Annotated in this window: 48 protein-coding genes, 3 rRNA genes and 1 pseudogene (2 of these 52 running past the window's edge); 35 read left to right on the top strand and 17 right to left on the bottom strand. The window is 68.8% G+C overall.

Annotated elements, in window-relative coordinates:
- A protein-coding gene (locus tag LUX31_RS18550) for an SAM-dependent methyltransferase (RefSeq protein WP_235475892.1) crosses the window boundary here: on the bottom strand, nucleotides 1-263 show its 5' portion. Its footprint begins 751 nt before the window's first position; the window shows 263 of its 1014 coding nt (coding positions 1-263); it begins with the start codon at nucleotides 261-263; its stop codon lies beyond the left edge, outside the window.
- Nucleotides 264-394: 131 nt separating this feature from the next.
- On the opposite strand from LUX31_RS18550, the gene LUX31_RS18545 reads away from it, so the two are divergent.
- Nucleotides 395-1597, top strand: coding sequence for a sensor histidine kinase (locus LUX31_RS18545; RefSeq protein ID WP_235475891.1), 1203 nt, complete (start codon nucleotides 395-397; stop codon nucleotides 1595-1597).
- A gap of 53 nt (nucleotides 1598-1650) precedes the next feature.
- The gene (locus tag LUX31_RS18540) at nucleotides 1651-2322 is read left to right on the top strand and encodes a response regulator transcription factor (RefSeq protein ID WP_235479972.1); all 672 of its coding nucleotides are present in this window, start codon (nucleotides 1651-1653) and stop codon (nucleotides 2320-2322) included.
- On the opposite strand, the gene LUX31_RS18535 is transcribed toward LUX31_RS18540, so the two are convergent.
- A complete protein-coding gene (locus LUX31_RS18535; protein WP_235475890.1) occupies nucleotides 2283-3479 on the bottom strand; it encodes a threonine aldolase family protein in 1197 nt (398 codons plus the stop codon). The genes LUX31_RS18540 and LUX31_RS18535 overlap by 40 nt on opposite strands.
- Nucleotides 3480-3673: 194 nt before the next feature.
- On the opposite strand from LUX31_RS18535, the gene LUX31_RS18530 reads away from it, so the two are divergent.
- From LUX31_RS18530 to LUX31_RS18485, 10 genes are all read left to right on the top strand, one after another.
- Nucleotides 3674-4594, top strand: a complete 921-nt coding sequence (locus LUX31_RS18530) for a Rossmann-like and DUF2520 domain-containing protein (RefSeq protein ID WP_235475889.1) — start codon at nucleotides 3674-3676, stop codon at nucleotides 4592-4594.
- The gene (panC, locus tag LUX31_RS18525) at nucleotides 4591-5625 is read left to right on the top strand and encodes a pantoate--beta-alanine ligase (RefSeq protein WP_235475888.1); all 1035 of its coding nucleotides are present in this window, start codon (nucleotides 4591-4593) and stop codon (nucleotides 5623-5625) included. Before LUX31_RS18530 ends, panC begins: the two co-directional genes overlap by 4 nt.
- Nucleotides 5622-7376 carry an L-aspartate oxidase gene (locus tag LUX31_RS18520; RefSeq protein ID WP_235475887.1) on the top strand — a complete coding sequence of 585 codons (1755 nt, stop codon included), beginning with the start codon at nucleotides 5622-5624 and terminating at the stop codon, nucleotides 7374-7376. The genes panC and LUX31_RS18520 overlap by 4 nt, the downstream gene beginning before the upstream one ends.
- 5 nt (nucleotides 7377-7381) lie before the next feature.
- A complete protein-coding gene (nadC, locus tag LUX31_RS18515; protein WP_235475886.1) occupies nucleotides 7382-8368 on the top strand; it encodes a carboxylating nicotinate-nucleotide diphosphorylase in 987 nt (328 codons plus the stop codon).
- A 10-nt stretch (nucleotides 8369-8378) separates the two neighbouring features.
- Nucleotides 8379-9176, top strand: a complete 798-nt coding sequence (locus LUX31_RS18510) for a type III pantothenate kinase (protein ID WP_105970850.1) — start codon at nucleotides 8379-8381, stop codon at nucleotides 9174-9176.
- Nucleotides 9177-9474: 298 nt separating this feature from the next.
- On the top strand, nucleotides 9475-10104 hold the full coding sequence (locus LUX31_RS18505) for a hypothetical protein (RefSeq protein ID WP_235479971.1): 630 nt from the start codon (nucleotides 9475-9477) through the stop codon (nucleotides 10102-10104).
- Nucleotides 10105-10179: 75 nt separating this feature from the next.
- A complete protein-coding gene (locus tag LUX31_RS18500; protein WP_235475885.1) occupies nucleotides 10180-10362 on the top strand; it encodes a hypothetical protein in 183 nt (60 codons plus the stop codon).
- A gap of 102 nt (nucleotides 10363-10464) precedes the next feature.
- A complete protein-coding gene (locus LUX31_RS18495) occupies nucleotides 10465-10902 on the top strand; it encodes a BlaI/MecI/CopY family transcriptional regulator (protein WP_235479970.1) in 438 nt (145 codons plus the stop codon).
- Nucleotides 10903-10911: 9 nt separating this feature from the next.
- Nucleotides 10912-11445: an amino-acid N-acetyltransferase gene (locus LUX31_RS18490; protein WP_235475884.1), complete on the top strand. Its 534-nt coding sequence runs from the start codon at nucleotides 10912-10914 to the stop codon at nucleotides 11443-11445.
- Between the two features lie 240 nt (nucleotides 11446-11685).
- Nucleotides 11686-12021 (top strand): histone-like nucleoid-structuring protein Lsr2, encoded by a 336-nt coding sequence (locus LUX31_RS18485; RefSeq protein ID WP_235475883.1) that lies wholly within the window; start codon nucleotides 11686-11688, stop codon nucleotides 12019-12021.
- Here the strand turns inward: LUX31_RS18485 and LUX31_RS18480 are convergent.
- Nucleotides 12000-12659 (bottom strand): SCO3374 family protein, encoded by a 660-nt coding sequence (locus LUX31_RS18480; RefSeq protein WP_235475882.1) that lies wholly within the window; start codon nucleotides 12657-12659, stop codon nucleotides 12000-12002. The two genes, LUX31_RS18485 and LUX31_RS18480, sit on opposite strands and share 22 nt — an antisense overlap.
- A 440-nt stretch (nucleotides 12660-13099) precedes the next feature.
- Between LUX31_RS18480 and LUX31_RS18475 the strand changes: the two genes are divergently transcribed.
- Nucleotides 13100-15625 carry an ATP-dependent Clp protease ATP-binding subunit gene (locus LUX31_RS18475; RefSeq protein ID WP_235475881.1) on the top strand — a complete coding sequence of 842 codons (2526 nt, stop codon included), beginning with the start codon at nucleotides 13100-13102 and terminating at the stop codon, nucleotides 15623-15625.
- A gap of 80 nt (nucleotides 15626-15705) precedes the next feature.
- Here the strand turns inward: LUX31_RS18475 and LUX31_RS18470 are convergent, their stop codons facing one another.
- Nucleotides 15706-16341: an HAD family acid phosphatase gene (locus LUX31_RS18470; RefSeq protein ID WP_235475880.1), complete on the bottom strand. Its 636-nt coding sequence runs from the start codon at nucleotides 16339-16341 to the stop codon at nucleotides 15706-15708.
- A gap of 471 nt (nucleotides 16342-16812) precedes the next feature.
- Between LUX31_RS18470 and LUX31_RS18465 the strand changes: the two genes are divergently transcribed.
- Nucleotides 16813-17388, top strand: coding sequence for a M23 family metallopeptidase (locus LUX31_RS18465; RefSeq protein WP_235475879.1), 576 nt, complete (start codon nucleotides 16813-16815; stop codon nucleotides 17386-17388).
- 22 nt (nucleotides 17389-17410) lie between these two features.
- On the opposite strand, the gene LUX31_RS18460 is transcribed toward LUX31_RS18465, so the two are convergent.
- The gene (locus LUX31_RS18460; RefSeq protein ID WP_235475878.1) at nucleotides 17411-17995 is read right to left on the bottom strand and encodes a TetR/AcrR family transcriptional regulator; all 585 of its coding nucleotides are present in this window, start codon (nucleotides 17993-17995) and stop codon (nucleotides 17411-17413) included.
- A 151-nt stretch (nucleotides 17996-18146) separates the two neighbouring features.
- On the opposite strand from LUX31_RS18460, the gene LUX31_RS18455 reads away from it, so the two are divergent.
- Nucleotides 18147-19760, top strand: coding sequence for an MDR family MFS transporter (locus LUX31_RS18455; RefSeq protein ID WP_235475877.1), 1614 nt, complete (start codon nucleotides 18147-18149; stop codon nucleotides 19758-19760).
- A 280-nt stretch (nucleotides 19761-20040) separates the two neighbouring features.
- Here the strand turns inward: LUX31_RS18455 and cseC are convergent, their stop codons facing one another.
- The 5 genes from cseC to LUX31_RS18430 all read right to left on the bottom strand — a co-directional run bounded on the left by cseC (nucleotide 20041) and on the right by LUX31_RS18430 (nucleotide 24734).
- Nucleotides 20041-21408, bottom strand: a complete 1368-nt coding sequence (gene cseC / locus LUX31_RS18450) for a two-component system sensor histidine kinase CseC (RefSeq protein WP_235475876.1) — start codon at nucleotides 21406-21408, stop codon at nucleotides 20041-20043.
- Nucleotides 21409-21416: 8 nt separating this feature from the next.
- Nucleotides 21417-22124 (bottom strand): two-component system response regulator CseB, encoded by a 708-nt coding sequence (cseB, locus tag LUX31_RS18445; protein ID WP_235475875.1) that lies wholly within the window; start codon nucleotides 22122-22124, stop codon nucleotides 21417-21419.
- Between the two features lie 64 nt (nucleotides 22125-22188).
- Nucleotides 22189-22800: a hypothetical protein gene (locus LUX31_RS18440; protein WP_443045977.1), complete on the bottom strand. Its 612-nt coding sequence runs from the start codon at nucleotides 22798-22800 to the stop codon at nucleotides 22189-22191.
- 203 nt (nucleotides 22801-23003) lie between these two features.
- Nucleotides 23004-23546 carry a SigE family RNA polymerase sigma factor gene (locus tag LUX31_RS18435; RefSeq protein ID WP_235475874.1) on the bottom strand — a complete coding sequence of 181 codons (543 nt, stop codon included), beginning with the start codon at nucleotides 23544-23546 and terminating at the stop codon, nucleotides 23004-23006.
- Between the two features lie 270 nt (nucleotides 23547-23816).
- Nucleotides 23817-24734, bottom strand: a complete 918-nt coding sequence (locus tag LUX31_RS18430; RefSeq protein ID WP_235475873.1) for an A/G-specific adenine glycosylase — start codon at nucleotides 24732-24734, stop codon at nucleotides 23817-23819.
- Between the two features lie 408 nt (nucleotides 24735-25142).
- Between LUX31_RS18430 and LUX31_RS18425 the strand changes: the two genes are divergently transcribed.
- Nucleotides 25143-26006, top strand: a complete 864-nt coding sequence (locus LUX31_RS18425; RefSeq protein ID WP_235475872.1) for a hypothetical protein — start codon at nucleotides 25143-25145, stop codon at nucleotides 26004-26006.
- Nucleotides 26007-26025: 19 nt separating this feature from the next.
- Here LUX31_RS18425 and disA read toward each other — a convergent pair whose 3' ends face one another.
- Complete coding sequence (disA, locus tag LUX31_RS18420) at nucleotides 26026-27150, bottom strand: DNA integrity scanning diadenylate cyclase DisA (protein ID WP_235475871.1); 1125 nt, start codon at nucleotides 27148-27150, stop codon at nucleotides 26026-26028.
- Nucleotides 27151-27231: 81 nt separating this feature from the next.
- Nucleotides 27232-28641: a DNA repair protein RadA gene (gene radA, locus LUX31_RS18415; RefSeq protein WP_235475870.1), complete on the bottom strand. Its 1410-nt coding sequence runs from the start codon at nucleotides 28639-28641 to the stop codon at nucleotides 27232-27234.
- Between the two features lie 241 nt (nucleotides 28642-28882).
- Here radA and LUX31_RS18410 point away from each other — a divergent pair, with 241 nt between their 5' ends.
- Nucleotides 28883-30679 (top strand): BACON domain-containing protein, encoded by a 1797-nt coding sequence (locus LUX31_RS18410; RefSeq protein WP_235475869.1) that lies wholly within the window; start codon nucleotides 28883-28885, stop codon nucleotides 30677-30679.
- Nucleotides 30680-30690: 11 nt separating this feature from the next.
- Here LUX31_RS18410 and LUX31_RS18405 read toward each other — a convergent pair whose 3' ends face one another.
- Nucleotides 30691-31539, bottom strand: coding sequence for a hypothetical protein (locus tag LUX31_RS18405; protein WP_235475868.1), 849 nt, complete (start codon nucleotides 31537-31539; stop codon nucleotides 30691-30693).
- An 83-nt stretch (nucleotides 31540-31622) separates the two neighbouring features.
- Here LUX31_RS18405 and LUX31_RS18400 point away from each other — a divergent pair, with 83 nt between their 5' ends.
- The 4 genes from LUX31_RS18400 to ilvD all read left to right on the top strand — a co-directional run bounded on the left by LUX31_RS18400 (nucleotide 31623) and on the right by ilvD (nucleotide 36335).
- Complete coding sequence (locus LUX31_RS18400) at nucleotides 31623-32567, top strand: Ppx/GppA phosphatase family protein (RefSeq protein ID WP_235475867.1); 945 nt, start codon at nucleotides 31623-31625, stop codon at nucleotides 32565-32567.
- A gap of 243 nt (nucleotides 32568-32810) precedes the next feature.
- Nucleotides 32811-33650 carry a sugar phosphate isomerase/epimerase family protein gene (locus LUX31_RS18395; protein ID WP_235475866.1) on the top strand — a complete coding sequence of 280 codons (840 nt, stop codon included), beginning with the start codon at nucleotides 32811-32813 and terminating at the stop codon, nucleotides 33648-33650.
- Nucleotides 33647-34267, top strand: coding sequence for a TetR/AcrR family transcriptional regulator (locus tag LUX31_RS18390; protein WP_235475865.1), 621 nt, complete (start codon nucleotides 33647-33649; stop codon nucleotides 34265-34267). The genes LUX31_RS18395 and LUX31_RS18390 overlap by 4 nt, the downstream gene beginning before the upstream one ends.
- A 214-nt stretch (nucleotides 34268-34481) precedes the next feature.
- Nucleotides 34482-36335 (top strand): dihydroxy-acid dehydratase, encoded by a 1854-nt coding sequence (ilvD, locus tag LUX31_RS18385; RefSeq protein WP_235475864.1) that lies wholly within the window; start codon nucleotides 34482-34484, stop codon nucleotides 36333-36335.
- Between the two features lie 93 nt (nucleotides 36336-36428).
- On the opposite strand, the gene LUX31_RS18380 is transcribed toward ilvD, so the two are convergent.
- On the bottom strand, nucleotides 36429-38594 hold the full coding sequence (locus LUX31_RS18380; RefSeq protein WP_235475863.1) for a protein kinase domain-containing protein: 2166 nt from the start codon (nucleotides 38592-38594) through the stop codon (nucleotides 36429-36431).
- A 184-nt stretch (nucleotides 38595-38778) separates the two neighbouring features.
- On the opposite strand from LUX31_RS18380, the gene LUX31_RS18375 reads away from it, so the two are divergent.
- The 3 genes from LUX31_RS18375 to LUX31_RS18365 all read left to right on the top strand — a co-directional run bounded on the left by LUX31_RS18375 (nucleotide 38779) and on the right by LUX31_RS18365 (nucleotide 40919).
- Nucleotides 38779-39141, top strand: a complete 363-nt coding sequence (locus tag LUX31_RS18375) for an SH3 domain-containing protein (protein WP_235475862.1) — start codon at nucleotides 38779-38781, stop codon at nucleotides 39139-39141.
- Nucleotides 39142-39208: 67 nt separating this feature from the next.
- Entirely contained in the window at nucleotides 39209-39697 is a 489-nt protein-coding gene (locus LUX31_RS18370) for an EamA/RhaT family transporter (protein WP_235475861.1), read from the top strand.
- A 391-nt stretch (nucleotides 39698-40088) separates the two neighbouring features.
- Complete coding sequence (locus tag LUX31_RS18365; RefSeq protein WP_235475860.1) at nucleotides 40089-40919, top strand: IS5 family transposase; 831 nt, start codon at nucleotides 40089-40091, stop codon at nucleotides 40917-40919.
- Here LUX31_RS18365 and LUX31_RS18360 read toward each other — a convergent pair.
- The gene (locus tag LUX31_RS18360) at nucleotides 40837-41403 is read right to left on the bottom strand and encodes a hypothetical protein (RefSeq protein WP_235475859.1); all 567 of its coding nucleotides are present in this window, start codon (nucleotides 41401-41403) and stop codon (nucleotides 40837-40839) included. The two genes, LUX31_RS18365 and LUX31_RS18360, sit on opposite strands and share 83 nt — an antisense overlap.
- Before the next feature lie 375 nt (nucleotides 41404-41778).
- On the opposite strand from LUX31_RS18360, the gene LUX31_RS18355 reads away from it, so the two are divergent.
- Nucleotides 41779-42582, top strand: coding sequence for a class I SAM-dependent methyltransferase (locus tag LUX31_RS18355; protein WP_235475858.1), 804 nt, complete (start codon nucleotides 41779-41781; stop codon nucleotides 42580-42582).
- Here LUX31_RS18355 and LUX31_RS18350 read toward each other — a convergent pair.
- A complete protein-coding gene (locus tag LUX31_RS18350) occupies nucleotides 42571-44076 on the bottom strand; it encodes a SulP family inorganic anion transporter (protein ID WP_235475857.1) in 1506 nt (501 codons plus the stop codon). The two genes, LUX31_RS18355 and LUX31_RS18350, sit on opposite strands and share 12 nt — an antisense overlap.
- 253 nt (nucleotides 44077-44329) lie before the next feature.
- On the opposite strand from LUX31_RS18350, the gene LUX31_RS18345 reads away from it, so the two are divergent.
- The 3 genes from LUX31_RS18345 to proC all read left to right on the top strand — a co-directional run bounded on the left by LUX31_RS18345 (nucleotide 44330) and on the right by proC (nucleotide 46856).
- Nucleotides 44330-45148, top strand: a complete 819-nt coding sequence (locus tag LUX31_RS18345) for an ABC transporter ATP-binding protein (RefSeq protein ID WP_235475856.1) — start codon at nucleotides 44330-44332, stop codon at nucleotides 45146-45148.
- Nucleotides 45145-45939: an ABC transporter permease gene (locus LUX31_RS18340; RefSeq protein WP_235475855.1), complete on the top strand. Its 795-nt coding sequence runs from the start codon at nucleotides 45145-45147 to the stop codon at nucleotides 45937-45939. Before LUX31_RS18345 ends, LUX31_RS18340 begins: the two co-directional genes overlap by 4 nt.
- A 104-nt stretch (nucleotides 45940-46043) precedes the next feature.
- Entirely contained in the window at nucleotides 46044-46856 is an 813-nt protein-coding gene (gene proC / locus LUX31_RS18335) for a pyrroline-5-carboxylate reductase (RefSeq protein ID WP_235475854.1), read from the top strand.
- Nucleotides 46857-46877: 21 nt separating this feature from the next.
- On the opposite strand, the pseudogene LUX31_RS18330 reads toward proC, so the two are convergent.
- Nucleotides 46878-46964: pseudogene (locus LUX31_RS18330) on the bottom strand (hypothetical protein); the annotation flags it as partial.
- A gap of 770 nt (nucleotides 46965-47734) precedes the next feature.
- On the opposite strand from LUX31_RS18330, the gene LUX31_RS18325 reads away from it, so the two are divergent.
- The 7 genes from LUX31_RS18325 to LUX31_RS18295 all read left to right on the top strand — a co-directional run.
- A 16S ribosomal RNA gene (locus LUX31_RS18325) occupies nucleotides 47735-49263 on the top strand.
- Between the two features lie 312 nt (nucleotides 49264-49575).
- Nucleotides 49576-52697 (top strand): 23S ribosomal RNA (locus tag LUX31_RS18320).
- Nucleotides 52698-52803: 106 nt separating this feature from the next.
- Nucleotides 52804-52920, top strand: a 5S ribosomal RNA gene (gene rrf / locus LUX31_RS18315).
- Together the 16S, 23S and 5S rRNA genes form the textbook arrangement of a ribosomal RNA operon.
- Before the next feature lie 74 nt (nucleotides 52921-52994).
- Nucleotides 52995-53699, top strand: a complete 705-nt coding sequence (locus LUX31_RS18310) for an HAD family hydrolase (RefSeq protein WP_235475853.1) — start codon at nucleotides 52995-52997, stop codon at nucleotides 53697-53699.
- A gap of 23 nt (nucleotides 53700-53722) precedes the next feature.
- Nucleotides 53723-54952, top strand: coding sequence for an MFS transporter (locus tag LUX31_RS18305; protein WP_235475852.1), 1230 nt, complete (start codon nucleotides 53723-53725; stop codon nucleotides 54950-54952).
- Nucleotides 54903-56078 (top strand): acetoin utilization protein AcuC, encoded by a 1176-nt coding sequence (locus LUX31_RS18300; protein ID WP_235475851.1) that lies wholly within the window; start codon nucleotides 54903-54905, stop codon nucleotides 56076-56078. Before LUX31_RS18305 ends, LUX31_RS18300 begins: the two co-directional genes overlap by 50 nt.
- A 484-nt stretch (nucleotides 56079-56562) precedes the next feature.
- Nucleotides 56563-57120: the 5' portion of a phosphatase gene (locus tag LUX31_RS18295; RefSeq protein WP_235475850.1), read on the top strand. Its footprint extends 258 nt past the window's final position; only the first 558 of its 816 coding nucleotides appear in the window; it begins with the start codon at nucleotides 56563-56565; the stop codon falls past the right edge of the window.

The raw sequence follows: 57120 nt of genomic DNA, 5'->3' as shown, positions 1-57120 counted from the left end.
AGTTCGCCCCGGCCCGCGCCCATGTCGACGAAGCCGAGCGACGCGGGACGGCCCAGCGCCTCGTCGACCCGGCACAGCAGCCGGGCCACGGCACCGGCGAAGAGCGGCGACGCGTGGACGGACGTACGGAAGTGCCCCGCAGGGCCCTCGGGCCGCAGGTAGAACCCCTGTTCGCCGTAGAGCGCCTCCCGCGTCGCCGCACGCCAGCCGAGCCACTCGCCCGCTGCTGCGCCCGCCGCCGTGTCCACCGTCTCTCCTGCCACGGGGTCAGGCTAGGGCGCGGACTCCCGCCACCCAGGGGACGGGGTCTCCACCTTGGGGAGTACGCCGGGGCGTTGCGGATCGACCCTCCGGTTGACCCCCGCGCACAGAACGCTTCCCTACTCTGGGTTACGTGCAACGCGTCTATGACTTCCTTCGCAGACACCCGACATGGGTCGACGGCTTCTGGGCCGTCTGCCTGTTCGGGATCTCCGTGCTGGGCGGAGCCGTCGGGAGTGAGACCGGGGACTCACAACCCCGGGTGGCGATCGTCCTGGTGTCGCTCCTGCTGTGCCTGGTGATCGCCCTGCGCCGGCGCGTGCCCGAGCGGATGCTCGTGCTGGCCGCCGTGGTCGGGGTGGTGCAGCTGGCGCTGGACGTCGAGCCGTTGCCCGCGAACTTCGCCATGCTGGTGATCGTCTACACGGTCGCGGTGAACGGGCCCCGCTGGGCCTCGCGGTTCGCGCTGATCGGCGGTCTGTGCGCGGCCCCGCTGTCCCAGCTGCGCTGGCCGGAGAAGGACGCGAGCACCGCGGGCAATCTCGCCCTGGTGGTCTTCCTGGCGGTGCCGTTCGCCCTCGCCTGGGTGCTCGGCGACTCGTTGCGCACCCGCCGCGCCTACTTCGCCCAGCTGGAGGAGCGCGCCGCCCGCCTGGAGAAGGAGCGCGAGGCGCAGGCCAAGGTGGCGGTCGCCGCCGAGCGCGCCCGGATCGCCCGCGAGCTGCACGACGTCGTCGCGCACAACGTCTCCGTGATGGTCGTCCAGGCCGACGGCGCCGCCTACGTCCTCGACTCCGCCCCCGAACAGGCCCGCAAGGCCCTGGAGACCATCTCCGGCACCGGCCGCCAGGCCCTCGCCGAGATGCGCCGGCTGCTCGGCGTGCTGCGCACCGGCGAGCACAAGGAGAGCGGGGAGTACGTTCCGCAGCCCGACGTCGAGCAGATCGACGACCTCGTCGAGAAGTGCCGTGGCGCCGGTCTCCCCGTCGACTTCAAGATCGAGGGCACCCCGCGCCCGCTGCCCAGCGGCGTGGAGCTGACGGCGTACCGCATCGTGCAGGAGGCGCTCACCAACACCCGCAAGCACGGCGGCCCGAACACCGGAGCGAGCGTGCGCCTGGTCTACTTCGACGACGGGCTCGGCCTGCTGGTCGAGGACGACGGCAAGGGCGCCCCGCACGAGCTGTACGAGGAGGGCGGCGCCGACGGACAGGGACACGGCCTGATCGGCATGCGCGAGCGCGTCGGCATGGTGGGCGGCACCCTGGACGCGGGCCCGCGCCCGGGCGGCGGATTTCGCATCAGCGCCCTGCTGCCGCTCAAACCCGCTCACTGACACGTGCACGTTCGATATGGGTGTGCATGTTCGATCTACCGGAGGACCCCGCCATGCTCATCCGCGTGATGCTCGTCGACGACCAGGTGCTGCTGCGCACCGGGTTCCGGATGGTGCTCGACGCCCAGCCGGACATGGAGGTCGTGGCGGAGGCGGGTGACGGCGTCGAGGCCCTCCAGGTGCTGCGGGAGACCGAGGTCGACGTGGTGCTGATGGACGTACGCATGCCGAAGCTCGACGGGGTGGAGACCACCCGGCGCATCTGTCAGGGCGAGAACCCGCCCAAGGTGCTGATCCTGACCACCTTCGACCTCGACGAGTACGCCTTCTCCGGGCTGAAGGCCGGCGCCTCCGGCTTCATGCTCAAGGACGTGCCGCCCGGCGAACTCCTCACCGCCATCCGCTCCGTGCACAGCGGCGACGCCGTCGTGGCGCCCTCGACGACCCGGCGGCTCCTCGACCGCTTCGCGCCCCTGCTGCCGAGCACCGGCACGCAGCCCCAGCACAAGGAACTCGAACGGCTCACCGGACGCGAGCGCGAGGTCATGATCCTGGTCGCCCAGGGCCTGTCCAACGGCGAGATCGCGGCCCGGCTGGTGCTGTCGGAGGCGACCGTGAAGACCCATGTGGGCCGCATCCTGACCAAGCTGGGCCTGCGGGACCGCGTACAGGTGGTCGTCCTCGCCTACGAGACGGGGCTCGTGCGCGCGGGCGGGGCCGGCTGAGCACGCGCCACGAACTCCGTCACCGCCGCCTTCACGTCGTCCGCCGTCCACTCCAGGCCGGGGGCGCCGACGGTGACCTCGGTGACGGCCAGGCCGGGACCGCCGCGGTCCCAGTAGGCGGCGAACAGATATGTCCCCGTCTCCTCCGCCTGCCGCACCGCCGCCTCCGTCAGTGCGTCGGGGTCGTACGGCAGCCAGACCTGGAATTGATGGGTGTGCGGCTCCTCGGGGTGCACGCGCGCCCACGGCACACCGGCCTCGGCGAAACCCTCCCGCAGCGCGGCGGCCACCACGCGCGCGTGCCGCACGTACTCCGGCAGCCGGGGCAGCTCCCGCTCCAGGCCGACGAGAGCCGACAGCGTCGTGGGGAACTGCTGGAAGATCATGCCGCCGTACCGGTGCCGCCAGGTCTTCGCCTCCTCCACCAGCGTCTTCGGGCCGGCCAGCGCCGCACCGCCAAAACCTTCGAGGGACTTGTAGAACGACACGTAGACGCTGTCCGCCAGGCCCGCGATCTCGTCCAGGGGGCGGCCGAAGTGGACGGTGGTCTCCCACAGGCGCGCTCCGTCGAAGTGCACCACCGCGTCGCGCTCGCGCGCCGCCTCCACGACCTCGGTGAGCTCCTCCCAGGTGGGCAGGACGAACCCGGCGTCCCGGAGCGGCAACTCGAGCATCAGCGTGCCGAAAGGCTCTTCGAAGTCGCGCACCTCGTCGGCTGTGGGCAGCCGGGGCTCGCTGGTCAGGCGTACCGTACGCAATCCGCTGACCTGGCCGAACGCGTTCCGTTCGTGCACTTCGGGGTGGGCCAGGGCGTGCAGGCCGACCGTGGGGCTGCCGGTGCGGGCCGCCCAGCAGCGCAGGGCCACCTGCTGGGCCATCGTGCCCGTGGGGAAGAACGCGGCGCTCTCCGTGCCCAGCAGAGTCGCGACACGTTCCTCCAGGGCCGCCACGACGCCGTTGCCGTACATGTCCGCAGTCTCGTCGACGTCGTACACCTCGGGCGCGGCCTCCGCCAGCAGCGCGAGCCGCTGTCGGATGGTGTCGGCGAACCCTCCGCGCCACAGCACACGCGGTGTCTCCCGCACTGCGGCCCGGCGCCGCTCCCGCAACCGGTCCTCCGCCGACTGCTCCTCCGTCTGCCCCGCCGCATCGCTCATGCTCCGGATCATCCCGCCCGCCCCGCCGCGCGGGCATCCGTATTTCCGTACCGGACACATGTGCGCGGCCCGCGACAACCCACAGCCTGTGGACAACCGGACGCCCCTCGGACCGATCGCGTTAACATGACGAGAAATCGTCCGGTACATCGTCCGGTACCCCGAGCGGACTGGAACGGGAAGGCCGCCGTCGAGTGAGTACATTCCAACAGCCAGACCCCAGGGACCGCCCCGCACGGCTCACCGTCGGCGTCGTCGGCGCCGGACGCGTGGGCCCCGCACTGGCCGCGTCCCTGCAACTCGCCGGGCACCGTCCGGTGGCCGTCTCCGGGGTCTCCGACGCCTCCGTCCGCCGCGCCGCGCAGCTCCTCCCGGACGTGCCCGTCGTCTCGCCCGCCCAGGTCATGGAGCGCGCCGACCTGGTCCTGCTGACCGTCCCGGACGACGCCCTGCCCGGCCTCGTCGAGGGCCTCGCGGAGACCGGCGCCGTACGGCCGGGACAGCTCCTCGTGCACACCTCCGGGCGGTACGGCGCGAAGGTCCTGGACCCCGCACTGCGGGCCGGCGCGCTGCCGCTGGCCCTGCACCCCGTCATGACCTTCACCGGCACTCCCGTGGACGTCCAGCGGCTCGCCGGGTGCTCCTTCGGGGTCACCGCGCGCCCCGAACTGCGGCTGGCCGCCGAGGCCCTCGTCATCGAGATGGGCGGCGAGCCCGAATGGATCGCCGAGGAGAGCCGCCCGCTCTACCACGCGGCCCTCGCCCTGGGCGCCAACCACCTGGTCACCCTGGTCGCCGAGTCCATGGAACTGCTGCGCACGGCCGGCGTCGAAGCCCCCGACCGGATGCTCGGCCCGCTTCTCGGGGCCGCCCTGGACAACGCGCTGCGCTCCGGGGACGCGGCACTCACCGGGCCGGTCGCGCGCGGGGACGCCGGTACGGTCGCCGCCCACGTGGCGGAACTGCGCAAGCACTCCCCGCAGAGCGTCGCCGCCTACCTGGCGATGGCCCGCGCGACCGCCGACCGTGCCCTCGCCCACGGCCTCCTCAAGCCGGAGCTGGCCGAGGACCTTCTCGGAGTGCTCGGCAACGGCACCGAGGGAGGCGCCCGATGACCCGCCTGCTGCGCACGGCAGCCGAACTGAACGCCCGCGCGTCAGAGCGCAGCCCTGACAAGGACGAGGCCACACAGCACGCACGCACGCGTGCCGTCGTGATGACCATGGGCGCCCTGCACGAGGGCCACGCCACCCTCGTCCGCACCGCGCGCGAGATCGCCGGCCCCGACGGCGAGGTCGTCGTCACCGTCTTCGTGAACCCCCTCCAGTTCGGCGAGGGCGAAGACCTCGACCGCTACCCGCGCACCCTCGACGCCGACGTGAAACTCGCCGAACAGGCGGGCGCGGACGCCGTGTTCGCCCCCTCCGTGGACGAGGTCTACCCGGGCGGCGAACCCCAGGTGCGGATCAGCGCGGGCCCCATGGGGGAGCGGCTCGAAGGGGCCACCCGCCCCGGCCACTTCGACGGCATGCTCACCGTCGTCGGCAAGCTCCTCCACCTCACCCGGCCCGACGTGGCCTTCTTCGGGCAGAAGGACGCCCAGCAGCTCGCGATGATCCGCCGGATGGTCCGCGACCTGAACTTCGGCGTGGAGATCGTCGGCGTACCGACCGTGCGCGAGGCCGACGGCCTGGCCCTGTCCAGCCGCAACCGCTACCTCTCCCCGGAGGAACGGCGTACGGCGCTCGCGCTCTCCCAGGCCCTGTTCGCCGGCAGTGACCGGCACGCCGCGCAGGAGGCGCTGCGCGCGCGGGCCCGCGAAGTGCCCGCCACGCACGCGCGTGCCCAGGCCCTCAGCGCCATCGGCGAGTCCCGGGCCGCCGCCGACGCGCACGCCGTCGCCAAGGTCCCCGGTGGCGGTCCCGCCGCCGTCCGGGCCGCCGCCCGCCTCCTCCTGGACGACGCGGCCCGCCTGCGGCCCCCATTGGTCCTCGACTACCTCGCCCTGGTCGACCCCGCCGACTTCACCGAGATCCCGGACGACTTCACGGGCGAAGCCGTCCTCGCCGTCGCAGCCAAGGTCGGGACGACCCGGCTGATCGACAACATCCCTCTCACTTTCGGAACCCCCGGAGCCGCCTCGTGAGCACCACAGGCCCCACCGCCAGCCGCGCCACCGGCATACGGCTGCACGCCCCCGCCCCCGGCTGGGCACTCGCCGCTGACGTCGTCGTCGTCGGCTCCGGCGTCGCCGGACTCACCGCGGCCCTGCGCTGCGACGCGGCCGGCCTCAGGACGGTCGTCGTCACCAAGGCCCGCCTCGACGACGGCTCCACCCGCTGGGCCCAGGGCGGCATCGCGGCGGCCCTGGGGGAGGGCGACACCCCCGAACAGCACCTGGACGACACCCTGGTGGCCGGGGCGGGCCTGTGCGACGAGGAGGCCGTACGGATCCTCGTCACGGAGGGCCCGGACGCCGTACGACGGCTCATCGAGACCGGCGCCCACTTCGACGAGTCCTCCGAAGGAGGACTGGAGCTGACCCGCGAGGGCGGCCACCACCGCCGCCGGATAGCGCACGCGGGCGGCGACGCGACCGGCGCGGAGATCTCCCGCGCCCTCGTCGAGGCCGTCCGCGCGCGGGGCCTGCGTACGGTCGAGAACGCCCTCGTCCTGGACCTCCTGACGGACGCCGACGGCCGTACGGCGGGCGTGACCCTGCACGTCATGGGCGAGGGGCAGCACGACGGTGTGGGCGCCGTCCACGCGCCCGCCGTGGTCCTGGCCACCGGCGGCATGGGCCAGGTCTTCTCGGCGACCACCAACCCGTCCGTGTCGACGGGCGACGGAGTCGCCCTCGCCCTCCGCGCGGGCGCCGAGGTCAGCGACCTCGAATTCGTCCAGTTCCACCCCACGGTGCTCTTCCTGGGGGCCGACGCCGAGGGCCAGCAGCCGCTCGTCTCCGAGGCGGTACGCGGCGAGGGCGCCCACCTCGTCGACGCCGACGGCGTGCGCTTCATGACCGGTCAGCACGAACTCGGCGAACTCGCGCCCCGCGACATCGTCGCCAAGGGCATCACGCGCCGCATGCTGGAACAGGGCGCCGAACACATGTTCCTGGACGCCCGGCACTTCGGCGCCGACATGTGGGAGCACCGCTTCCCGACGATCCTCGCCTCCTGCCGCGCCAACGGCATCGACCCGGTCACCGAGCCCGTCCCGGTCGCCCCCGCCGCCCACTACGCCTCCGGCGGCGTCCGCACAGACTCCCGGGGCCGCACGACCGTCCCCGGCCTGTACGCGTGCGGCGAGGTCGCCTGCACCGGCGTCCACGGCGCCAACCGGCTCGCCTCCAACTCGCTCCTGGAGGGCCTGGTCTACGCCGAGCGCATCGTCGCCGACATCACCGCGAGCCACGCCGGAGACGGCCTCCACGCGCGCGTGCCCGCCCCCGTCCCGCACCCCGAGAAGCCCGCGCACCCGCTCCTCGACCCCGCGACCCGCTTCACGATCCAGCGCATCATGACCGAGGGCGCCGGCGTCCTGCGCTCCGCCGCCTCCCTGGACACCGCCGCCGAGGCCCTCCAGCGGCTGCACACCGACGCCCGCGGCGCCCTCGACGAGAACGGCAAGACCGCCGAGCCCGGCGTCGACACCTGGGAGGCCACCAACCTCCTGTGCGTGGCCCGCGTCCTGGTCGCCGCCGCCCGCCTCCGCGAGGAGACCCGCGGCTGCCACTGGCGCGAGGACCACGCCGAGCGCGACGACACCACCTGGCACCGCCACATCGTCGTACGACTGAATCCCGACCGGACGCTGGCCGTACACACCACCGACACCGCAGACTTCCCCCCGACCCGGCCGCATCAGCCGGAGCACCGTCCCCAGGAGCAGTGACAGACGTGAGCACCCCCGACCTTCCCCTCGCCCAGAGCGGCGGCTGCGGCGACGGCTGCGCCTGTGGCGCCGACCCCGACACGGCAGACGACGTCTACCTGGAGTGCGGCCTCGACCCCGCACTCGCCGCCCTCCTCGCCGACGCGGGCCTCGACCCCCTTGAGGTCGAGGACATCGCCAACGTCGCCATCCAGGAGGACCTCGACCACGGCGTCGACGTCACGACGGTCGCGACCATCCCCGAGGAGGCCCGCGCCACGGCCGACTTCACAGCCCGCGAGGGCGGGGTCGTAGCCGGTCTGCGGATCGCCGAGGCGGTCGTCTCCGTGGTCTGCACCGACGAGTTCGAGGTCGAGCGACATGTCGAGGACGGCGACCGAGTGGAGGCGGGCCAGAAGCTGCTCAGCGTCACGACCCGCACCCGCGACCTCCTGACGGCCGAGCGCAGCGCCCTCAACCTCCTGTGCCGGCTGTCCGGCATCGCGACCGCCACGCGCGCGTGGGCGGACGTCCTGGAGGGCACCAAGGCCAAGGTCCGCGACACCCGCAAGACCACTCCCGGTCTGCGCGCCCTGGAGAAGTACGCGGTCCGCTGCGGCGGCGGCGTCAACCACCGCATGTCCCTGTCGGACGCGGCCCTCGTCAAGGACAACCACGTGGTCGCCGCCGGCGGCGTCGCCCAGGCATTCAAGGCCGTACGGGACGCCTTCCCGGACGTACCGATCGAGGTCGAGGTCGACACCCTGCACCAGCTGCGCGAGATCGTCGACGCGGGCGCGGACCTGATCCTGCTGGACAACTTCACTCCGGGTGAGTGCGACGAGGCGGTCGCTGTCGTAGACGGCCGTGCCGTCCTGGAGGTCTCGGGCCGGCTGATCCTCAAGAACGCCAAGGAATACGCCGACACCGGCGTCGACTTCCTCGCGGTCGGCGCCCTCACCCACTCCTCGCCGATCCTCGACATCGGTCTCGACCTGCGAGCGGCGGAGTAGGTACCAGGCCATGCTGCTGACCATCGACGTGGGAAACACGCACACCGTCCTCGGGCTCTTCGACGGCGACGAGATCGTCGAGCACTGGCGCATCTCCACGGACGCGCGCCGCACCGCCGACGAACTCGCGGTCCTCCTCCAGGGCCTCATGGGCATGCACCCGCTCCTCGGCGACGAGCTGGGCGACGGCATCGACGGGATCGCCATCTGCGCGACCGTGCCGTCGGTGCTGCACGAGCTGCGTGAGGTGACGCGGCGGTACTACGGCGATGTGCCGGCGGTGCTGGTCGAACCCGGCGTGAAGACGGGCGTACCGATCCTCACCGACAACCCCAAGGAGGTCGGCGCGGACCGCATCATCAACGCGGTCGCCGCGGTCGAGCTGTACGGGGGTCCCGCGATCGTCGTCGACTTCGGTACGGCGACCACGTTCGACGCGGTGTCCGCGCGCGGGGAGTACGTGGGTGGTGTGATCGCGCCCGGGATCGAGATCTCCGTCGAGGCGCTGGGGGTGAAGGGGGCGCAGCTTCGGAAGATCGAGGTGGCTCGGCCCCGGGCGGTGATCGGCAAGAACACGGTCGAGGCGATGCAGGCGGGGATCATCTACGGGTTCGCCGGTCAGGTGGACGGCGTGGTGACCCGGATGGCGAAGGAGCTGGCGGAGGACCCGGACGATGTGACGGTGATCGCCACGGGTGGGCTGGCGCCGATGGTGCTGGGCGAGGCCTCGGTGATCGACGAACACGAACCGTGGCTGACGCTGATCGGGCTGCGGTTGGTGTACGAGCGGAACGTGTCGCGTATGTGAGTTCTTCGCCCCCGCCGCCCCTACCCGTTCCCATCCCTGGGGGCTGCCGCCCCCAGACCCCCGCTGTCGGCCTGAACGGCCTCGTCCTCAAACGCCGGACGGGCTGAAAGACCAGGCGCGGGGGTTCGGGGGCGGAGCCCCCGAGGATGGGACGGGTAGGGGCGGCGGGGGCGAAACACAATGCCTGCGCGCGGCCACCCGGGTGGCTTCCTGCGCCACACCCCCTCCGCAATGCCGAGTTTGTCTGATTAGCGCGTATCGTCGCCGCATGCCCACGCCATTCGGATCTCGCGGCGGCATGGCGTTCGGTGCGGAGGAGCTGCGTGTGCTCCGCCGTGCTCTCGCCCTCGCCCTCCACCCCGGCCCCGCCTCCGCGGAGGACGTCCAGGACTGTCTCCGGCTTGCCGAGTCCGTCGACGAGGCGGCGCGTGAGGGAGCCAGGCTGCGCGCCTTCCTCGTGGCGGACCTCGCCCGCTACCGCGCCGCCCTCCCCGGCACCGCCGCCGGCTACCTCACGCTCCTGGAGGAGGCCCTGGGCGCCGGGTACCGCCCGGCCCCGGACGACCTCGCCGCCCTCCGGGCCCTGCGGGGCAACCCGGTCGCCGCCGCCCTCCTGGACCGCTGTCTGCGGCACGCGGAACGGAACGTACGGGCCCGGCTCGGCGCCAGGGTGTCCGGCCGGGCGCCCGTCACGCCGACGGTGCCCGCCTCCCGTACCCGGCTCCTGGCCCTGCCCGGCGGTCTCGCCGCCCAGGATCCCGGCAGGAAGCCCGGCGAGAAGAAGCCGGGCGAGCGTCCCGCCCCGGCGCCCCGGCCCGCGCCCGACGCCCCCAAGCCCGGGCGTCCCATCCCCACCCCTGGTGAGGTCTTCCCGCGCCGCAAGCCGACCCCGCCCGCGAATCCCCCGCAACAGCTCGCCGCGGGGTGAGTTGAACGGAGTACGACCCACAGAGGCCCGGGCCCCCCGCCCGGGCCTTTCGGCTGCCCTGGCTACTCTGGTCGCATGGACTACGTCTCCGCGCTCGTGCCCCCGGTAGTGATGGCCGCGCTCTTCATCGGTGTGATCGTGACGATGGTGAAGAGTCAGGGCGGTGCCAACAAGGCCAAGGAGGACGCCGTCGTGGACGCCACCCTCGCCAGGGCCGAGCAGACCCGGCAGGCCGGACAGGATCACACCACCTTGTAAGGGTTTGAGCAGGTAAGCGCACGTCCTTCGCGCTATTCACCCTTTCTCCCACTACTGTGCTGAGTTGTGCCTCGCCCATTGGGAGAACTCGAAGACGCGGTCATGACGCGGGTGTGGAAGTGGAACCGCCCGGTCACCGTTCGAGAAGTCCTGGAAGACCTTCAGCAGGAACGGTCCATCGCGTACACCACGGTGATGACCGTTTTGGACAATCTCCATCAGAAGGGCTGGGTCCGTCGCGAGGCGGAAGGCCGGGCCTATCGATATGAGGCGGTCTCCACCAGAGCCGCCTACGCGGCCGCCCTGATGAACGACGCGTGGTCGCAGAGCGACAACCCCGCCGCCGCTCTCGTCGCCTTCTTCGGCATGATGAGCGAAGAACAGCGGCTGGCCCTCAGGGATGCCGTTCGCATCGCCCAAGGGCCGGAACAGGCGGAACAGGTCGAACAGCACGGGCAGTCGGAAGCCGCGGAACATACCGCCGGCGAGAAGCCCGCCTACGAGAACCCCGCCTCGGCCGAGGGGCCCACAGGGCGATAGCGTCCGCTCATGTCAGCGATGCGTCCCGAAGTCACAGCGAAAGCCATCACCGTCCGGCGGGCCAGGACCAGCGATGTCCAGGCCGTACGCGGACTCCTTGACTCGTTCGTCCGGGGCCGTATCCTGCTCGACAAAGCGACGGTGACGCTTTACGAGGACATCCAGGAGTTCTGGGTCGCGGAACGCGACGACAACGGCGAGGTCGTGGGGTGCGGCGCACTCCATGTGATGTGGGAAGACCTCGCCGAAGTCCGTACTCTCGCGGTGAACCCGGACCTGAAGGGTTCCGGTGTCGGGCATCAGTTGCTGGAGAAGTTGCTGCAGACCGCCCGCTGGCTCGGCGTTCGACGCGTTTTCTGTCTGACCTTCGAAGTGGACTTCTTCGGGAAGCACGGCTTCGTGGAGATCGGTGAGACGCCTGTTGACACTGATGTCTACGCCGAGCTACTGCGTTCCTATGACGAGGGCGTCGCGGAGTTCCTCGGTCTCGAACGGGTGAAACCGAACACCTTGGGCAACAGTCGGATGCTTCTGCATCTGTGATCGGGCATCGGTGATCGGGCATCGGCAATTCCTGTGAGCCGCCTGCCCAGGTTCCCTATGTCCGAAACGCGTACGTTTCCGGTCGGGGGAAGGGCCGTCGGTCTCTCCCGGGGGTTTGTGTTTTTCCGGCAAAAGCGGTTTGCTTTCCGACGTACTGCAGTACTGCATATAACAGGGGATGCGAAACAGCGGCGCACGCCGTGGGCATCGGCTCCCACGTTATCGATGAAAGGAAATCCGGTGGCACAGAAGGTTCAGGTCCTTCTTGTCGACGACCTCGACGGCGGCGAGGCGGACGAGACCGTGACGTTCGCGTTGGACGGCAAGACGTTCGAGATCGATCTCACGACTGCCAATGCTGACAAGCTTCGTGGTCTTCTCGAGCCCTACGTCAAGGGCGGCCGCCGTACTGGAGGCCGTGCTTCGGGTGGGCGTGGAAAGGCGCGTGTCGCTTCCGGCGGCAGCCAGGACACCGCGCAGATCCGTGCTTGGGCGAAGGAGAACGGTTACGAGGTCAACGACCGTGGCCGTGTTCCCGCGTCCATTCGTGAGGCTTACGAGAAGGCCAACGGCTGAGCGCACGCGCGCCGCAGTCGGACGCGATGGCACTGTGTCGCCAGCGTGTCCACCAGCCGTACGAGATCGGGGGCGCCTCCGACGCCCCCCAGGGCCGACATCGTCGGCAGCGGGACCGCCGTCCCGCACCCTGTTTCAGGGGGCCGCAGCCAGACAGCGGCCCCCTGCGGATTTGTCCGGCCCTGGGTGATGCCCTGAGCGCCGGGAGAGCTGCCCGACGGGACGGGGGAACCGGGCGGCCCGGGCGGTCTCGGCGGCAAGGGAGCCTCGATGTGGCCGCCCACGCCGATCGCCCTCAGGTCCGGTACGAGCCCGCCCCACTCCAGCCAGTCCAGCAGCCCCGGCAACTCGTCCGCGCTGCCCGCGGCCACCAGCAGCAGCATCCGGTCCCCGTGCAGGACCACCGGGGAAGCCGGCGCCCGCACCTGGCCCCGGTGCCGCAGCGCCGCGAATCCCGCCTCGGCCGGTACGTCGAGCACGTCGAAGCTCCGGCCCACGACCAGCCGTACCGGAAGGCCCCCGGATCCGGAACCGGGCACTGTCGCCCACCCCAGTTCGTTCTCGTACCAGTGCAGGACATCGCTCGTGGTGTCGCCCGGGTCGAGAGGGCGGCGAGGAAGGGGGACAGTGGGAACCATGCGAAGCCAACCACCGCGAAGGGCCGCGAGTTACGCTGGGTGCCCTTGCGGGCGCGCGGAGTTCCGATTTCAGGGATGCGCGGAGCGGTTCGGCGGCGCAAGGTTGTTCGCCCGTAGCGGAGGGAACCGGTGCATCCGGCATGGAGTGTCGGTCCGTACGGGTAAGACATCCCTAGTGGGAGGGGGCGACACGCAGAAAAGGCCGTCTCACGTTCGCCATCGGCGTACTGATAGTGAGGGTAACTGCCTGGCCTGCGGGAACATCGTCTCGCACGATCGGGTTGGAGCATATGTCGGCGTTCAGGGTCAGGAGGCTGTGTTGGTTCTCGGTCCGGTGTCGGCAGTTGGAATGAGCGGTCCCCGCTTGCGGGACTAAGCTGCGGAAGGACAGGGAGGGGAGCGTCCCCTTACTGCCTGACCGCTCTGAGGAGCGATTAACGATGTTCGAGAGGTTCACCGACCGCGCGCGGCGGGTTGTCGTCCTGGCTCAGGAAGAAGCCCGGATGCTCAACCACAACTACATCGGCACCGAGCACATCCTCCTGGGCCTGATCCACGAGGGTGAAGGTGTCGCCGCAAAGGCCCTGGAGAGCCTCGGCATTTCGCTTGAGGCGGTCCGTCAGCAGGTGGAGGAGATCATCGGTCAGGGCCAGCAGGCCCCGTCCGGGCACATCCCCTTCACCCCCCGTGCCAAGAAGGTCCTGGAGCTGTCGCTCCGCGAGGCCCTTCAGCTGGGCCACAACTACATCGGCACGGAGCACATCCTGCTCGGCCTGATCCGTGAGGGCGAGGGCGTCGCCGCCCAGGTCCTGGTCAAGCTGGGCGCCGATCTCAACCGGGTGCGGCAGCAGGTCATCCAGCTGCTCTCCGGTTACCAGGGCAAGGAGACCGCCACCGCCGGCGGCCCCGCCGAGGGCACCCCCTCGACGTCCCTGGTCCTCGACCAGTTCGGCCGGAACCTCACCCAGGCCGCTCGTGAGTCCAAGCTCGACCCGGTCATCGGGCGCGAGAAGGAGATCGAGCGGGTCATGCAGGTGCTGTCCCGCCGCACGAAGAACAACCCGGTCCTGATCGGTGAGCCCGGCGTCGGCAAGACCGCCGTCGTCGAGGGCCTCGCCCAGGCCATCGTCAAGGGCGAGGTGCCCGAGACCCTCAAGGACAAGCACCTCTACACCCTGGACCTCGGCGCGCTGGTCGCCGGCTCCCGCTACCGCGGTGACTTCGAGGAGCGCCTGAAGAAGGTCCTCAAGGAGATCCGTACCCGCGGCGACATCATCCTGTTCATCGACGAGCTGCACACGCTCGTCGGCGCGGGTGCCGCCGAGGGCGCCATCGACGCCGCTTCGATCCTGAAGCCGATGCTGGCCCGCGGTGAGCTGCAGACCATCGGTGCCACCACGCTCGACGAGTACCGCAAGCACCTCGAGAAGGACGCGGCTCTCGAGCGCCGCTTCCAGCCGATCCAGGTGGCGGAGCCTTCCCTCCCCCACACGATCGAGATCCTCAAGGGCCTGCGCGACCGGTACGAGGCGCACCACCGCGTCTCGATCACCGACGAGGCCCTGGTGCAGGCGGCGACGCTCGCCGACCGCTACATCTCGGACCGGTTCCTGCCCGACAAGGCGATCGACCTCATCGACGAGGCCGGTTCCCGGATGCGCATCCGCCGGATGACCGCTCCGCCGGACCTGCGCGAGTTCGACGAGAAGATCGCCGGCGTCCGCCGGGACAAGGAGTCCGCGATCGACTCGCAGGACTTCGAGAAGGCCGCCTCTCTCCGTGACAAGGAGAAGCAGCTCCTCGCCGCGAAGGCCAAGCGGGAGAAGGAGTGGAAGGCCGGCGACATGGACGTCGTCGCCGAGGTCGACGGCGAGCTGATCGCCGAGGTCCTCGCGACCGCCACCGGCATCCCGGTCTTCAAGCTGACCGAGGAGGAGTCGAGCCGCCTGCTGCGCATGGAGGACGAGCTCCACAAGCGGGTCATCGGCCAGAAGGACGCCGTCAAGGCGCTCTCCAAGGCGATCCGCCGTACGCGTGCCGGTCTGAAGGACCCGAAGCGTCCCGGTGGTTCGTTCATCTTCGCGGGCCCGTCCGGTGTCGGTAAGACGGAACTCTCCAAGGCCCTGGCCGAGTTCCTCTTCGGTGACGAGGACGCGCTGATCTCCCTCGACATGTCGGAGTTCAGCGAGAAGCACACGGTGTCGCGGCTCTTCGGTTCGCCCCCCGGTTACGTGGGCTACGAAGAGGGCGGCCAGCTGACCGAGAAGGTCCGCCGCAAGCCGTTCTCCGTCGTCCTCTTCGACGAGGTCGAGAAGGCCCACCCGGACATCTTCAACTCGCTGCTGCAGATCCTGGAGGACGGTCGGCTGACCGACTCCCAGGGCCGGGTCGTGGACTTCAAGAACACGGTCATCATCATGACGACCAACCTCGGCACGCGGGACATCTCCAAGGGCTTCAACCTGGGCTTCGCGGCCTCCGGTGACAAGAAGTCCAACTACGAGCGCATGAAGAACAAGGTCTCGGACGAGCTGAAGCAGCACTTCCGGCCCGAGTTCCTCAACCGCGTCGACGACGTGGTCGTCTTCCCGCAGCTCACGCAGGACGACATCCTCCAGATCGTCGACCTGATGGTCGGCAAGGTGGACGAGCGCCTCAAGGACCGGGACATGGGCATCGAGCTGTCCCAGGCCGCCAAGGAGCTGCTGTCCAAGAAGGGTTACGACCCTGTCCTGGGCGCGCGCCCGCTGCGTCGCACGATCCAGCGCGAGATCGAGGACACGCTCTCCGAGAAGATCCTCTTCGGTGAGCTGCGCCCCGGTCACATCGTGGTCGTCGACACGGAGGGCGAGGGTGAGGCGGCGACCTTCACCTTCCGCGGCGAGGAGAAGTCGGCACTGCCCGACGTCCCGCCGATCGAGCAGGCGGCCGGCGGTGCCGGACCGAACCTGAGCAAGGAGGCGTAAGCCTCACGGCTGCGTCAGAAAGGGGCCGGTGCTTTCGCACCGGCCCCTTTCGCATGCCCGATGGGGCCCGACGGGGTCGCCTACGACAGCTGGCCGTCGTAGTCCGGCAGCTTGTACGTCTTCTCGGCGTGGCCGCCCGAGAGGTCGGTGGCGCTGTTGCCGATGTTGGCGATGATCGTGTAGCCCTTCGACTCGATGTCGACGCGCTGCGCGGTCTTGTAGTCGGCCACGTTCCTGAAGAGGTCGATCAGATTGCGGACGTACAGCCCGCTGACGTCGTACCCGACGTACGTGAGGTTGTACTGCGTCAGGGGCTTGATGATGTCCGGGCGCGCGCTGACGAAGAAGAGGGCGACGCCGTGGTCCTGGGCGTACTGGGCCACCTTCAGCACGGGCGCGTTGGCAGGCGACGGGTAGCTGAAGCCGAAGTCGGTCTCCAGGGTGGTGTTGTCGATGTCGAAGACGATCGCCGGCTTCTCGCCCGTGGAGGCGGCGGCGATGCGCTGCTGCAGGTAGGGCAGTGCCTGGTCCATCACGGCCTGGCAGTCCGCCTGCCAGGTGGCGTAGTCGACGTCCGCGGCGGCCGACACGGACGTGGTGGACGCGGTGGTCGCGGCCTGGGCGGTACCGGGGCCGACCAGGGTCACCGCGGCGACCGCTGCGACCGCGGTCAGGCCGATTCGGCGGGTCCAGGGCGTCCAGGAGCCTCTTGTCATCGGGATCGGGGTCCTCTCACGTAGGTCCGTGCGGTGCCAGGGCCTGCAGATGTCAGGGGCATGCTTGCGGGAGTGAGTGGCGCGGGCGGGAAGGGAACATTACTCACGGGTAGCGGCGGGATGCCAGTAGTCGGAGGGGGTTTGTTCGGCCTGGGATCGGGGTGGCGCAGGTCCCGTTGTGCGCGTCACAGTGACGCGTCTTCGGACCTCGCGGCCGGTGACATGATGCACAGGCGAAATGTCCGTTACTAGGGTGAATAGTGGGTGACAGGGTGGGTGAGGGATGGTTTGCGTGGTGTGGTGGCTTGGGTTGCTTTGTCAATAAGTAGGTAAATTTATGGGTAACTACTACCTTGTGCAGTAGAGCAGGGGTTTGGGGATGGGTGGGGGGTGGGGGTACCAAGGGGTTTCCCATCCGGCGGCGTCGCCTGTGCCGGGTGGTTTTTCTGTCCCCGTCCCCATGAGGTTCTGATGTTCCAGCGCGCCACCGCCCGTGTTTCCCGCATCTCCGTTCTGGCCGCAGGGCTCGGGGTCTCGGTCGTACTGGGCACGGCCGGGATCGCGGCCGCCGCCGACACCGGTACGACGGCGAGTGCCGTCCAGGTCAAGGCCGCCGCCAAGAAGGCCGCCTCCTGGGTGGACCCGGTCAAGAAGTACACGCTCAGCGCGAGCTTCAACCAGGCCGGCAACATGTGGTCGTCCACCCACTCCGGCCAGGACTTCGCCGTGCCGAGCGGTACGAAGGTCTTCGCCGCGCATGGCGGCACCGTCGTCAAGGCCGGCGGCAACGGCGCCGGTGACGGGTCCGCGTACGGCAATGCCATCGTCATCAAGCACGGCAACGGCACGTACTCGCAGTACGCCCATCTGTCGAAGATCAACGTGAAGGTCGGCCAGGTCGTGGCCACCGGGCAGCGCATCGCCCTGTCGGGCAACACGGGCAACTCCAGTGGCCCGCACCTGCACTTCGAGATCCGTACGACCGCGAACTACGGCTCCGCCGTGGACCCGGTGGCGTTTCTGCGGGCCAAGGGCGTGACCGTCTGACGGAGGCCTGAGGGGCCGTGATCTACGGCTGTTCCGTGCCCTCGTGGGCCTGGGTGACCAGGCCGATCGCCACCTCCAGGACCGCCTTGCGCTTCTCGTCCGCGTCGCCCGCCAGGTCCTGGAGGACGAACATCCCGGCGTGCAGCGTGAACATCGCGCTGATGCAGCGGACCTGGTCGACCAGGGCGGCGTCCGGGTCGATGATGATCTCCCGCATACTGAGCATCCGCGTCTTGAACGTGTCGCCGATGCTCAGGTCCCGTACCGTCGCCTGGTTCTCCTGCATGAAGCGGAAGAGCGGCACCGCCTCGCCGAGCGCCTCGCTGTAGCGGCGGACGATCTCCTGCTTGGTGTCGAGGGTGTGCGGCTGCTGCCTGCCCCACTCGATCAGATCCTCGATCGGCTTCGTCAGGTCCTCGAACAGGCTGACGATGATCTCTTCCTTGGTCTTGAAGTGGTAGTAGAGCGCCGCCTTCGTGACGTCGAGCCGCTCGGCGATCTCCCGCAGCGAGGTCTTCTCGTAGCCCTGTTCGGCGAAGAGTTCGAGCGCCACGTCCTGGATGCGCTGGCGGGTGTCCCCGCGGCGGCGCTGCTTGGTGCGGTCCATTGCTCGTACTCCTGCTTCTGAATGCCCTGGTGGGCGCCCTTGGGGCAAAACTTACTTGACGCCCGGCTAGTTACGGGTCTAGCTTCCCCAGTGTAGTCAACTTGCCGGGCGGCAAGTAAGCGGGAGTATGTGGGGGAGTGGGTCGGAGACGATGGCGGACGCACAGGTAGCAGGGGACCGGCCGGACGGGGTCGACGGTCAGGGCGGGCAGGGCAAGCAGCCGCGGAGTGTGCGGGTGGTGCTGCTCGCGCTCATGATCGCGATGATGCTCGCGATGCTGGACAACATGATCATCGGCACGGCGATGCCGACGATCGTCGGTGAACTGGGCGGGCTCGAACACCTGTCGTGGGTCGTGACGGCCTACACGCTCGCGACCGCCGCCTCCACCCCGATCTGGGGCAAGCTCGGTGACATGTACGGGCGCAAGGGCGTCTTCATGACGTCGATCGTGCTCTTCCTGATCGGGTCGGCGCTCAGCGGTATGGCCCAGGACATGGGGCAGCTGATCGGCTTCCGGGCCGTGCAGGGGCTCGGCGCCGGTGGTCTGATGGTCGGGGTCATGGCGATCATCGGGGACCTGATTCCGCCGCGTGAGCGTGGCAAGTACCAGGGCATGATGGCCGGAGTGATGGCGCTCGCCATGATCGGCGGACCGCTGGTCGGCGGGGCGCTGACGGACCACCTGGGCTGGCGCTGGTCGTTCTACATCAACCTGCCGCTGGGTGTGGTCGCGCTCGTCGCCATCAGCGCGGTGCTGCATCTGCCGAAGAAGCGGGCGCAGACGCGGATCGACTATCCGGGTGCGGCGCTGCTGACCGTCGGTATTACGGCGATCGTTCTGGTGACCACCTGGGGCGGTACGGAGTACGCGTGGGGCTCCGCCATGATCATGGAGCTGATCGGGATCGGCGTCGCCTCGCTGGTCGGGTTCGTGTTCTGGCAGACCAAGGCCGCCGAGCCGATCATGCCGCTGCACATATTCCGCAGCCGGAACTTCTCGCTGATGTCGGTCATCGGCTTCGTCACCGGGTTCGTGATGTTCGGGGCGGTGCTGTTCCTGCCGCTGTACCAGCAGTCCGTGCAGGGTGCGTCCGCGACCAACTCGGGGCTGCTGCTGCTTCCGATGCTCGGCGCGATGATGGTCGTGTCGATGATCGCCGGGCGGGTGACCACGAGCAGTGGCAGGTACAAGGTGTTCCCGGTGGTCGGCAGTGTGCTGATGATCCTGGGGCTGTTCCTGCTCGCGCAGATGGACACCGGGACCTCGCGGGTCACGTCCGGTGTGTACATGGCGATCGTGGGTGCCGGTATGGGCTGTCTGATGCAGATCACCATGCTGGTGGCGCAGAACAGCGTCGAGATGAAGGACATGGGCGTCGCGTCCTCCGGGGCCACGCTGTTCCGGACGCTCGGGGCGTCGTTCGGGGTCGCGATCATGGGGGCGCTGTTCAACAGCCGCGTCCAGGAAGTGATGACCGAGCGGGCTGGGGCGCTGGGGTCCAAGGTGACCGAGCAGTCGGCTCAGCTGGATGCGGCGAGCCTGGCGAAGTTGCCGGCGGCGGCGCGGGAGGCGTACCAGTACGCGGTGTCTTCCGGGACGCACTCGGCGTTCCTGCTGGGGGCTGCGGTGGCGGTTGCGGCGCTGGTGGCGGCGGTGTTCGTGAAGGAGGTTCCGTTGAAGGGGGCGGGGCCGGAGAAGGGGGACGGGGACGAGGGTTCTCGTCCCGGGGCGGCCAAGGGGGCTGTGGCTGAGGTGGTGTGAGGTTCGCCCCCGCCGCCCCTACCCGTTCCCATCCCTGGGGGCTGCGCCCCCAGACCCCCCTGTCGGCCCTGAACGGGCCTTGTCCTCAAACGCCGGACGGGCTGAAAGACCAACCCCGGCCGGTGTTCGAAGACGAGGCCCGTTCAGCCCGCCTCTACCCACCCAGGCCAGCCCCCTCCAGCCCGTCCGGCGTTTGAGGACGAGGCCGTTCAGGCCGACAGGGGGGTCTGGGGGCGCAGCCCCCAGGGATGGGAACGGGTAAGGGCGGCGGGGGCGAAACTCAGGGCTTCGGGCGGGGCATCATCGGGTAGCTGCCCGTGTTGGTCGGGGCGTGTTCCGGGAGCCACAGGACTGCTACCGCGCCCTCTGCGGGGACGTCCTCCGGGGCGCCCGGGGGGCGTATGTTGCGGAACGTGAGGCGGGCGCCCAGGACTCGGGCCTGGCCTGCGGCGATCGTGAGGCCGAGGCCGTGGCCGTGGCCCGAGCGGTCGCTGCTGCCCGTGCGGAAGCGGCTCGGGCCGTCCGCCAACAGGTCCTCCGGGAAGCCCGCGCCGTGGTCGCGCACGCGGATGACCCGACCCTCCACCGACACCTCTATCGGTGCCTTGCCGTGCCGCGCAGCGTTCGCGAGGAGGTTGAACAGCACGCGCTCCAGGCGGCGCGGGTCCGTCGTGACCTCCGACTCGTGCACCACGTGCACGGCGATCTCCGGGTCCTTCGCGATCACCCGCCGCGCCACGAACTCACCCAGCATGATGTCCTGCAACTCCGCCCGCTCCGACGCCCCGTCGAGCCGGGCCACCTCCAGGACGTCCTCGACCAGCGTGCGCATCGCCTTCGCCCGGTCCAGGACCAGCTCCGTCGGCCGGCCCGGAGGGAGGAGTTCGGCGGCGGTCAGCAGTCCCGTCACCGGCGTACGCAGCTCGTGCGCGATGTCCGCCGTGACCCGCCGTTCCGCCTCAAGACGCTGCTGCAGGGTGTCCGCCATCGCGTCCACCGCCCGGGCGAGGTCGTCGGTCTCGTCCCGTACGACACCGCCTATGGCGTCCCGTACTCGTACGTCCGTCTCGCCTCTGGCGACCTGGTTCGCGGCCGCCGCCGCCTTCCGTAGCCGGCGCGACAGTTGCGCGCCGATCAGCACACCGAGCGCGCTGCCTCCCAGCACGACCGCGATCGAGCCGATGATCAGCGCCTGGTCGAGGTCGGCCATGATGTCCGTACTGCGGTCGGTGAACCCGGTGTGCAGCGACATGATGTGGCCGTCCTTGAGCGGCACGGCCGCCCAGATGTCCGGCACCCCGTCCGGCCGGTCGGTCACATAGGTCGCCCGGCGGCCCTCCGCCGCCTTCTCCCGCAGCTCCTGCGGCAGGTTCGGGTCGTCGACCTTGATGCCGGGGAAGTTGGGCCGCCCCGACAGGTTGTAGTTGCTCTGCCCGATCAGGACGCGTTCGTCCGCGAGATCGCGCGCGCTGTCCAGCATCGAGACCCGGGCCGCGTTGTGCACGACCAGGCTGAGCGTGATCGCCACGAGTGCGCCGACCAGCGCGATGGCGGCGCTCAGCTTCCATCGGAGCCCCGTGTGGATCCCCGTAAGGCCTGTGATGCCCCTGAGCCTGAGGCCCTTGATCCTGGTTCCTCTTGCGCCCATGGGTCCGCTCAGGCCTTCAACTTGTAGCCGAAGCCGCGGACCGTCTCGATCCGGTCCTGGCCGATCTTCGTACGCAGCCGCTGCACATGGACGTCGACGACGCGGGTGTCGCCGCCCCAGCCGTAGTCCCACACGCGTTCGAGGAGTTTGTCGCGGGAGAGGACCGTGCCCGGCGCGGACGAGAACTCCAGCAGCAGCCGCATCTCGGTGGGTGTCAGGGCCACCGGCCGGCCCTCCTTGCGGACCTCCATGCCCTCGGTGTCGATCTCCAGGTCACCGAAGACGAGCACCCCGCCGGTCACGGGCGCCCCGCCCTCCGCACCCGCCGCGTTCGGGCCGCTCGCGTGACCGAAGCGGCGCAGCACCGCGCGGATCCGGGCGACCAGGACGGCACCGTCGAACGGCTTGGTGACGTAGTCGTCGGCGCCCGCCTCCAGGCCCAGGACCACGTCGATGGAGTCGGCGCGCGCCGACAGCATGATCACCGGCACGGTGGACTCGTCGCGGATACGGCGGCACAGGCTGACCCCGTCGAGGCCCGGGACCATGACGTCCAGCAGGGCGATGTCGGGGCGGTCCGCGCGGAACGCCGCCAGGCCCGACAGCCCGTCGGGCATGGCGGTGACCGCGAAGCCGTCCCGCTCCAGGGCGAGTTGGGTGGCCTCGCGGATGACGTCGTCGTCCTCGACGAAGAGGACGTGGGTCTGGTCTGCCATCCCGGTGCTCTCAGTTCTCGTCTTATGCGTCTTGTGCGTCTTGTGCGTCAGGTCGTGCGTCGGGTCAGTTGGGGTCCGTCGTCGGCGCGGTGTCGCCGTCGACCGCGCTGCTGTACTCGTTGTGCGTGCGGTACTCCAGGGTGAAGCGGCCCGCCGTCCACCGGTAGGTGATCACATTCTCGCCCGACGGGCTCGTCACCGGGTCGTCCTTCTTGTACACCTGTTTGGTGACCACCAGGTCGCCCCGGTCTATCTCCGCGTAGACGGGGGACTCCTCGGCCCGGAAGACGTTCCGGTAGCCGGTGCCGCTGCCCGACTCGCGGTACACGTACGACCCGACGCCGACGGCATCGCTGCACGTCATGACATTGACGACGACGTCGTCCGAGGCCCCGCCGGTCAGATCGCCGTACGACACGTCGACGGGGTACTCGTCCCCGACGCACGGCTTCAGCGCGCGCTTGACCGAGGCCGCGACCCCCGGGTCGTCCATGACGAGCTGGACCCCGTCCACGTCGTCCGTCGTGGCGTACGCGGAGGGCGAGGGCGTGGGGTTCAGCTTGCCCGCGGCGGCGTCCGCGCCGGCCGGACCCTCGTCACGGGCGCCGGTGCCGCCGGTGGCGCAGGCGGTGACGAAAAGGGCGAGGGCGGCGAGCACGGCCGTAGCCGTGATCACCGCCTGAAAGGCCCGCCGGGCAGGGGTGGACGGAGTCGGGTGCGTGAGCAGCCCCGAGCCGTGCCCCTGCCACCCCCGTGAGCCAGCACCCGGATCGGGACCGCCACCCGGACCCGGACCCGAAGACGGGTCCGCGTCCGAATCCGTCCCTGCGCCTGTCCCCGTCCGTGCCCGTGGGACCCCGGGACCGGTCGCCCCTGTGCCTAGGCCGCGCAACGCTCCCGCTCCTCATGCTCCAGCGCGCGTGCGTCCAGATCGCGGGCCTCCAGCTCCTCCCGGAGCCGGGCGAGCGCCCGGTGCAGCGTGCTCTTGACCGTTCCGGCCGACATGCCGAGGGCGGCGGCCGTCTCCTCCGTGGACATCTGCTCCCAGTGTCGCAGCACGACGACACTGCGCTGCTTGGGTGCGAGCACCTTCATGACGTCTATCAGGAGGGCGCGGTCCGCGTGCTGTTCGGTGGAGTCGTCCACACACGCGTCCGGAAGCTGCTCGGTGGGCACTTCCTCCAGCTTGCGTGCCCGCCACCACTCGGTCCGGGTGTTGATCATCACCCGGCGGAGGTAGGCGTCCGCGAGCCGCTTGTCCGCTATGCCGTCCCAGCGGCCGTACGTCCGTACGAGCGCCGTCTGCAGCAGGTCCTGGGCGTCGACGGGGTCCGGGACCAGTCGACGGGCGCTGCGCAACAGCGCGTCCTGCCGTGTGCGGACGTACTCCTCGAATTCGAGCACCTCGCCCTGCTGCGTCATGTCCAACCGCCTCCGATCCCCGTTTCCGACCCGCCTGCCGGCCGGCTTTCACTGCCCTGTGGTCTGTACAGGGATGAAGCTACGGAGGGGTTGTCACGGAGCTGTCCGAGCCAGCCTGCGGGGAGCGCGCGGCTGTCCGTCGGTTGTGTAACGGAAGTAGGGAAGGGGTAAGCGGGAGGGGTAATTGGTGGTGGTGTGGGGTGATTTGGAGGGTGGGGGAGGAGTGTTTGACGCGTTACGGAAGGCCGAGTCTGTGTCCCGGGATGTGTCTCAGCTGTGCGGCAGGCGGTACAGCCCGCCCGGGAGGGGCTCGACCAGACCGTCCGAGACGAGTCCGTCCAGGGCCCGGGCGCGCTGCACCGGCTCGTGCCACACCCGGTCGAGCGCCGCCTGCGGTACTGGGCTGTGGGCCTCGCGGAGTACGGCGAGCAGCTTGCCGCGCACCTGGCGGTCCGTGCCCGCGTACGTCTGACCGCGGCGGGCCGGGCCCTCGTGCTCGGGCTTCCCGGCGAGCCGCCAGGCGCACTGGGCGGCGATCGGACAGCTGTGGCAGGTCTCGTTCCTGGCCGTGCAGACGAGCGCGCCGAGTTCCATGGAGGCCGCGGCCCAGCGGGCGGCCGTCTGCTCGTCGTCCGGCAACAGGGCGCGGGCGAGCTTGCGTTCGGCGGCGGTGGTGGCGTTCGGGGGGTACTGGACGCCGGTGACGGCGCGGGCGAAGACCCGGCGGACGTTCGTGTCCAGTACGGCGTGCCGCTGGCCGTAGGCGAAGGAGGCGACGGCGGCGGCGGTGTACTCGCCGATGCCGGGCAGGGCGAGCAGTTGGGAGTGGTCGGTGGGTACGTCGCCGCCGTGGCGTTCCGTTATGGCGACCGCGGCGCCGTGCAGGCGCAGGGCGCGGCGGGGGTAGCCGAGGCGGCCCCAGGCGCGGACGGCTTCGCCGGGGGCGTCCTTGGCGAGGTCGGCGGGGCGGGGCCAGTTGGTGAGCCACTGCTCGTAGACGGGCAGTACGCGGCTGACGGGGGTCTGCTGGAGCATGAACTCGCTGACCATCACGCCCCAGGGGCCGGCGTCGGGGCGGCGCCAGGGGAGGTCTCGGGCGTGCTCGTCGAACCAGTCGATGACCGGGGAGTGGAGGTCGGTGGCGGGGGTGTCGGCGTCGCGGTGCGGGGGTTTCGTGGGCGCAGTCATGGCGGGTTCGATCCTGCCATGTGGGGGTGCGGGGGTGTGCGATGCGGTGCGGTGCGGACGGGTTTGTTTCGCCCCCGCCGCCCTTACCCGTTCCCATCCTCGGGGGCTGCCGCCCCCGAACCCCCGCTGTCGGCCCTGAACGGGCCTTGTCCTCAAACGCCGGACGGGCTAAAAGATCAAGCACCGGCCGGCACCCCCCAGCCCGTCCGGCGTTTGAGGACGAGGCCGTTCAGGCCGACAGCGGGGGTCTGGGGGCGGCAGCCCCCAAGGATGGGACGGGTAGGGGCGGCGGGGGCGTGAACTGCCTGCTCCTCCGGAGGAGTTCGCCGGGATGATGATCCGGAAAAGTTGTGCACCCGGCGGCGGGTGGGGCGAGTGCACGGGCCGATCTCTCGTACAGTTTGCGCCGTGGGATCTATGCGCAATCCGGTCGGGCCGCTTCCCTCCTCCATCTACTGGCGACGGAGGGCCGTTCTGCTGTCTGTGCTCGCCCTGTTGACGCTGCTGGTCGTCTGGGTCGTCGCCTCCGGCGGCGGAGGCGGGAACAACGGCACGGACGGTGCCAACGGCAAGAACCCTGTGCAGACGATCACCCCGGGCCCGTCCGGTTCGGGCCCCGCGATCAGTCAAGCCCCGGGCGGACGCGACGAGTCGGGGGACACGGACACCAGCGGCGGCGGCTCGGGCACCAGTTCCGGCTCTGGTTCTGCTTCCGGGGGCTCAACTGGCTCGGGCGGGTCGGAAGGTTCGGCCGGTTCCGGTGGCGGCAGCGGGTCCGCCGGGACCGGTGGCGGCACCGGCACGGACGACGGCGTCAACGGCAGCGTAGGCAGCGGCGACACCCTTCCGGCCGGTTCCACCCTGCCCAACTGCACGCCCGGCATCGTCCAGTTGAGCCTGCGCAGCGTCCAGAACTCGTACGCGCCCGACGAGACGCCCACCTTCCAGCTGGTCGCCAAGAACTCCTCCGCCAACGACTGCAAGATCGACCTCGGCCCGGAGTCGGCCGTGGTGACGATCACGCAGGCGAGCAGCGACGACGACATCTGGTCCTCGGACGACTGCCCCAAGGACACGTCGGGTCTGCTGTTCCGGGTCTCGGCCGGCGACAGCATCACGTACACCTTCGAGTGGGACCGCAAGGCGAGCGCCCCCGAGTGCGCCACACCGGAGGCGGGGACAGCGACGGCGACGGCCGGCACCTACCTGGTCGAGGCGCAGGCCCAGGGGTTCACCAAGGCCCAGACGTCCTTCGTGCTTGACAACGACTGAGCAAGCCCCCCGGGCCCAGCTACACGTACCGCTCCAGGATCGACGACTCCGCCAGCCGCGAAAGCCCCTCCCGCACGCTCCGTGCCCTCGCCTCGCCGACCCCGTCCACCGTCTGGAGGTCGTCGACGCTCGCCGCCAGCAGCTTCTGCAGGCCGCCGAAGTGTTCCACCAGGCGGTCGATGATCGCGCCGGGCAGGCGTGGCACCTTCGCCAGGAGGCGGAAGCCGCGGGGGGAGACCGCCGAGTCGAGGGTCTCGGGTGAGCCCGTGTAGCCCAGGGCCTTGGCCACCGTGGAGAGTTCGAGGAGTTCGGCGTGGCTGAGGGCGTCGAGTTCCGCGAGCGCCTCGTCGACCGTGCGGGAGCGTTTGGCGGTCGGCTCGGGGACGTAGTCCCGGACCACCAGCTCGCGTTCCGGCTCCACGCCCGCGATCAACTCGTCCAGCTGGAGGGCCAGGAGGCGTCCGTCGGTGCCCAACTCCAGCACGTACTCGGCGATTTCCGTCGCGATGAGGCGGACCATCTCCAGGCGCTGGACGACCGCGGAGACGTCCCGGACCGTCACCAGGTCCTCGATCTCCAGCGCGGAGAGCGTGCCCGCGACCTCGTCCAGGCGGAGCTTGTAGCGCTCCAGGGTCGCCAGGGCCTGGTTCGCGCGGGACAGGATCGCGGCCGAGTCCTCCAGGACACGGCGCTGGCCGTCCACGTACAGCGCGATCAGGCGCATGGACTGGGAGACGGAGACGACCGAGAAGCCCACCTGCTTCGACACACGGTCGGCGGTGCGGTGCCGGGTGCCCGTCTCCTCGGTGGGGATCGTCGGGTCGGGGACCAGCTGGACACCGGCCCGCAGGATCTTGGACAGGTCCGACGAGACCACGATGCCGCCGTCGAGCTTGCACAGCTCGCGCAGCCGGGTCGCCGAGAACTCGACGTCCAGGACGAAACCGCCCGTGCACATCGCCTCGACGGTCTTGTCGGAGCCGAGCACGATGAGTCCGCCGGTGTTGCCGCGGAGAATCCGTTCAAGCCCGTCGCGCAGGGCCGTGCCAGGTGCCACGGCGCTCAGTGAGGCGCGCATCAGGCCATCGGCACCGGAGCTCCCACCGGACTTTCCGGGAGCTGCTGCCCGGTCGTTGGCTGCCACTGCACTCCTCCGGTCGCAGGTTCTGGGGTGCCCCCGTTTCGCACACTGGGTTCGTACGCACGGGCGAGACCTGGGCAAAGTCTACCGGCGGTCCTCCGCCTCCCGTGGGGCCTCTCGCCTACGCGACCTCGGGAGCACCTGGAGAGCATCCCCCATGTCGGCGACTTCGATGACCTTCATACCGGCGGGGATCTTGCCGGGATCGGACGGAACGAGGGCGTGGGTGAAGCCCAGACGGTGGGCCTCGGCCAGTCGGCGCTGGACCCCCGTCACCCTTCTGACCTCGCCCGCGAGGCCCACTTCGCCGATCGCGACCAGGTTTTTGGGCAACGGGGTGTCGCTCGCGGCGGAGGCCAGCGCGAGGGCGATCGCGAGGTCCGCGGCGGGCTCGGAGAGCTTCACTCCGCCCACCGTGGCCGAATAGATGTCCCGCTTTCCGAGGGCGCTGATCCTGCCCCGTTGTTCGAGAACCGCGAGCATCATCGAGACCCGGGACGTCTCCAGGCCCGAGGTCGTCCGCCGGGGGGACGGGATCTGCGAGTCGACAGTCAGCGCCTGCACCTCGGCGACGAGCGGGCGGCGGCCCTCCAGGGTGACGGTCAGACAGGTCCCGGGCACCGGCTCGGCGCGCCGCGTCAGGAACAGGCCGCTCGGGTCGGCGAGGCCCGTGATGCCCTCGTCGTGCAGCTCGAAGCAGCCGACCTCGTCCGTCGTGCCGTAGCGGTTCTTGACGCCCCGCACGAGGCGGAGGCGCGCATGGCGGTCGCCCTCGAAGGACAGGACCACGTCCACCAGGTGCTCCAGGAGGCGTGGCCCCGCGATCGCGCCGTCCTTGGTGACATGCCCCACCAGGAGCGTCGACATCCCGCGCTCCTTGGAGGCGCGGATCAGCGCCCCGGCGACCTCACGGACCTGCGCCATGCCGCCCGCGGCGCCGTCGATCTCGGGCGAGGCGACGGTCTGGACGGAGTCGAGGATCAGGAGGGACGGCTTGACGGCGTCCAGGTGGCCCAGGACGGCCGCGAGGTCCGTCTCCGCCGCGAGGTACAGGTGGTCGTCGATCGCCTTGATGCGGTCGGCGCGCAGCCGGACCTGGCTCGCGGACTCCTCACCCGTGATGTAGAGCGTGCGGTGCTCGTCGCTCGCCGACTTCGCCGCCACGTCGAGGAGGAGGGTCGACTTGCCGACGCCCGGTTCACCGGCCAGCAGGACCACGGCCCCCGGGACCAGTCCACCGCCGAGCACGCGGTCGAACTCGGGTACGCCGGTGGAGCGGGCGGTGGCCTGGCGGCCGTCGACCTGGCCGATGGGGAGCGCGGAGGTGGTGACACGGCCCGGTGCCGTCGTACGGACCGCGGGCGCGCCGTACTCCTCGACCGTGCCCCACGCCTGGCACTCGGAGCAGCGGCCGAGCCACTTGACCGTCTGCCAGCCACACTCGGTGCAGCGGTAGGACGGTCGGTCCTTCGCGGTCTTCGTACGGGCAGCCATGGGACGAACCGTATCCGGCACCACTGACACCGCGGACCCGGGTCACCGACACCGGCCTCGCACCGCGCTCGGCGACCGGTGCCGGAACGTGCGCCCCCGGCGTGAATCGGCCACGTCACATCGCGAACGAGCCACGGAATCCGGGGTTCCTGTCCCCTATTGAGGGATCGTTTCACCCGTACGGATTAAATGTGCTCAAGGTGGGAGAAGGGGTCGTCGTAAGACGCCTACGGTCGCACGGATGATGAGCAGCAGCCCGGAGACCCCGACCCGCAGCACCGGCGCACACCGGGCGCACCGTGAGGCGCGCGACCGGGCGGCGGGGCGCACGCTGGTCCAGCGCCCACCCGCGCGCTACGAGCCGTATCTGGACGGCCTGTTCACCTACTGCCTGTCCGTCCTGTGCGACCACGACACGGCCACCGCCGCCCTCGGCGACGTCCTCGCGCTCGCCGAACGCCGCAGCCCGCGCGACCCGGAGTCCTCCGGCGACCGCAGGGCCTGGCTGTACGCCCTGGCCCGCTGGGCCTGTCTGCGCAAGCTGGCCGAGGCCAAGCAGAAACGTCAGAGCACGCACGCGGCAGGCCGACGCGGGAAGCGGCAGGCGTCCGCCGCCCCCGCTCCCCAGGAGGCATCCTCCCCGGTCCCCGTCTCCGAGGAGGCCCAGGAGGAGCATCGCCGTCAACTGGCTCAGCTCGCCTGGCCGGAGGCCGCCGGCACCACCCCGGAGCAGCGCGAGGCGCTCGAACTGGCCGTACGCCACAAGCTCGCCGCCCACGAGGTCGCCGCCGTCCTGGGCATGGACGCCACCGCCGCCCGCGAACTGCTGGCCTCCGCCGCCTGCGAGGTCGAACGCACCCGCGCGGCCCTCGCCGTCGTCGAGACCGGCGCCTGCCCGAGCGTCGCCCGCCTCACCGGCGACCACCAGCTGGTGCTCAGCAGCGCCCTGCGCCGCGAACTGGTCCGGCATGTCGACGACTGTCCGCGGTGCCGCCGTACCGCCGAGCGGGCCGTCCCCGGCCACTGGCCCGGAGCCACCGTCACGCCCGCCGAACTGCCCGTACTGGAGGCACCCCGCGCGGCCCTGCACGTCGCCATGGCCCACCTCCCGCGCGCGCGGGGCGCCGCCGCCCCGCGCTTCGACCGGCGTGGCTTCCCGATGGACCCCAAGGACCGCGCCGCCCGAAGGGACCGGCTACGCGCGCGTGCCGTCACGACCACCGTCGTCGCCACCGTGGTCGCCGCCCCCGTGCTCGCCCTCTGGGCGGCCTACCGCGGGGCCCCGATGACCGTCGAGGGCGGCCCGGGCGACCGGTCGGCCACCGCGAGCGAGGCACAGCGCCCCGACATCCTCGACGGCGAGGACACGGGCGGCGGCTACGAGAACGCCGGGAACGCGGGCAACGCGGGCACCGGCCCCGACGCCGGCCTCCTCAGGAAGGACGCCGGGTCACCGGACGTCTCCGTGGAGGTCGTCAGCGCCGTCCCCGGCGCGAAGGAGAGCCCGGGCCTGCTCACCGTGGAGGCCACCAGCGACGGCGACACGACGCTCATCACCCTCACCGCGTCCGGGCACACACCGGTGCGCTGGACGGCGTCCACCGGGGCGTCCTGGCTGTATCCGAGCCGCTCGACGGGAACGCTGCGGCCGGGCGAGTCGTTCACGATCAAGGTGTACGTCGACCCTCTGCGCGAACCGGCAGGTCACTGGAGCGCGCGCGTGTCGATCGCACCCGCGTCCGCCGTCGTCTCCATCGAGGGGTACGGCACCGCGCCCACACCCCCGGACCCGACCCCGCTGAACCCACCGGCACCCGCCCCCGGCCCGCCCCGCCCGAGCGCCCCGCCCCCGAACCCGCACCCGACGACCTCGGCGCCCGCCACCCCGCCCCCCAGCGACCCGCCACCGCCCTCACCGGACCCGGAGCCCACCCCGACCCCCACCCCTACGCCCTCGGTGACCTCGACCCCGGCAGACCCCGGGGGCACGTCACCGCCACCGAGCGACAGCGAGACCCCGAGCCCCGTGATGTCCTGACCAGCCGTTTGTCAGTGAACGGGATCGGCGGGATGCGGAGCCAGCAGCGGCAACTGCGAGGCCAGCCGCTCCTCGCACAGCTCGACCAGCCGGTCGTACCCCGCCTTGCCCATCAGCTCGACCAGCTCCGGCCGGTACGACACGTACACCGGGTCGCCCGCGCCGTGCGCCGAGGTCGCCGACGTGCACCACCAGTGCAGGTCGTGGCCGCCCGGACCCCAGCCGCGCCGGTCGTACTCACCGATCGACACCTGGAGCACGCGCGTGTCGTCGGGCCGGTCGATCCAGTCGTACGTCCGCCGCACCGGAAGCTGCCAGCAGACGTCCGGCTTGGTCTCCAGCGGCTCGCGGCCCTCCTTCAGGGCCAGGATGTGCAGCGAGCAGCCCGCGCCGCCCGCGAACCCCGGCCGGTTCTGGAAGATGCAGGAGCCCTGGTAGGGCCGGGTCTGTCGCGAGCCCTCCTCGTCCTCCGAGGTCCAGCCGGACTTGGTGCCGACATCGTGCAGCTGCCAGATGTCGGGCGTGAGTCGCGCCACATGTCCGGCGACCCGCTTCTCGTCGTCCTCGTCGGAGAAGTGGGCACCCAGCGTGCAGCAGCCGTCGTCCGCACGGCCGGCCTGGATGCCCTGGCAGCCGCTTCCGAAGATGCAGTTCCAGCGAGAGGTCAGCCATGTCAGGTCACAGCGGAAGACCTGTTCGTCGTCCGCAGGATCAGGGAACTCCACCCACGCGCGCGCGAAGTCGAGCCCCTTCTCGTCGCCCGCCGTGGCCGACTTCGAAGATTTTGTGGATTTCGGGGACTTCGCGGAGGGGGCTGACGTTGCCGACTTGTCGGCCTTTGCCTTTTTCGTCTTTGGCACGCGTCCAGGGTAAGTGGCCCGGACCCCCTTCCGGCACCGCTCCGGGGACGGATGCGGTCTCGGCTGGCAGTAGCGTTTCGTACATGAGACTCGGTGTCCTCGACGTGGGATCGAACACGGTGCATCTGCTGGTGGTGGACGCACACCCTGGCGCGCGCCCGCTGCCCGCGCATTCGCACAAGGTCGAGCTGCGGCTCGCCCAACTCCTCGACGAGGCCGGGGCCATCGGCCCCGAAGGGGTCGACAAACTCATCGGCGTGATCCAGGACGCACTCCAGGCCGCCGAGGACAAGGGCGTCGAGGACCTGCTCCCGTTCGCCACCTCGGCCGTGCGCGAGGCGACCAACGCCGACGACGTCCTCGCGCGCGTGCAGGCCGAGACAGGCGTCGAGCTACAGGTCCTGACCGGCGCCGAGGAGGCCCGCCTCACCTTCCTCGCGGCCCGCCGCTGGTTCGGCTGGTCGGCGGGCAAGCTCCTCGTCCTCGACATCGGCGGCGGCTCCCTGGAGATCGCCTACGGCATCGACGAGGAACCCGACACCGCCGCCTCCCTCCCGCTCGGCGCCGGCCGCCTCACCGCGGGCTGGCTCCCCGGCGACCCGCCCGACCCCGACGACATCAGGTCGCTGCGCCGCCATGTACGCGCCCAGATCGCCCGTACGGTCGGCGAGTTCAGCCGCTTCGGCGCCCCCGACCACGTCGTCGCCACGTCGAAGACCTTCAAGCAGCTCGCCCGCCTGGCCGGCGCGGCCCGCTCCACGGACGGCCTGTACGTCCAGCGCGAACTCAAGCGCGAGTCCCTCCAGTCCCTGGTCCCCGAACTCGCCTCCATGACGACAGCGGAGCGAGCGGCCCTCCCCGGAGTCTCGGAAGGCCGAGCGAACCAGCTGGTCGCGGGCGCCCTGGTGGCAGAGGCGGCGATGGACCTCTTCGCCGTAAAAACCCTGGAGGTCTGCCCCTGGGCCCTCCGAGAGGGCGTAATCCTCCGCAGACTGGACCACATGGGCACCCACTTGGGCACGGAGTAGCAGTACTTGTCGAGTGACCTGGGCGGTCCCCACCCAGGGGCGCCGGGCCGTGTCATTGTGCGGCTCCGCCGCGCGGACGCGACAAGCTCCGGCCCTTCTGGGGCGACCTGGGCGGCACCTACCTAGGGGCGCGGGGAACTGCGCGACAAGCCACCCACGGCCCGCACCCGCCCAACCACCGAACCCCGGCGGCGAATAGGCACCCCAACACCGGCCAACCTACTCACCCCGTACCCTGTCCCCGTGGCAGAACCAGTCGTACGCATCCCGGATGCGAAGGTCGCCCTGTCCACGGCCTCCGTGTACCCGGAGTCGACGGCGACGGCCTTCGAGATCGCCGCGCGACTCGGATACGACGGCGTCGAGGTCATGGTCTGGACGGACCCGGTCAGCCAGGACATCGAAGCCCTGCGCAGACTGAGCGACTACCACCAGATCCCCATCCTCGCCATCCACGCCCCCTGCCTCCTCATCACCCAGCGCGTCTGGTCCACGGACCCCTGGACCAAACTCCAGCGCGCCCAGGCGGCAGCCGAGAAACTCGGCGCGACGACAGTCGTCGTACACCCCCCCTTCCGCTGGCAGCGCCAGTACGCCCGCGACTTCGTCACCGGCATCTGGCGCATGGCCGACGAGACGGACGTCCGGTTCGCCGTCGAGAACATGTACCCGTGGCGCTACCGCGACCGCGAGATGCTCGCGTACGCCCCCGACTGGGACGTCACGAAGGACGACTACCGCCACTTCACGATCGACCTCAGCCACACCGCGACCGCCCGCAGCGACGCCATGGAGATGGTCGACCTCATGGCCGACCGCCTCGGCCACGTCCACCTCGCCGACGGCAACGGCTCCAACAAGGACGAGCACCTCGTCCCGGGCCGCGGTACGCAACCCTGCGCCGAGCTGCTCGAACGGCTCGCGCACACCGGTTTCGACGGCCATGTCGTGATCGAGGTCAACACCCGCCGCGCGATGTCCAGCGCCGAGCGCGAGGCCGACCTCGCCGAGGCGCTCGCCTTCACCCGCCTCCACCTGGCCTCGACCGTCAGAGCTGTCCCCGGCGGGGGACCGCGCCCATGACGAGCGCGGCCCCCCGCCGCGGCCGGGGACGACCCTCCCGTACGGACTCCGCGGACGCCCCCGCGGCCCGCGACCGCATCCTGACGGCGGCCCGCGAGGAGTTCTCCGAACGGGGGTACGACAAGACGTCCGTACGCGGCATCGCGAAAGCGGCGGGCGTGGACTCGGCGCTGGTCCACCACTACTTCGGCACGAAGGAGCAGGTCTTCGAGGCGTCGATCGAGGTGGCCGTCGGCCCCCTTCTGAGCGCCCCCGGCTCGATCGCCGAGGGCCCCCTCGACGGCGTCGGCGAGCGCCTGGCCCGCTTCTTCTTCGGCGTCTGGGAGAACCCGGCGACCCGCAAGGCCCTCCTCGCGATCGTCCGCTCCGCCGTGAACAACGAGGCAGCGGCCGGCGTCTTCCGCCGCCTGATCTCCACCCAGCTCCTCCGCCGAGTAGCCGCCCAGCTGGACCTCCCGGACGCGGAACTCCGCGCCGAACTGGCAGCGGCTCAACTGGTCGGCATCGTGATGCTGCGCTACGTGATCAAGATCGAACCCCTGGCCTCGGCGAACCCGGAGCAGATCATCGAACGGGTGGCTCCCGCGATCCAGGCCCACCTGGCCGGGCCCCAATAGGGGGCGGGGGCTGAGCTTCCAGCGGACGGCGCGATGGGCTGGCCTTAGGGGCGCGGGGAACTGCGCGACCAGCCCCCACCGGACCCGCACCCGCCCACCAAGCTCCGCACCCAAAAACGAGACACTCATCCCGCATTCCGGACACCGTGTCGGCAACCGGAACACCCGGCGTACGCTCGACGTGAGTCAAAACTCTCCGAAGGAGCGAGCGACGATGCCCGAGCTCAGGTCCCGCACAGTCACCCACGGCCGCAACATGGCGGGCGCCCGCGCCCTAATGCGCGCCTCCGGTGTACCGGGCGCGGACATCGGCCGCAAGCCGATCATCGCGGTCGCCAACAGCTTCACCGAGTTCGTGCCGGGCCACACCCACCTCCAGCCGGTGGGCCGCATCGTCAGCGAGGCCATCAAGGCCGCCGGCGGCATCCCGCGCGAGTTCAACACGATCGCCGTCGACGACGGCATCGCGATGGGCCACGGCGGCATGCTGTACTCCCTCCCCTCCCGCGACCTCATCGCGGACTCGGTCGAGTACATGGTCGAAGCCCACTGCGCCGACGCCCTGATCTGCATCTCCAACTGCGACAAGATCACCCCGGGCATGCTGAACGCCGCCCTGCGGCTCAACATCCCCACGGTCTTCGTCTCCGGCGGCCCGATGGAGTCCGGCCGCGCGACCCTCGTCGACGGCACGGTCCGTACGCTCGACCTGGTCGACGCGATGTCCGAGGCCGTGAACGAGAAGATCTCGGACGAGGACATCCTCCGTATCGAGGAGAACGCCTGTCCGACCTGCGGTTCCTGTTCCGGCATGTTCACGGCCAACTCGATGAACTGCCTCGCGGAGGCCATCGGACTCGCCCTCCCGGGCAACGGCTCGGTCCTGGCCACGCACACGGCCCGCAAGGCCCTGTACGAGAACGCGGGCCGCACGGTGATGGACATCACCCGCCGCTACTACGAGCAGGACGACGAGACGGTCCTGCCCCGCAACGTCGCCACCTTCGCGGCCTTCCAGAACGCCATGGCGCTCGACATCGCGATGGGCGGCTCGACCAACACGATCCTGCACCTGCTGGCCGCCGCCCAGGAGGCCGGAGTCGAGTTCGACCTGGACGACATCAACGAGGTCTCGCGCCGGGTGCCCTGCCTGGCGAAGGTCGCGCCGAACGTCGCCAAGGACCGCACGTACTACATGGAGGACGTGCACCGCGCCGGCGGCATCCCCGCCCTCCTCGGCGAACTGCACCGCGCGGGCCTGCTCAACGAGGACGTGAACTCGGTTCATAGCCCGTCCCTCGCGGACTGGCTGAAGACGTGGGACGTGCGCGGCGGCTCGCCGTCGCCGGAGGCCCTGGAGCTGTGGCACGCGGCGCCCGGCTGCGTCCGCTCCGCCGAGGCCTTCTCCCAGTCGGAGCGCTGGGAGGCCCTGGACACGGACGCCGCCGGCGGCTGCATCCGCAGCGCGGAACACGCGTACTCGAAGGACGGCGGCCTGGCCGTCCTCAAGGGCAACCTCGCCGTCGACGGCTGCGTCGTGAAGACGGCCGGCGTCGACGAGTCGATCTGGACCTTCGAGGGCCCCGCGGTCGTCTGCGAGTCGCAGGAAGAGGCCGTGGAGAAGATCCTCACGCAGCAGGTCAAGGAGGGCGACGTCGTCGTCATCCGCTACGAGGGCCCCAAGGGCGGCCCCGGCATGCAGGAGATGCTCTACCCGACCTCGTACCTGAAGGGCCGCGGCCTCGGCAAGGCCTGCGCCCTGGTCACCGACGGCCGCTTCTCCGGCGGCACCTCGGGCCTCTCCATCGGCCACGCCTCCCCCGAGGCGGCCTCCGGCGGCACGATCGCCCTTGTCAAGGACGGCGACCGCATCCGCATCGACATCCCGAACCGCACGATCGAGCTGCTGGTCGAGGACGACGAGCTGGCCCGCCGCGAATCCGCCCTGAACGGCGTCTACGCCCCCGTCTCCCGCGAACGCAAGGTCTCCCAGGCCCTGCGCGCGTACGCGGCGATGGCCACGAGCGCCGACCGGGGCGCGGTCCGGGACGTGTCGAAGCTGGGCTGACGCCCGCAGCGTCTGTAGAGAAGGGCCGCTCCTGAGGAGCGGCCCTTCTTCGTACGATTCTTGGCTTCTGTACGTGTTTTCAGCCGCCGCCCGTCACCAGCGCGCCGGATCGCCCGCGTCCACCGCGAAGACGGAACCGTCGGGAGCGCTCGCGTACACACGCCCGTCGGCGACGACGGGGGCGGGCAGCGAGGCCGCGATCGTGTCCGAGGCCGCGTCGAGCCGGGGCGAGGTTTGCCCGACGAGTGTCCCCGTACGGGCGTCGACCGCGATCAGCCGACCGTCGGCGGCGGTGAAGTACACGTACCGCCCGTCGACGGCCGGCGCCGAGCCGAGGCTCACGGACGTCTGCAGCGACCAGAGTTGCTTCCCCGCCGCCAGATCCACGGCGGTCAGCCCACCTCCCGCCGCCATCAGATAGACGACGTTGCCGCGCACGGCACCCTGGGCCCGCGTGAGCGGAACGGTCACGTCGACCCTGCGCGTGGCCCCGCTCTCCGGGTCGTAGGCGACGACGGCGACCGTGTCCCCGTACTCGCTGTCGAGAGCCGCGAAGAAGACGGAGGCGCCCTCGGAGGTGGTGCCGATGGGCCTCAACTCCCCGTCCAGCCGTTCCTGCCAGCGCACGTCACCGGTGTCGGGGTCCAGCGCGGCGACCCGGGTGCTCGCCCCGCCCTCGTCGGGGCTCGTGGCGTACGCGAGCTGGTCACCGGCGAAGCCGAACAACTGCGGCCCGCTCAGATCGGCGATCCGCCGGTTCCACTTGCTGTCGCCGGACGCGCTGTCGACGCCGGTGACCTTCCCGTCGGCGCCGACGAGCAGGGTCATTCCGCCGGCGTATCCGAGGCCGACGCGGTCGGACGAGGTCTCCTGCCAGCGGATGCCGCCGGTGCGGGGGTCGAGCGCCTCCATCCGGGGGCCCTCGTTCTGCGGGGGGTGCACGAGCCCGCCCGACAGGACGGGCGGGCGGCTGGCAACGAGCGTGGCGTCGATCGGGTGCCGCCACAGGACGGTGCCGTCAGCGGGGTCGATGGCGGAGACCAGCCCCTTCTGCGCACAGAACAACTTCCCGCCGCCGTACGAGCAGAGGGGCATCCCGGCGTCGTCGCCGGCCGGCCGTACCGACCAGCCCCGGAAAGCTGCGGCAGTGGTCGCCGTACCGCCACCGGAGGAATCCCCCTTGGGCGAGGCGGCCGGATCACCGCCGAGCACCTGCACCGAGGCGAACACACCCCCGGCGACGAGAACGAGCGCACCGGCGGCGAGGAGGACACGCTTGCGCAGCCGCCGCCGATCCGAACGCCGCTCGGGGGATGGGGAGTTGGGGGAGGACGAAGGGGAAGCGGGGGAGCCGGGGGAGACGGAACCGGAACCGGAACCGGTGCTGGAGGCACTTCGCTGCTCGGGTATGAACGACTGCGTGTCATAAGAGGCGGCAACCGACCTGAGCGCCCGCATGAGTTCATCGGGAGTGGGCCGGTCCTCGGGTTCCTTGGCGAGGCAACGGAGCACCAGCGGGGCGAGGTTGGTCGGCACGCCGGTCAAGTCCGGCTCGTCGTGCACGACTTGGTAGGCGACGACGTACGGACTGTCCGAGTCGAACGGCCCGCGCCCGGTCGACGCGTGCACCATCACCGACCCCAGGGCGAAGATGTCGGCGGCCGGCCCGACCTCCCGGGGCCGCCGGAACTGCTCGGGCGCCATGAACGGCGGCGTACCGATCAACTTGCCGGTCTCGGTGCGCAGTTCGCTGTCCTTCGGCCGAGAAATGCCGAAGTCGATGACCTTCGGACCGTCCTCGGCGAGCAGCACATTGCTCGGTTTCAGGTCCCGGTGGACGACCCCGACCCGGTGAATGTCCCGCAGCGCCTCGGCGAGCCCGGCCATCAGCCGCCGCAACTGACCGGCACTCATGGACCCGTTCCGCTTCACCTCCTCGGCGAGGGTCGGCCCGGGAATGAACAGGGTGGCCATCCAAGGCCGTTCGGCATCCGGGTCGGCATCGACGACGGGCGCGGTGAAGGCACCGCTGACGCGCCGGGCGGCGGCGATCTCCTGCCGAAAACGCCCCCTGAACTCAGGATCCTTGGCGAACTCACCATGAATGACTTTCACGGCGAGCTTCATCCCGGAGGTACTCCGGGCCAGATGCACCACGCCCATGCCGCCGGAACCCAGCCGTGACTCCAGACGGTACTGACCGGCGTACTCCGGAAGTTCCGCTTCCGCGCCGGGTCCGGAGTTCCGCTGTGGCGTCATGGACTCACCCCCGTGCTGTTCGGCCGCGCGCGCGACGGACGGAGCCTAGTCGATGAGGTTGACGGGACAGAGGCGGCTTGCTGACGCGGGTGTACGAGTTACGTACATGTGTTTCATGGCGTGTTTTAGGGGTATCAACGGGACCCCATGGCAGTCATGGGGGTCCAACGGGGGAGGTTTTTTCATGTCCACAGACCACATCGGGGAGAGAACGGCCGACGAGGCGAACGAGGCGATCGAGACGAACGGGGCGGGCCGGACGGAGCTGAAGATCACGACCGCGGCGGCGGCAGCGGCCGTGCGCTACTACTCGGTCGCCCCCGGCTACCGCCTCAACGTCCGCAGCGGCCCCGGCACCAGCTACACCATCGTCCGCGTCCTGTCCGAGGGCGCCAAGATCCCGATCTACTGCCAGCGCCCCGGTGAGTCGATCGCCGGTCCGTACGGTACGTCGAACATCTGGGACAACATCGACAACGGCCAGTACGTCTCGGACGCGTACGTCCTGACAGGCAGCGACGGCTACGTGGCACCGCGCTGCTCGTGAGCGTGTGATCCACCCGGGTACCGGCACCGGCATTCGGTGCCGGTACCCGGCTGGCGATAATCGAGGGGTGAGCGACAAGAACGCCGGGGGCGGCGACACAGGCCCCAGCCCCGAGCCCATCCGCTTCTTCGGCACGACGTGGGTGGAGCGCGACGCGGGTTACACGGCCCGCCGGTTGGGAGTGGCCGTGGGCTCGCTGCTCGCAACGGCGGCATCCTGCCTGATCCTGCGCTTCGCGTACGAGGGCCTACGAATAGGGCAGGTGGGCGGGGTCGTGACCCTCCTGGTGGTGATCATGTTCGCCACATGCAGCGCGCTGGCGTTCGGCCACACCTGGGGCGCCTTCACCAAACGCCCGGACCCGACCCGCCAGGCCACCCTCCGAGGCCTGCTGACGATCGGCTTCGTAGGCTCCCTGGCGGCGTACTTCCTCCGCTCCCTGCGCGAGGCCCCCGGCGAGTCCCTGAACCGCCAGGAATACGAGACGGCCCGCGACCAACACACCCGCAAAACAACCCGCCGAACAGGCAACCCAGCAAAGAGGCAAAGGCCCTGAGGGGGGCCGGCTGCATTTCTTTCGCCCCCGCCGCCCCTACCCGTCCCATCCTTCTGGGGGCTGCCGCCCCCAGACCCCCGCTCCGGCCCTGAAGGGGCCTTGTCCTCAAACGCCGGACGGGCTGAGTGCGTTGTGGCAAACCGGATCTTGTTCGGGCGGCAGCGGGTGACCATCTGGACGGAGGTTCGGGTGCGGTCGCGGGCATGAGAGAACGGGCCCCTTGGTAGTGACGCGGTTACGACACCAGCACGACCAAGGAAGCCCGTTGCCTGATCAGTTGAGCACTGTCTCTGCGTATGCGTCCACCGCGGTCACCCCTGGGTGTGACTGCTACGTGCACCGGTTCGGTTCGCTCACTCCGGGACGGCGGGCAGGCTGCTATCCGAGTGACATGACGGATGCGGAGTGGGCCGAGGTCCGCGCCGCGATGCCGGTGCCGGCCTGGCTCCTCAAGCGGGGCGGGCGTCCGGAGGCGTACTGCCACCGGACAATGCTCGACGCGGTGCGCTACCTGGTCGACAACGGCGTGAAGTGGACGGCTCTGCCGGTCGATTTCCCTTGCTGGCGGGCGGTCTACGACTTCTTCCGCCGCTGGCGGGCCTACGGCTATGTGCGTGAGCTGTACGAACGCCTGCGACGTTCGGCGAGAGAACGCGCAGGCCGCAACGCCGAGCCCAGCGCGGGGATCATCGACAGTCAGTCGGTGGACGCCTCCGAGACCGTCGGCGAGGACAGCCGCGGATACGACGGCGGCAAGTCACGTGACGGGCGCAAGCGTCACATCCTGACCGACACCGACGGTCTGCTCCTGGAGGTGACCGTGACCACGGCCGATGTGCACGACTCCAAGGCCGCCCCCGCACTGCTGGAGACGTTCATGCAGCAGCCGGGACGGCTGCTGAAACTGGTGTGGGTCGACAGCGCCTACCAGGGTCCGGCGCTGGCGAAGGCGTTCGCCCGTCACGGAGTGCGGACCGAGGTCGTGCGCCGCTGTGACGGACAACGCGGATTTGTCGTACTGGCCCGCAGGTGGGTCGTGGAGCGAACGCTGAGCTGGCTCGCCCGCTCACGCCGCCTCAACCGCGACCACGAACGCCGCCCCGACCACCACGCCCAGATGGTGTGGTGGGCCGCCGTGATCAGACTGTCCCGGCGCCTGGCCGCAGACGCTCCGCGCTGGCCGGAGAAACGCCCCGCCCGACTGCTCCGGGCGCGGGCATGAACCGTCCGTCCTGCGCCCGCACCAGCCAGCCCCGCTTCTCCAGCACATAGGCACGGTGCCGGATTTTCTCCACCTCGTTCTTGATCTCCGCTTCCCGGCCCACCGCCCGCGTCAGCTCCACTCCGTTCACCGGCCCCGAAGCGGCCACCACCGCGGCGAACACCTCCCGATACAGGCCGCCGAGCACATCCTCACCCATACCCGACCGCCACACCGGCGGCCTCTCGCCATACCCCGCGCCCAAGCCGCCCGACCCCACGGCGGCAGCCATCTCACCACCAGACGGCACCGGAACCGGCGTATTCACCGGGCTCTGCCCGGCCAGCACCGACACAAGCTCCTCACGCCCCACCCGGGCCCGCTCAACGCGCTCCCGCGCGGCATCCACCTCCGCCTGAGCCTGCTCCAGAACCTCCGTCCAGGACTCCAGATCCTGCCTCGCCCGCGCCTCACGCTCTTCCATCAACCCCAGCACCGACGGCATCGCACCCTCCTCGATCCACAACAAGCCGTCCGCTGCCTGCCCCTACACCGTCGCCGTCATGCCCCACACACGAAGAAGCCCCTGCTCATCGAACAGGGACTCCCTTTGCCACAACGCACTGAGTAGTGCCGGCCGGGGCTTGATCTTTCAGCCCGTCCGGCGTTTGAGGACGAGCGCGTTCAGCGCGACTTTCCCACCCACCCGCCTGCACCCCCTCCAGCCCGTCCGGCGTTTGAGGACGAAGGGGGGTCTGGGGGCGCAGCCCCCAGGGATGGGAACGGGTAGGGGCGGCGGGGGCGAGAAACACCCCCACCCAAGCCCCAACTCTTCTCCAAACCCCTACCCCCCACCCACACCCCCCGCCACCATGTCCACATGACGGCCTCCACCCAACCCCCCAGCCAGTCCCCCTCCCCGTCTCCCTCCCCCTCCCGAGCCGCCTCCTTCAACACAGCCGCATCCCAGTACGCCCAAAACCGCCCCTCCTACCCACCCGCCCTACTCGACGCAATAGAACACCTGGCCGCCCACCCCCTCACCGGCTCCCGCGTCGCAGACATCGGCGCCGGCACCGGCATAGCCACCGCCCTCCTCCACGCCCACGGCGCCCACGTGATCGCAGTCGAACCCGGCGACGGCATGGCAGCCCAGTTCCGCCGCACCCTCCCCGACGTCCCGATCGTCCGAGGCAACGGCAACGCCCTCCCCCTGGCCGACGCCTCCGTCGACTTCCTCACCTACGCCCAGTCCTGGCACTGGACCGACCCGGAACTCGCGATCCCGGAGGCCCTCCGCGTCCTGCGCCCGGGCGGCGCACTCGCCCTGTGGTGGAACACGTACGCCATGAACATCCCCTGGATCGCCGCCCAGGCGAACCGCATCCAGTACTTCTTCGGCATAGACACGGTCGTGGAGCAGAACGGCGCCTACATCCGCGCCGCAGACCCCTCGGGCCGCCTCGACTTCACCCGCCGTCAGCTCCGCTGGAGCCGCCGCGTCACGATCGACACCCACCTGGCCAACCTCGGCAGCCACTCGCTCTTCCTGGTCCACGACAAGGAGGAAGCCGCGGCCTTCCTGACCGAGGAACGCAACCTCCTGCTCAAGCTCTTCCCGTCCGAAACACTCGAAGAGACCTACGACGTAGACCTACTGGTAGCGAAAACCTCAACCACCTGACCCGCCCCCGGCACCACCACCGGCACCCGCACCCGCACCCGCACCCGCACCCTGATCCACCCCCCGCCCTCGCCCCCGCCCAGCAACCCACCCCTCCAAAGCTGCCGCACACGCATGATCCACATGCCGAAGCCCACCCAACTCCAGCCGAACCTCACGCCTCCGAGGCAATGCCTCCAACGCATCCAGCAACTTGGGCAACCGCAAGAACGTCGCATGCCCGACGACCCGTACGACAACAACACCGTCACCACCGTCACGGCCGTCGCCCTGCTCACCGCCCTCCACATGCACATACACATGACTGATATCCCAGGCGACCTTCCCCACGGCCAGCGCAAGCCCGACCACCACCCCGGCGATCAAATTCCCCACGACAACGGCCCCGGCCGTCACCACCAGCACCACCACCTCCCCCCGATGCCCCCGCCACAACACCCCCACCTCCCGCACAGGCATCAACCCGCACCCGGCGCAGACAAGTAGCCCGGCCAGCGCGGCCACGGGAATCACCCCGAGCACCCCCGGCACGACCACCGCGAAACCGAGCAGCCACACCCCGTGCAGTACCCGTGACACCTTCGTACGGGCCCCGGCCTCGATATTCGCCGCACTCCGTACGACCACCGCGGTCATCGGCAACGCCCCGAGCACCCCGCACACCGCGTTCCCGGCCCCCTGAGCCATCAACTCCCGGTCGTAGTCGGTCCGCGCCCCCTGATGAAGCCGATCGACGGCCGCCGCACCGAACAACGACTCCGCGGACGCGATCAGGGCGAAGGCGACGACCGTCCCGATCACCCCCACCTCCGCGAGCCGCCCGAAATCCGCCGCCTCGGGCACCCGTACGGCAGCCAGCAGCCCCCGCACCTCGACCCGCCGCACATCCAGGTCGAACCCCCAGGTCACCCCCGTCGCGAGCACCACCGCCACCAACGGCCCGGGCACCAGCCGCGTCCCCCACGCCCAACGCCGCCACAACAGCAGTACGGCGATGGTGCCGCCCCCGACAGCCAACGCCACGGGATCCGCGTCCCCGGGCAGCGAGACCAGCCCGCCCACCTTCCCGAGCGCACTCGCGGGCGCGCTCACGTCACCGAGGGCGTACACCTGCCCGGCGACCAGCACGATCCCGATCCCGGCGAGCATCCCCTGGACGACGGCCACGGACACCGCCCGGAACCACCGCCCGAGCCGCAACGCCCCCAGCCCGACCTGCACCACCCCGGCCGCGAACACGACCACCCCGAGCACTTCCAGTCCGTACGCCCGCACGGCCTCGTACACCAGCACGGTCAGCCCCGCCGTCGGCCCGCTCACCTGCAGGCTGCTGCCTGGCAGCGCCCCCGCGACCAGCCCACCGACGATCCCGGTGACCAGCCCCAGCTCGGCGGGCACACCGGAGGCGACGGCGACGCCCACGCACAACGGCAGCGCGACGAGAAAGACGACGAGCGAAGCGAGCAGATCGGCCTTGCGCACACGAAGGCGCATGACGAACACACCTCCGACAGCGAACGGAAGCGGGGCGGGGGAGCCGTACGGCGAATGAATCCCATTGTCGGCAGATCGGACAGGCGCAGCGCCCGCATCGCACGGCCCCCAGCCGAAAACCGGAGTCAATCGAAGCCCCCGGAGTCACCCGAACCGAACGCCCCTCCTCCGATCACCCCACCACGCGCCTGCGCCCCCACCCGCTCGACGCACCACCTTGACGAGCCGCCGAACGACGAGCATTATTCATCACATGATGAATTACACCGACCCCCCTCCCGGAAGGGCGGTCGAAGCCGTCCGGGCCGAAGCCCTCACTGTCGTACGAGGAACCCGAACCGTCCTGCGCGCCCTCGACTTCACCGTCCCGCGCGGCCAGATCACCGGCCTGCTGGGCCCCTCGGGCTGCGGAAAATCGACCCTGATGCGCGCGATCGTCGGCACCCAGGCCAAGGTCACCGGCACCCTGGAGGTCCTCGGCCACCCCGCCGGCCACCCGACCCTCCGCAACCGCATCGGCTACGTGACCCAGGCCCCGTCGGTCTACGACGACCTGACGGTCCGCCAGAACCTCGCCTACTTCGCCGCGATCCTCGACCCCGGCCGCGCGGCAGCCGACCGCCGCCACGAGAACGTCACCCGAGCCATCGCCGATGTCGACCTCACCACCCACGCCGACACCCTCGCGGGCAACCTCTCCGGCGGCCAGCGCAGCCGCGTCTCCCTGGCGGTGGCCCTCCTCGGCGCCCCCGAACTCCTGGTCCTGGACGAACCGACGGTAGGCCTGGACCCCGTACTCCGCCGCGACCTGTGGGCCCTGTTCCACACGATCGCGACGACCCGCGGAGCGACGTTCCTGATCTCCTCCCACGTCATGGACGAGGCCGAACGCTGCCACCGCCTCCTCCTCATGCGCGCCGGCGAACTCCTGGCCGACGACACCCCGGAGGCCCTGCGCACCCGCACGGCGACGGAGACGGTGGAGGAGGCGTTCCTGCACCTGGTGGACGAAGCAAAGAAGCCGCAGACAGAGCAGACAGAGCAGACAAAGAGGAAGCAGCCCCAGCAATGACCACCTCAACGGCCGCCCCGACACCCACCCGCCCCCGCCCCCGGACAACGGCCCTGAACGCCTCCCGTACGACAGCCACGGCAGCCCGCGTCCTGGCCCAACTCCGCCACGACCCACGCACCATCGCGATGCTGATCGTGCTCCCGAGCCTGCTCCTGCTCCTCCTCCGCTATGTCTTCGACGGCAGCGAGCGCACGTTCGACGGCATCGGAGCGTCGCTCCTAGGGATCTTCCCTCTGATCACGATGTTCCTGGTGACCTCGATCGCCACCCTGCGCGAACGCACCTCGGGCACCCTCGAACGCCTCCTGGCCATGCCCCTCGGCAAAGGCGACCTCATCGCCGGCTACGCCCTGGCCTTCGGAATCCTGGCCATCATCCAGTCGGCCCTGGCCACCGGCCTCGCGGTCTGGCTCCTGGGCCTGGACGTGACGGGCTCCCCCTGGCTCCTCCTCCTGGTGGCCCTCCTCGACGCCCTCCTGGGCACGGCCCTGGGCCTCTTTGTCTCGGCCTTCGCGTCATCGGAATTCCAGGCGGTCCAGTTCATGCCGGCGGTGATCTTCCCCCAGCTCCTCCTCTGCGGCCTCTTCACCCCCCGCTCCGAGATGCACCCGATCCTGGAGGGAATCTCGAACGTCCTCCCCATGTCCTACGCGGTGGACGGCATGAACGAGGTCCTCACCCACACAGACATCACCACCAACTTCGTACGAGACACCCTGATCGTCGCGAGCTGCGCCCTCCTGGTCCTCACCCTGGGAGCAGCAACCCTCCGCCGCCGAACCACCTGAGTGTCCTTGTCCTGGACATCCCGCCCACCGGACACCCACCCCACCCCTCACCCCCCAATGCGAGGATGACCCCGGACGACGCAACCCCCGGAGGGCACCGCACCATGACCCAGAAAGTCGCAGTCCTAGGCACCGGCAAAATCGGCGAAGCCCTGCTCAGCGGAATGATCCGAGCCGGCTGGGCCCCCGCCGACCTCCTGGTCACCGCCCGCCGCCCGGAACGAGCCGAAGAACTCCGCACCCGCTACGGAGTAACCCCGGTCACGAACCCCGAGGCCGCCAAGATCGCCGACACCCTGATCCTCACGGTCAAACCGCAGGACATGGGCACCCTCCTCGACGAACTGGCCCCCCACGTGCCCGCCGACCGCCTGGTCATCAGCGGAGCCGCCGGCATCACCACCACCTCCATCGAGGCCCGCCTCACCACCGGCACCCCGGTCGTCCGCGTCATGACGAACACCCCGGCCCTGGTCGACGAGGCCATGTCGGTCATCTCCGCCGGCAGCCACGCCACCGCCGACCACCTCGCCCACACCGAGGAGATCTTCGGCGCCGTCGGCAAGACACTCCGCGTCCCCGAGTCCCAGCAGGACGCCTGCACCGCACTCTCCGGCTCGGGCCCGGCGTACTTCTTCTACCTGGTCGAGGCCATGACGGACGCCGGCATCCTGCTCGGCCTGCCCCGCGACAAGGCCCACGACCTGATCGTCCAGTCCGCGATCGGCGCCGCCGTGATGCTCCGCGACAGCGGCGAACACCCGGTGAAACTCCGCGAGAACGTCACGTCCCCCGCGGGCACCACGATCAACGCCATCCGCGAACTGGAGAACCACGGCGTACGAGCCGCCCTCATCGCCGCGCTGGAAGCAGCCCGAGACCGCAGCCGAGCCCTGGCCTCGGGCAACAACACCTGACGCCTACCGAGGCCCCGCGCCCACCACAGCCCACCGCCGCATGGCCCCCAGGTAGTTCCCCAACGTCAGATGCCCGGTCGGCTTGATCCCACTGAAGACCCGCGTCATCTCTTCCCCATCTCCTGCTCTTCCGGTCGAGACCACCGCACCCGGCCGGCCGACCCCTCAGGAGGGAGAAACAAGAACGGCCGCCGAGGCGGCGGCCGTTGAGTACATACGTGTGTACGGCCGCCGTCAGGCGGCCCACCACTGCTGGGTGCACGTATGCGTGGTCATGGGCACGAGAGTACGCCGCGAGGCCCCCCTCCGACACCGAGTTGACACACCCCAGACCCATACGTAGTGTTCTCCGAGTTGTCCGACGTGAGCGCCGACCCCGGTCGGTCCCCGGACAGCCATTCCGCAGGTACCTAGCAATGGTCGACGACCTGTCGTCGTGCGCCGTTGGCGTGTCATTGGCATGCGTATTCGCGAAATGAGGAATCCGCGTTCGAAAGGACGCACCCCCCGATTAGCTCGGGGGCAGGGAATCCGCTAAAGTCTCACTCGTCGGAACGGCCCAACGGCCGGGAAGACAAGCCCCACTGACTGGGAATCAGGCCCGAAAGGATCTGATAGAGTCGGAAACGCAAGACCGAAGGGAAACTGCCCGGAGGAAAGCCCGAGAGGGTGAGTACGAAGGAAGCGTCCGTTCCTTGAGAACTCAACAGCGTGCCAAAAATCAACGCCAGATATGTTGATACCCCGGCTCACAGGCTTGTGTCTGTGGGTTGAGGTTCCTTTGAAGCAGTAAACACAGCGAGGACGCTGTGAACGGTCGGGCTTATTCCGCCTGACTGTTCCGCTCTCATGTGTGCTGACCCGATTACGGGTTGACATTCACGGAGAGTTTGATCCTGGCTCAGGACGAACGCTGGCGGCGTGCTTAACACATGCAAGTCGAACGATGAACCACTTCGGTGGGGATTAGTGGCGAACGGGTGAGTAACACGTGGGCAATCTGCCCTGCACTCTGGGACAAGCCCTGGAAGCGGGGTCTAATACCGGATGATACTTCTGCTCGCATGGGTGGGGGTTGAAAGCTCCGGCGGTGCAGGATGAGCCCGCGGCCTATCAGCTTGTTGGTGAGGTAGTGGCTCACCAAGGCGACGACGGGTAGCCGGCCTGAGAGGGCGACCGGCCACACTGGGACTGAGACACGGCCCAGACTCCTACGGGAGGCAGCAGTGGGGAATATTGCACAATGGGCGCAAGCCTGATGCAGCGACGCCGCGTGAGGGATGACGGCCTTCGGGTTGTAAACCTCTTTCAGCAGGGAAGAAGCGCAAGTGACGGTACCTGCAGAAGAAGCGCCGGCTAACTACGTGCCAGCAGCCGCGGTAATACGTAGGGCGCAAGCGTTGTCCGGAATTATTGGGCGTAAAGAGCTCGTAGGCGGTCTGTCGCGTCGGATGTGAAAGCCCGGGGCTTAACCCCGGGTCTGCATTCGATACGGGCAGACTAGAGTGTGGTAGGGGAGATCGGAATTCCTGGTGTAGCGGTGAAATGCGCAGATATCAGGAGGAACACCGGTGGCGAAGGCGGATCTCTGGGCCATTACTGACGCTGAGGAGCGAAAGCGTGGGGAGCGAACAGGATTAGATACCCTGGTAGTCCACGCCGTAAACGGTGGGAACTAGGTGTTGGCGACATTCCACGTCGTCGGTGCCGCAGCTAACGCATTAAGTTCCCCGCCTGGGGAGTACGGCCGCAAGGCTAAAACTCAAAGGAATTGACGGGGGCCCGCACAAGCAGCGGAGCATGTGGCTTAATTCGACGCAACGCGAAGAACCTTACCAAGGCTTGACATACACCGGAAACTGGCAGAGATGTCAGCCCCCTTGTGGTCGGTGTACAGGTGGTGCATGGCTGTCGTCAGCTCGTGTCGTGAGATGTTGGGTTAAGTCCCGCAACGAGCGCAACCCTTGTTCTGTGTTGCCAGCACGCTCCTTCGGGGGTGGTGGGGACTCACAGGAGACTGCCGGGGTCAACTCGGAGGAAGGTGGGGACGACGTCAAGTCATCATGCCCCTTATGTCTTGGGCTGCACACGTGCTACAATGGCCGGTACAATGAGCTGCGATGCCGTGAGGCGGAGCGAATCTCAAAAAGCCGGTCTCAGTTCGGATTGGGGTCTGCAACTCGACCCCATGAAGTCGGAGTTGCTAGTAATCGCAGATCAGCATTGCTGCGGTGAATACGTTCCCGGGCCTTGTACACACCGCCCGTCACGTCACGAAAGTCGGTAACACCCGAAGCCGGTGGCCCAACCCCTCACGGGGAGGGAGCTGTCGAAGGTGGGACTGGCGATTGGGACGAAGTCGTAACAAGGTAGCCGTACCGGAAGGTGCGGCTGGATCACCTCCTTTCTAAGGAGCATCTAGGCCGCCAAGCACGCTTGGTGGTCCAGGGCCATTACGTCGGCACACGTCCGGCGGTGGTTGCTCATGGGTGGAACGTTGATTATTCGGCACACTTGATCGTCTTCTCCTTCCAGTACTGTCCTTCGGGGCGTGGAACGAATGAGGGAAGCGGCGAGTGGGCCGGGCACGCTGTTGGGTGTCTGAGGGTACGGCCGGTATGGCTGCCTTCAGTGCCGACCCCGGTAAAACATCACGTAGTGGTGTGTGACGGGTGGTTGGTCGTTGTTTGAGAACTGCACAGTGGACGCGAGCATCTGTGGCCAAGTTTTTAAGGGCGCACGGTGGATGCCTTGGCACCAGGAACCGATGAAGGACGTGGGAGGCCACGATAGTCCCCGGGGAGTCGTCAACCAGGCTTTGATCCGGGGGTTTCCGAATGGGGAAACCCGGCAGTCGTCATGGGCTGTCACCCACATCTGAACACATAGGGTGTGTGGAGGGAACGCGGGGAAGTGAAACATCTCAGTACCCGCAGGAAGAGAAAACAACCGTGATTCCGGGAGTAGTGGCGAGCGAAACCGGATGAGGCCAAACCGTATACGTGTGAGACCCGGCAGGGGTTGCGTGTGCGGGGTTGTGGGATCTCTCTTTCACAGTCTGCCGGCTGTGAGGCGAGTCAGAAACCGTTGATGTAGGCGAAGGACATGCGAAAGGTCCGGCGTAGAGGGTAAGACCCCCGTAGTCGAAACGTCAACGGCTCGTTTGAGAGACACCCAAGTAGCACGGGGCCCGAGAAATCCCGTGTGAATCTGGCGGGACCACCCGTTAAGCCTAAATATTCCCTGGTGACCGATAGCGGATAGTACCGTGAGGGAATGGTGAAAAGTACCGCGGGAGCGGAGTGAAATAGTACCTGAAACCGTGTGCCTACAAGCCGTGGGAGCGTCGGATATGTGCTTGCACATATCTCGTGACTGCGTGCCTTTTGAAGAATGAGCCTGCGAGTTTGCGGTGTGTTGCGAGGTTAACCCGTGTGGGGAAGCCGTAGCGAAAGCGAGTCCGAATAGGGCGGTATAGTAGCGCGCTCAAGACCCGAAGCGGAGTGATCTAGCCATGGGCAGGTTGAAGCGGAGGTAAGACTTCGTGGAGGACCGAACCCACCAGGGTTGAAAACCTGGGGGATGACCTGTGGTTAGGGGTGAAAGGCCAATCAAACTCCGTGATAGCTGGTTCTCCCCGAAATGCATTTAGGTGCAGCGTCGTGTGTTTCTTGCCGGAGGTAGAGCACTGGATAGGCGATGGGCCCTACCGGGTTACTGACCTTAGCCAAACTCCGAATGCCGGTAAGTGAGAGCGCGGCAGTGAGACTGTGGGGGATAAGCTCCATGGTCGAGAGGGAAACAGCCCAGAGCATCGACTAAGGCCCCTAAGCGTACGCTAAGTGGGAAAGGATGTGGAGTCGCAGAGACAACCAGGAGGTTGGCTTAGAAGCAGCCACCCTTGAAAGAGTGCGTAATAGCTCACTGGTCTAGTGATTCCGCGCCGACAATGTAGCGGGGCTCAAGCGTACCGCCGAAGTCGTGTCATTCATACAACAGGGCCAACGCCTGTATGGATGGGTAGGGGAGCGTCGTATGCCGGGTGAAGCGGCGGCGGAAGCCAGTCGTGGACGGTTTACGAGTGAGAATGCAGGCATGAGTAGCGATACACACGTGGGAAACGTGTGCGCCGATTGACTAAGGGTTCCTGGGTCAAGCTGATCTGCCCAGGGTAAGTCGGGACCTAAGGCGAGGCCGACAGGCGTAGTCGATGGATAACCGGTTGATATTCCGGTACCCGCTGTGAAGCGTCAAACATCGAGCCCATTAATGCTAAAGCCGTGAAGCCGTTCCGGACCCTTCGGGGAAAGGAAAGTGGTGGAGCCGCTGACCCAAGGTGGTAGTAGGTGAGTGATGGGGTGACGCAGGAAGGTAGTCCATCCCGGGCGGTGGTTGTCCCGGGGTAAGGGTGTAGGACGAACGGTAGGCAAATCCGCCGTTCACATAGTCTGAGACCTGATGCCGAGCCGATTGTGGTGAAGTGGATGATCCTATGCTGTCGAGAAAAGCCTCTAGCGAGTTTCATGGCGGCCCGTACCCTAAACCGACTCAGGTGGTCAGGTAGAGAATACCGAGGCGTTCGGGTGAACTATGGTTAAGGAACTCGGCAAAATGCCCCCGTAACTTCGGGAGAAGGGGGGCCATCACCGGTGATTGAATGTACTTCATGAGCTGGGGGTGGCCGCAGAGACCAGCGAGAAGCGACTGTTTACTAAAAACACAGGTCCGTGCGAAGCCGTAAGGCGATGTATACGGACTGACGCCTGCCCGGTGCTGGAACGTTAAGGGGACCGGTTAGTCCAACTTCGGTTGGGCGAGGCTGAGAACTTAAGCGCCAGTAAACGGCGGTGGTAACTATAACCATCCTAAGGTAGCGAAATTCCTTGTCGGGTAAGTTCCGACCTGCACGAATGGCGTAACGACTTCTCGACTGTCTCAACCATAGGCCCGGTGAAATTGCACTACGAGTAAAGATGCTCGTTTCGCGCAGCAGGACGGAAAGACCCCGGGACCTTTACTATAGTTTGATATTGGTGTTCGGTTCGGCTTGTGTAGGATAGCTGGGAGACTGTGAAGTGGGCACGCCAGTGTCTGTGGAGTCGTCGTTGAAATACCAGTCTGGTCGTGCTGGATGTCTAACCTGGGTCCGTGATCCGGATCAGGGACAGTGTCTGATGGGTAGTTTAACTGGGGCGGTTGCCTCCTAAAGAGTAACGGAGGCGCCCAAAGGTTCCCTCAGCCTGGTTGGCAATCAGGTGTTGAGTGTAAGTGCACAAGGGAGCTTGACTGTGAGACCGACGGGTCGAGCAGGGACGAAAGTCGGGACTAGTGATCCGGCGGTGGCTTGTGGAAGCGCCGTCGCTCAACGGATAAAAGGTACCCCGGGGATAACAGGCTGATCTTCCCCAAGAGTCCATATCGACGGGATGGTTTGGCACCTCGATGTCGGCTCGTCGCATCCTGGGGCTGGAGTCGGTCCCAAGGGTTGGGCTGTTCGCCCATTAAAGCGGTACGCGAGCTGGGTTTAGAACGTCGTGAGACAGTTCGGTCCCTATCCGCTGCGCGCGCAGGAACATTGTGAAGGGCTGTCCCTAGTACGAGAGGACCGGGACGGACGAACCTCTGGTGTGCCAGTTGTTCTGCCAAGGGCATGGCTGGTTGGCTACGTTCGGGAGGGATAACCGCTGAAAGCATCTAAGCGGGAAGCCTGCTTCGAGATGAGTGTTCCCACCCCCTTTGAGGGGTTAAGGCTCCCAGTAGACGACTGGGTTGATAGGCCAGATCTGGAAGCCCGGTAACGGGTGGAGGTGACTGGTACTAATAGGCCGAGGGCTTGTCCTCAGTTGCTCGCGTCCACTGTGTTAGTTCTGAGACAACGAACAGTTGTCGGCTAGAGCTTGAACCACACAAAAGAAAAGTGTGCTTGTTCGCTCGAAACCATTAGGGTTTCGGTGGTCATAGCGTGAGGGAAACGCCCGGTTACATTCCGAACCCGGAAGCTAAGCCTTACAGCGCCGATGGTACTGCAGGGGGGACCCTGTGGGAGAGTAGGACACCGCCGAACAAATATTGAGAAAACCCCCGCACTTTCGAGTGCGGGGGTTTTCTGCGTTTCCGGAGTTATTTAGGGTCTCTGCTATGCGCTATGACCTCGTCATCTTCGACAACGACGGTGTGCTCGTCGACAGTGAGTCGATCTCCAACACGCTCCTCGCCGCCTATCTCACCGAGCTGGGGCATCCGACCTCGTACGAGGACTCCATCCGCGACTACATGGGCTCCGCCATGCACCGCGTACACGATCTGGTCGAGGAGCGGAGTGGGCGGCGGTTGCCGGGGGACTTCGACGAGGTCTTTCATGCCCGTGTGTTCGCCGCCTTCGAACGGGAGTTGGAGCCGGTGGCCGGCGTGGTCGACGTACTGGAGAAGTTGAGGGCCGACGGGGTGCCGTACTGCGTGGCTTCCTCCGGGAGCCATGAGCGGATTCGGGTCGGGCATCGGGCCGCCGGGCTTGAGCGGTGGTTCGAGGGTGGGCGGGTCTTCAGTGCGCAGGACGTGGGGCGGGGGAAACCGGCGCCCGATCTGTTCCTCTATGCGGCGGAGCGTATGGGGGTGGAGGCGGGGCGGTGTGTGGTGGTGGAGGACAGTCCGCTGGGGGTGCAGGCCGCTGTTGCCGCTGGGATGGATGTGCTCGGGTTCACCGCGATGACCCCTGCCGAGCGGCTGGTCGGGGCCACTCGACTCTTCGGCGGCATGGAGGAGTTGGGTGAGCTGCTGATGGGTCGCGTCGAAGTTGTCGAAGATGAGGAAAATTCATCTTCTGATTCATCTACCCACGGGTAGGCCTGGGCCCTACGCTCGCGGCCATGACAGATGTGCTGCGGCGCGGTAGAGCCTCGCTGGCGTTCAGCTTCTTCGCCCAGGGCGTCGCCTTTGCGCTGCTCGTGACGCGTATCCCCGCCATCCAGGACCGGTACGGGATATCCGACGCGCTGCTGCCCGCCTTCCTGGCCGCCGTGCCGGTGCTGGCCGGAGTCGGCAGTGTCTGCACCGAGCACCTGGTCAAGCGGGTGCCGCCCAGCCTCGTACTGCGGTGGTCGCAGCCCGTCGTACTGCTGGCGCTGCTCGCTGTCGGCGCCGGTGACCATGTGGCCGAAGTCGCTGTGGCGCTGGGGGTGTTCGGGCTGGCGGTCGGTGCGCTCGACGCGTCGATGAACATGCTCGGGGTGAGTCTGCAGCGGGCGTACGGGCGCAGCATCATGCTCGGGTTCCATGCCGTGTACAGCCTCGGTGGGATCTTGGGCGCGTCGCTGGCCTGGGTCGGCGCGCACTGGCATCTCGATCTTTTTGTGTCCTACCTGCCTGTTGTGGTTGTGCTGTTGCCGGTCGTGCTGGTCGGGAGCCGGTGGTATGTCGATGCCGGTGAGGCGAAGGAGGACGTGGGTCCGGGTGGGGCGGGGGACGCGGGTGCTTCCGGTGGCATCGTCTTCAAGATGTTGTTGCCGCTGTGTCTGGTGATGACCTTCGCCTATATCGGGGACTCGACCGTCTCCAACTGGAGTGCGAAGTATCTGCAGGACGTGCTCGGAAGTTCCGAGCAGCTCGCCACGGTGCCGTACAACGTGTACATGGTCACCACGCTTGTCGGGCGGGCCATCGGGGACCTCGGGGTGCGGAGGTTCGGGGCCGTGGCCGTCGTACGGGCGGGGGCGCTTGTGGCTGCGCTCGGGTTCGGTGTCGTGGCTGCGGCGCCGGGGGCCTGGGTGGGGATGCTCGGGTTCACCTTGCTGGGGTTCGGGCTGTGTGTGATCGTGCCGCAGACCTTCGCCGCCGCCGGGCGGTTGTTCCCGGGGGCCTCGGATGCCGCTGTTGCCCGGCTCAACATCTTCAACTACGTCGGGTTCTTGATCGGTTCGCCTCTGGTGGGGGCTCTGGGTGATCTGTGGAGCTACCGGGGGGCGATGCTCGTACCGATGGTGTTGGTCCTGGTGACGTTGAGGTATGCGGGGTCGTTCGATCCTGGACCAGCCAGATACGGTGACGGGCATGAGCGGGCGCGCACAGCTGATGTGGGACGAGGCAGTAACGGGGTATGACTTCGGGCCGGACCATCCGATGGATCCGGTTCGGCTCGCCCTGACCCGGCGACTTGTCGATGCCTTTGGGCTCGACCGGGATGTGGAGGTCGTCTCGGCGAAGCCGGCCGGGGAGTCGACGCTGCGGCTTGTGCACCGTGAGGACTACATCGAGGCGGTGAAGGCGGCTTCGGTTGATCCGGGGGCGGCTGACTCGGCGTACGGGCTCGGGACCGTTGATGATCCTGCTTTTGTCGGCATGCATGAGGTGTCCGCGTTGATCGCGGGGCAGTCTGTGGGGGCCGCGGAGGCTGTGTGGGGTGGGGAGGCTCTGCATGGTGTGAACTTCGCGGGTGGGTTGCATCATGCGATGCCGGGGGCTGCTTCCGGGTTCTGTATTTACAACGACGCCTCGTTGGCCATTGCCCGGTTGCTTGAGCTGGGGGCCGAGCGGGTCGCCTATGTGGATGTGGACGTGCATCACGGGGACGGGGTTCAGGCCGCGTTCTGGGAGGATCCGCGGGTTCTGACGATCTCGCTGCATGAGCATCCGCGTACGTTGTTTCCGCAGACCGGGTGGCCTGAGGAGACGGGGGCGGCTGGGGCTGCGGAGGGGAGTGCCGTCAATGTGGCGTTGCCGGCGGGGACCGGGGATGCCGGGTGGTTGCGGGCGTTTCACGCTGTTGTGCCTGAGCTGATCGCGGATTTTCGGCCGCAGGTGCTGGTCACTCAGCATGGGGCCGATACGCATTTTGAGGATCCGCTTGCTCATCTTGCCGTGTCGTTGGATGCGCAGCGGGCTGTGCAGGTTGCCTGTCATGAGCTTGCGCATGAGTACGCGGGTGGGAAGTGGGTTGCGTTGGGGGGTGGGGGATACGCGGTGGTTGAGGTTGTGCCGCGGTCCTGGACGCATCTTGTGGCTATTGCGGCGGGGCGGGCTGTTGAGCCTGGGGCTGTGATTCCGGAGGGGTGGCGGCAGGAGGTTTTCGCTCGTACTCGGCAGTTGGCGCCGGCTCGGATGACTGATGGGCGGTGGCCGGTGGCCTACGCGGACTGGGAGTCGGGGTATGACCCCGCCGACCGTCTTGACCAGGCGGTCATCGCTGCGCGGCGGGCGGTTTTTCCGTTGCGGGGGTTGTTGGCCTAGGTCGGGTTTTTCTCGCCCCCGCCGCCCCTACCCGTCCCATCCCGTTCCTGGGGGCTGCGCCCCCAGACCCCAGCTTGTCGGCCTGAACGGCCTCGTCCTCAAGCGCCGGACGGGCTGGAGGGTGGTGCGGCGGGTGGGTGGGAAAGTCGCGCTGAACGGCCTCGTCCTCAAGCGCCGGACGGGCTGGTGGGTGGTGCAGCGGGTGGGTGGGAAGTCGTGCTGAACGCGCTCGTCCTCAAGCCCCGGACGGGCTGGAATGCCCAGGCCTGTGCTGAAGTGCGGCGGGGGTGGGTGGGCTGAAATGCCAACCCCGGTGCTTGAGATGCCCTCGACCCCCGCTGATCGGTTGGCAGTAAACGGGTGGGTGGGCGGGAAACGCGACCCCCACTGAATTGGGGTCCCGTTCCTGTCCCGTTGCGCCAACTGTGGGGTGTTTTTGGGGTTTTCGGGGTGAGGGTGAGGGGAGTCCGGCAGCATCACTCGCGTGTTGAGTGTGGGGGCCCTGCGGGCCCATCTGTTGGCTGCTCGGATTGCTGGGCCCGTGGCCACCTCTCGGGAGGAGAGTCTGCGGAATTATCGGCTTTTTGCTGCCCGGGATCCTCGGGTGCTGATCGGGCTCGATCCCGAGTGGACCTGGCGGCAGCGGGATCTGGTCGGGTTGATGGCCGACAAGTGTGGGGTCTCGGCCGATCCGCAGTGCACTGCCGGGTGTGATGTGATCGACCCGGAGCGGACGCTCGCGGCCCTTGATGCCTTCGCTGAGCGGCTCTCCGCAGTCGCTCGGAGTAAGGCGCCGGTACTCCTGGGTACCGGTCACCCGCATCGACTGCTCGGTTTCTACGCCGCTCTCGCGGACGCCCTGTCGGCGGCGGGGTGTGCCGTTCTCACCCCCGCGCAGGGTAGCTCTGTCGACATAACGACCCGGTTCGGTCTACGCACGTACAACCTTGACTACGTACGAGGAGTCGCGCTCGTCCGTGAACCGGGCCTCCTGGCCGCCGGGCGTGAGCCGGGCGCACACACGCACTCCCCCCTCCCGGTT

The sequence above is a fragment of the Streptomyces sp. GQFP genome (genome assembly GCF_021545335.1).
Lineage (GTDB): Bacteria > Actinomycetota > Actinomycetes > Streptomycetales > Streptomycetaceae > Streptomyces.
This window is presented reverse-complemented; position numbering and strand designations above follow the sequence as displayed.

What these genes read in the sequence shown, in the direction of transcription:
- LUX31_RS18540 (WP_235479972.1), top strand. Translation starts at nt 1,651, where the DNA reads ATGCTCATCCGCGTGATGCTCGTCGACGACCAGGTGCTGCTGCGCACC.
- LUX31_RS18535 (WP_235475890.1), bottom strand. Translation starts at nt 3,479, where the DNA reads ATGAGCGATGCGGCGGGGCAGACGGAGGAGCAGTCGGCGGAGGACCGG.
- panC (WP_235475888.1), top strand. Translation starts at nt 4,591, where the DNA reads ATGACCCGCCTGCTGCGCACGGCAGCCGAACTGAACGCCCGCGCGTCA.
- LUX31_RS18510 (WP_105970850.1), top strand. Translation starts at nt 8,379, where the DNA reads ATGCTGCTGACCATCGACGTGGGAAACACGCACACCGTCCTCGGGCTC.
- LUX31_RS18505 (WP_235479971.1), top strand. Translation starts at nt 9,475, where the DNA reads ATGGCGTTCGGTGCGGAGGAGCTGCGTGTGCTCCGCCGTGCTCTCGCC.
- LUX31_RS18500 (WP_235475885.1), top strand. Translation starts at nt 10,180, where the DNA reads ATGGACTACGTCTCCGCGCTCGTGCCCCCGGTAGTGATGGCCGCGCTC.
- LUX31_RS18495 (WP_235479970.1), top strand. Translation starts at nt 10,465, where the DNA reads ATGACGCGGGTGTGGAAGTGGAACCGCCCGGTCACCGTTCGAGAAGTC.
- LUX31_RS18490 (WP_235475884.1), top strand. Translation starts at nt 10,912, where the DNA reads ATGTCAGCGATGCGTCCCGAAGTCACAGCGAAAGCCATCACCGTCCGG.
- LUX31_RS18480 (WP_235475882.1), bottom strand. Translation starts at nt 12,659, where the DNA reads ATGGTTCCCACTGTCCCCCTTCCTCGCCGCCCTCTCGACCCGGGCGAC.
- LUX31_RS18475 (WP_235475881.1), top strand. Translation starts at nt 13,100, where the DNA reads ATGTTCGAGAGGTTCACCGACCGCGCGCGGCGGGTTGTCGTCCTGGCT.
- LUX31_RS18470 (WP_235475880.1), bottom strand. Translation starts at nt 16,341, where the DNA reads ATGACAAGAGGCTCCTGGACGCCCTGGACCCGCCGAATCGGCCTGACC.
- LUX31_RS18465 (WP_235475879.1), top strand. Translation starts at nt 16,813, where the DNA reads ATGTTCCAGCGCGCCACCGCCCGTGTTTCCCGCATCTCCGTTCTGGCC.
- LUX31_RS18460 (WP_235475878.1), bottom strand. Translation starts at nt 17,995, where the DNA reads ATGGACCGCACCAAGCAGCGCCGCCGCGGGGACACCCGCCAGCGCATC.
- LUX31_RS18455 (WP_235475877.1), top strand. Translation starts at nt 18,147, where the DNA reads ATGGCGGACGCACAGGTAGCAGGGGACCGGCCGGACGGGGTCGACGGT.
- cseC (WP_235475876.1), bottom strand. Translation starts at nt 21,408, where the DNA reads ATGGGCGCAAGAGGAACCAGGATCAAGGGCCTCAGGCTCAGGGGCATC.
- cseB (WP_235475875.1), bottom strand. Translation starts at nt 22,124, where the DNA reads ATGGCAGACCAGACCCACGTCCTCTTCGTCGAGGACGACGACGTCATC.
- LUX31_RS18435 (WP_235475874.1), bottom strand. Translation starts at nt 23,546, where the DNA reads ATGACGCAGCAGGGCGAGGTGCTCGAATTCGAGGAGTACGTCCGCACA.
- LUX31_RS18430 (WP_235475873.1), bottom strand. Translation starts at nt 24,734, where the DNA reads ATGACTGCGCCCACGAAACCCCCGCACCGCGACGCCGACACCCCCGCC.
- radA (WP_235475870.1), bottom strand. Translation starts at nt 28,641, where the DNA reads ATGGCTGCCCGTACGAAGACCGCGAAGGACCGACCGTCCTACCGCTGC.
- LUX31_RS18410 (WP_235475869.1), top strand. Translation starts at nt 28,883, where the DNA reads ATGATGAGCAGCAGCCCGGAGACCCCGACCCGCAGCACCGGCGCACAC.
- LUX31_RS18400 (WP_235475867.1), top strand. Translation starts at nt 31,623, where the DNA reads ATGAGACTCGGTGTCCTCGACGTGGGATCGAACACGGTGCATCTGCTG.
- LUX31_RS18390 (WP_235475865.1), top strand. Translation starts at nt 33,647, where the DNA reads ATGACGAGCGCGGCCCCCCGCCGCGGCCGGGGACGACCCTCCCGTACG.
- ilvD (WP_235475864.1), top strand. Translation starts at nt 34,482, where the DNA reads ATGCCCGAGCTCAGGTCCCGCACAGTCACCCACGGCCGCAACATGGCG.
- LUX31_RS18380 (WP_235475863.1), bottom strand. Translation starts at nt 38,594, where the DNA reads ATGACGCCACAGCGGAACTCCGGACCCGGCGCGGAAGCGGAACTTCCG.
- LUX31_RS18375 (WP_235475862.1), top strand. Translation starts at nt 38,779, where the DNA reads ATGTCCACAGACCACATCGGGGAGAGAACGGCCGACGAGGCGAACGAG.
- LUX31_RS18365 (WP_235475860.1), top strand. Translation starts at nt 40,089, where the DNA reads ATGACGGATGCGGAGTGGGCCGAGGTCCGCGCCGCGATGCCGGTGCCG.
- LUX31_RS18360 (WP_235475859.1), bottom strand. Translation starts at nt 41,403, where the DNA reads ATGCCGTCGGTGCTGGGGTTGATGGAAGAGCGTGAGGCGCGGGCGAGG.
- LUX31_RS18355 (WP_235475858.1), top strand. Translation starts at nt 41,779, where the DNA reads ATGACGGCCTCCACCCAACCCCCCAGCCAGTCCCCCTCCCCGTCTCCC.
- LUX31_RS18350 (WP_235475857.1), bottom strand. Translation starts at nt 44,076, where the DNA reads ATGCGCCTTCGTGTGCGCAAGGCCGATCTGCTCGCTTCGCTCGTCGTC.
- LUX31_RS18345 (WP_235475856.1), top strand. Translation starts at nt 44,330, where the DNA reads ATGATGAATTACACCGACCCCCCTCCCGGAAGGGCGGTCGAAGCCGTC.
- LUX31_RS18340 (WP_235475855.1), top strand. Translation starts at nt 45,145, where the DNA reads ATGACCACCTCAACGGCCGCCCCGACACCCACCCGCCCCCGCCCCCGG.
- proC (WP_235475854.1), top strand. Translation starts at nt 46,044, where the DNA reads ATGACCCAGAAAGTCGCAGTCCTAGGCACCGGCAAAATCGGCGAAGCC.
- LUX31_RS18310 (WP_235475853.1), top strand. Translation starts at nt 52,995, where the DNA reads ATGCGCTATGACCTCGTCATCTTCGACAACGACGGTGTGCTCGTCGAC.
- LUX31_RS18305 (WP_235475852.1), top strand. Translation starts at nt 53,723, where the DNA reads ATGACAGATGTGCTGCGGCGCGGTAGAGCCTCGCTGGCGTTCAGCTTC.
- LUX31_RS18300 (WP_235475851.1), top strand. Translation starts at nt 54,903, where the DNA reads ATGAGCGGGCGCGCACAGCTGATGTGGGACGAGGCAGTAACGGGGTAT.